Here is a 46,581-nt window from a genome sequence, read left to right on the forward strand (position 1 = left end):
CATTTTTTTGCCATTGCTCGATTTCTTCGCGATAGTGAAAATCATGTGCCTGATGACGTTCGCCGAATAGCAGCCAATTGCGATGTTGCTGTTTGTGCGCGCGTGCACGCAAGTGTCCGCGTAGGCCAGCCAGACCAGAACCATTGCCGATGAAAATACATGGGGCATCGTTATCGATCAACGCGAAACCTGGATTTGCTAGCAAGCGCATGCTGATTTCTTGACCAATTTCAGCGTGTTCGGTGATCCAACCTGAAGCTATTCCCAAGCCATCTTCGTGGCCGACCTGACGCACTAAAAGATGAATACTGCCGTCTTCAGGGGTTGAGGCGACGGAGTAGCGACGCGCTGCCAGCGGTTGCAAGTGATCCGTGATCTGTTGAGGTATGGTATCTGCTGCAATGGCATGTGGCAAAGCGCTACGCGATAAGGCATCTGCCAATGTACGTGCGACGCCTTCGTGCTGCACCATCGTCTGGCCATCTTTGGCAAAGCGCTGTAAGAAAACATCTACGCGCTCTTGCGCATGGCGCGGCGATATCTCAACTAGCGCACCAGATTCCCAGTTTGGCTTCTCAGCCGCTGGAAAATGCAATTCAAGATGAAAAATCGGAGCGCCATGGCTGCCGACATTCAATAAGCGTCGCTCTGTCAAATGCCATGTTTGATAGCTTGATTTCGCCGGTGTCGCCATGCTGAAACTGGATGTCGCAGTGGTCGCCAGTGTTTTTTGCAAAACGCTTTGCCATAACGCCATTGCTGCCGTATTTTCATGCGCTTTGCCGTTATCCATTTCTATCGTCGGGAATAAGGCATGCGCATTTTGTGTAGCTAGCCAGTGTTCCAACGTATGCGCAAAACCACAGAAATGTTCGTAATGACTATCTCCCAGCGCCAAAATTCCATATTGCAGATGCGGCAGACCAGCGTTGGCTGTGTGCGCCAATTGCTTGGAGAAGCGACGTGCACTGTCGGGTGGCTCACCTTCGCCAAAAGTGCTCACTACGAATAAAACGCGATGAAAGTGACGTAATTTTTCAGCATCCAGTGTTGCCAGCGACTGTACCGATACCGTGAGCTTGGTGGCTTGCAAAGCAGCTGCCGTACGTAAGGCAATGCTTTCGGCCTGACCCGATTGGCTGGCGTAGGCGATCAGCAGTGTTTCCAATGCTGCGTTTGTTGACGGTGCTGACGTATGCGTTAGCTGTGCACGCTGCGCTTTAGCGGTGCGCTTTTTGCGGCGCCTATCGAGATACAACATCCAGCCAGTGATGCCAAACAATGGCAAACCCAAACCAGCCAACATGATGATGATGCGTCCCGGCAGACCGAAATAAGTCCCCATGTGGAGCGGATAAACACTATTCAATAAGCGATCGCCGCTGCTTTTATCGGCATAGCGGTCCAGCTTGAGGATTTTGCCGCTGTCCGGCTGAATCAACATTTCATTACGAGCGCGTTCGTGCTCTGGCTTAGCGTCCAGATAAAAAACTTGTATCGGCTTGCCCTGTTGCTCTGGCAGGCGGATACGCGCCATGCTGTAGCCGCCGATTTTGTTGGCTTCATTTAAGAATGCTTGCCAGGTAACCGACAGGTCGATCGCAGAGGTGTCAGTCGATGCAGACGGAGATAACGCAGGCTCTTTTTTTCTATCTGTTTTTTTCTTTACCGATGGCCCAGCTGTTTCGTGGGGCGTTTCACCCAACAAGTGATTCGCACCATCCTTGAACCAACCTAAAGCCCAATACATTCCGGTCACGCTAAGCAGCAAATACACAACCAACACCCAAGTCCCGAGGACTGAATGCAGCCCCCATAAAAACGAGCGACCTTTCAAAGAAAAGTCCAGCTTGAGCCAGTTTCGCCATGCAAAAACACGGCGCGGCCAGCGTAAATACAAGCCCGATAACGCCAGGAAAAACATGCACATGGCGAAGGTGCCGGTGAATATCTGCCCTAAATCTTTAGGCAGTAATAGCCAGCGATGCAAACGCTCTACAAAATTGAAAAAAGCATCACCTTGCAGCGGCGGTAGCAAAGTCGCCGTGAAAGGATCAACGTAGCGTGTCTCGCCGCGCTTTGCTCCTGACGCTGGCGCAAAGGTCACGCGTGCCGCCTGCTGTGGGTCAGCGAACACGGTCAATTGCGAGATTGGTTGCGATGCTTTCGATGGGTCTTGCAAGGTTGCCTGCGCATCAGCAGCTTGTAATTTTTTCAATAGCTGATCCGGCGTCAACTGAACGGCAGAGCCATGATCGGCGATGCGATCGGCCGGATTCATCAGATCCAGTAACTCTTCGCGAAAAGATAACACTGACCCGGATAGGCCAATCACCATCAATACGCTGCCCGCGGTGATACCGATGAACCAGTGCAGTTGAAACAGGATTTTTTTAAACATGATTAAGCAGAATAGACCGCCGCTACGGAAGGTTGATTGGTTAACAACAGACGACCTGCATTATAATACGGATAGGAATCATTATCATTACCATTAAGAAATTGTCTATTTATGAAGAATCTCCGCTCTGTTGGCAGTCTCGCGTTATTAGCGTTTGCTTTTACTCCCGCCGCTTTTGCTGAGGGTTTCGACGACGATAGCGACGCATTAGACGATGCCATGCTGCCCGAAATTATCATCACCGAACGGGCACAAGAGCATGGTTATCAACCAAAACGCGCAACCACTGCTTCCCGCACCGATGCGGCATTGCTCGATATTCCACAGGCAATCGCCGTAGTGCCGGCACAAGTGATAGAAGATCAGCAAGTACGTAACATTGATGAAGCCTTGTATAACGTCAGCGGCATCACGCAAGCCAATACCTTGGGCGGAACGCAAGATGCCTTGATCAAGCGCGGCTTTGGATTTAACCGCGATGGCTCGATTTTGCGCGACGGCGTGCGCACAGTGTTGGCACGTAACTTGATTTACACCACGGAACGCGTCGAAGTATTGAAAGGGCCATCGTCCATCATGTACGGCACCATGGACCCGGGTGGCGTTATTAATATGATTACCAAAAAGCCGCAGCTATCAGACTTTAAACAAGTCGCACTTTACGCTTCCAATCTGGGTGGCGGCGCATCGGTGGATCTGACCGGTGCTATCGGCGATTCACGCCTGGCGTATCGTTTGATTGCGGACACCAGTGACGAGAAATACTGGCGCAATTTTGGTGTCGATAAGCAAACCGTGATTGCACCATCGCTTGCCTGGTATGGCCGTGACACCACTGTGCGCGTGTCGTATGAGCATACCGAATATGAACAACCCTTCGACCGCGGCACCATCATCGACAGCCGTACTGGCAAGCCGGTAGACGTGCCGCGTGAACGTCGTTTTGACGAAGCGTACAACCGTACCATCGGCGATTCCGATTTCTTCACCATACAAGCGCAACAGCGTTTGAACGACGAGTGGAAAAGCAATTTCACGTACAGCTACAACCGTAATCATTACAACGATTTTCAAGCCCGTCCGATTTCCTTGAATCCTGTTACGGGTGTATTGACACGTCGTGCCGACGGCACTCGTGGCGCACTGAGTCAGCAGCAGATCGTGCAATGGGATGCGATCGGTCATCTGCAAACCGGCAGCATCAAACATGAAGTGCAGTTTGGTTTTGATTTTGAAGACAGTAATATTTTCCGTCGCGATTTGATACGCGGCACCAACAATACTGATTTCAACATCTACGATCCTGTTTATGGTTTGATGCCAAATTCCACGGTAATCAGCCCGGCAGATAGCGATCAGACGGACAAACTGCACGCGTATTCAGTGTTTGCGCAAGATTCGGTGCGCTTGAATCAGCAATGGATAGTCTCGGCTGGTTTGCGCTATCAACAATACGATGAAATGGCAGGCAAAGGGCGGCCGTTTAAAGTCAACACCGATGTCTCCGGCCGCAAACTGATTCCCCGCGTTGGTGTGGTCTATCAAATTGATCCGACCGTCTCACTGTACGGCAGCTATAGTGAATCCTTCAAACCGAATACATCAATCGGCAGTTTCATTGAAGCCTTGCCTCCGGAACAAGGGAAGTCGTGGGAATTGGGTGCCAAACTAGACACCCCAAAAGGCGTCACCGCTACCCTTGCTGCGTATGATATCAACAAGACCAACGTACAAGTCAAAGACGCGCCGATCAACGGTTACACACCTGTGCGTGCAGCGGGTGTAGCGCGTTCTCGCGGTGTGGAATTAGACGTGGCTGGTCGCCTGACTCAGCAATGGAAAATCATCGCTGCATATGCTTACACCGATGCCAAGATTTTGGAAGACACCAAATACAAAGGCAATCAGCTCGCCAACGTTCCAAAAAATAGCGCTTCTGTATTTTTGGAACACGATTTTGCAGCCAGTGAAAACGGCAACCGCTGGCGTGCTGGCGGCGGCATGCGTTATATCGGCAAACGTCCCGGCGATGACGCCAATACTTTCTTCTTGGATGGCTATAACGTCGCCGATGTGTTTGCGTCTTACGACACCAAACTAAATGGTCATAAATTGCGCTTGCAATTCAATATCAAAAATCTTTTCGACAAAACTTATTACCCATCGGCAGGAAGTAATTTGTATGTGGCAGTAGGGGATGCCCGGCAGTTTCTATTGCGAGGGGTGATGGATTTTTGATTAAGGTGCGCTAACGGTCATGAGGGAATACAGTCCATATTCCCTCGTCCGGTGAATTGCTAAATCACCTATCAATCCGGCATATTCCACTGAACATAAGTAGCATCGTTATGGACGGCTCCGGATTGATACGCAATATAAGAACTCAATGCCGCAGCAACTATCATGATAGTTGCAATAACGCTCCAAAATGTCGTCTTCATATCAGCCACGCTTTCGTCTTGCTGTCCTGTCGGAAACTCCATATTACGACTTCCTGAGTTAATTCGCGTGGCGGCATGCGCTCCCTGTTTTCGTTTTTATGGCAAATCGCCAATTCAATCAATTCGATATTGCCTTAACAATTTCTGTGTGACAACATACGTTAATGGCCGTTTTCAGAGGAAATAGCCGTCGTTGACGTAGATTAGTAATTGTCTAAGCCAGCTAACGTCATCATGAACGGGGATGCAGCGGCAATCCCATTATCAACGCCTTATTGACGAGAGAACACGATGGGATACTTTGACGGATTAACCAGCAAAAATTTTAAGAAGGACAAGAACGGAAATACTCTTTTTTTCCCGTGGGGTGTTCTTGGCAAAGGACGTGTTCTACCGGACGATGCCGCAGAAACCCGCGTACGTGGATTCGTGAATCGTTACCTCAAAATCTCGCTACCGATGATCATAGGTGTTACGACCATCGCTGGCCTGAAATGGTCAACTCCACTTTTGCTTTTCTTTGGCGTATGGTTCTACTTTGGCACAAAGGCGCTCGTTTCAGACTATCCGTATAGCGACGAAAATCTCACTATAAAAGAAAGCTACGCAAACTCGGCAGCGAGCCACAACAAGTTAACCTTGCAGATTATCTTTTTTTGTTCCGTCCTGTTTGTTCTCATAGGCATCTTCATGGCAGCCACTGCCAAGTCTCCTCAGCAGATAGCGATAGGTTGTTTTTCGGCGGTCTTTTTCGGTACGTGCGGCGTTGCAATCGGTTATATGCTCAAGAAAAAGAGTGCAAGCGCCGGGACACGATAAATCAGAGTTGTCTTCGTCAAGGAGAAATCGTGCGTGTATACATCTCGAAATTTTCGCTGATATTTGGGGCAACTTGTACAGCCAGCTTTACTGCCGTAAACGTCTTTTTTATTTGGCTTACCTATCAGCTAAATGCCAACCATTCCAATATCTCTCACGAAATATTGTTGGTATTCTGTTTAGTTGCGACGTTGTTTACGTTTACTACTTTCGCTCTTTGGTGGTTCTTTATCAGGATTTATAGATTCCGAAATAAGCCCGTTATTTCCTTTGATGAAAATAATGTGTCGTACTGGATAAAAAGCCATAAAGAACTAGTAACCACCCAATACGATGCAATTCGCAGGATTGATTTCGACACTGAAATTTTCCCAAAAGGGTCGAAGTTTTATTTGCAAATCCACAAAATGGATGATCGCATCGACGGCATATTTATGAATAATCTTGGAAAATCGATAAAGGATATTTTTCTAATGTTTAAAGAAAAATGCCCTCATCTTACACAGTCTTACAGCGCCGTATTGTTGTTGGCTTAATGCGTGGATACGTGGATTTTCATCGCCGATGGCATATGACATCTAGTTACAAGTAAAAAAAAAAGAAAAATGCACATATGAAAAATAGTGAAGATTCATTCAAAATCCCTCATTCATTTGGCTATTGCTGCGCAGTTGCCGCGTCATCTCTGTGTTTCGTTATTTTATTCGAGTCACTGATGGTAGTCAGTAGTCTGGGATCTGAAACTGCAACAAATTTCTCTTTTGCCATGAAGGCTTTTGAACTTTTCGCTTTTACAGTCATGATTTCTACAATTGGTTGTTTGTTCTCTTTCATCACTTCAATCATTCCATTTCTTATCGGTCTGGCCATTGCAATTAAATTCAGAATTCATAGTCCTGTTTATTTTATTGTGGGTGGGGCGATAACAGGTGGAGTGCTTTGTCCACTATTTCTTTCCATTCCAAATTTCGGATTCAATGTTCAGAATCCAGAGCCTGATTCCATGATGGGCCTCATAGTTTCCTTGTCTATATTAGTATTATCAGGCGCGGTCGCAGGGTGGACTTACTGGCGTTTGTGTCATCGAAAAAAGCCAAGTAGAGCGTAATCGCGATGCGTATTAAGCCCCACTCACTGCTTCTGGTTTCGTGAAGTTCCTCAAATTAAAAATCATACAAACCACTCAGAAAGAATACCGCAACATGACTGAATATAAGACGGCGGCTCGCCTAAATGGGCTTGACACGCTGCGCGCCGCTGCGATTGTTCTGGTAATGGCATACCACTATATGGTGGTAGTAAGCGGGAAAAATACATTTGGCTTCATGACGGAAATCGGATGGGCGGGCGTCGATTTGTTCTTTGTGTTGAGTGGGTATTTGATTGGGAACCAGATACTCTCGCCGATTGCACAGGGCCGTGATTTTTCTCTGAAAACGTTCTATATCAAGCGCTTGCTTCGCACTTTGCCAAACTATTACTTTATCTTGGCGATGTACTTTATTTTTCCGCTCGCGTTGGGAGAAAAAGGGGCTGCGCCAACATGGCAGTTTTTGACATTTACGCAAAATTTTGGCCTTCGCCCCGGCCAGACCTTCACCCACTCATGGTCGCTTTGCATTGAAGAACAGTTCTATCTTATTTTGCCGGCCATCGCGTTGTTGATTGCCAGTTTCAAGGGTTCCAGACAATTAGCATGGATTGCAATTGGCCTTGCTGTCGTTGCCGGCATGATTGCCAGAAGTACGGCTTGGCTTGAACATGGCCGCAATGCCATTAACGCTTACGACTATTACGAGCATATATATTATTCGAGCTTTGCACGCTTCGATGAATTACTGCCCGGCGTCGCAATCGCCATGCTGAAGAATTTTCATGTCGCTACCTATTCAAAAATCATGCGTAAGGGGAATCTCCTATTTGTCGCCGGTTTGACGGCAGTCGGGACAATGTTCTATCTGTTTTCGCATTTTCTTGTGATACCCGGTTATGGGTTTGGATTTTTAATGACCACGTTCGGTTATCCCGTACTGGCGACAAGCTTTGCAATTTTGACGCTATCGGCGCTGAGTACAAACTCCATATTGCATCGAATACGTGTACCTGGGGCTACCAGCATTGCGTTGTGGTCGTATGCCATTTATCTGGCACACAAGCCAATATTTAAATTGGCAATTTCACCGTTAACCAAAATGGGTATCGATACCAATTCGATTTTAGGAATCGGCATCATCATAACTGTGAGTATCTTTGGGGGATGGTTGCTGTTTCGACTGGTCGAAACACCATTCATGGAACTGCGTGCAAGAATGTATTCGGTTGATGGTGCGAATGGACGGGCAACATCAAATCCAGCGGAGGCACTTCCTAAACAAAGCGAAGCGGCATGAAAAGGGATTTTTGGCGCAGTTGAGAAATGGAATTGATGCATAACTATTGGTTCGTCTGCGTAGTTCGCAGCTCTCATTGTGACATCTTCCATGGGCCGTAATCGGCCGTAACCGAAAGCCGACGAATTCAATATTCGTCTTACTAATATAACGGTGAAGCAAAAAACTATTGTGGCCCCCCTCAATTTCATTCTTGTAACATGCTCCTTTTTCTCTTGCCGCTAGCATTCGTGACCTGATGACCCATTGCGTGGTCATCCCATTACGAATGGCGTAATCTGCCGTAGAACTGTATTGTTAACCTCTACGAAGCATTCTTGTGTAAAGGATTCCAATGATGAAAATCGCTGTATTTAGCTCTCAACCGTATGATCGTCGCTTTCTCAATGAGAAAGCGGATCAGCACGATGCAGTGAAAATGCGCTTTCACACTGAATCCTTGTCCTTGCAATCGGTGTCCCTTGCTCAGGGCTGTCAGGCAATTTGCGTGTTTGTGAACGACGTGCTGGATGCTGAGGTGCTACATGCTCTCGCGCATATTGGTGTTCGCGCGATTTTGCTGCGCTGTGCTGGATTCAATCATCTCGATACGGATGCAGCGCGGCGTTTGAACCTTTTTGTTGCGCGCGTGCCGGCCTACTCACCAGAGGCGGTAGCTGAGCACACTCTGGCCCTGACCCTTACATTAAATCGCCGAACGCACCGTGCATATGCACGAGTTCGCGAAGGAAACTTTGCGCTCGACGGGCTCCTGGGGAGTAATCTTCATGGGAAGACCGTGGGCATCATTGGCACTGGCAAGATTGGCCTGGCGACCGCAAAAATTTTTAATGGCTTTGGTTGCCGTATGTTGGGATTTGATCCATACCCATCGCCAGAGTTTGAAGCTATTGGTGAAATGGTCGAATTGTCTGAGCTTCTCTCTGAATCGGACTTCGTTTCACTGCATTGCCCACTCACCACGGACACTCACCACCTGATAAACGCCGATACGCTGAATCTGATGAAGGAGGGCGCTATGCTGATTAATACCTCGCGCGGTGCTCTTATTGATACGCAGGCGGTGATTGAAGCGTTAAAGTCGCGCCAACTGGGCTCCTTGGCCATCGACGTCTATGAGCAAGAAAGCAATCTGTTCTTCGAGGACCGTTCCGACGACATCATCACGGATGACGTTTTCCAGCGCCTGATGACATTCCCTAACGTTCTTGTTACCGGACATCAGGGTTTCTTTACGATAGAAGCCATGCGTGAGATTGCCTCGACAACCTTTGAAAATTTATCCGCGTATCAGCTTGGCACCGAGTGCTCAAACCGTGTGGCGGGTACGTATTAACGGTTTTGCCAGCGATGGCGGTGTTGCTGGTAACTGTCAGATCAGAACATGCTCTGGCCGGCTCAAAACGGCCACGATCGACCTGTCGACGTCGGCCGACCGCTATGACTGCTCGACATAATCAAGCATACCTTCGACCAACGCATCGAACACGACTCTACATCGTGGATTATTGCGCAGATCTTCGTGCATGGTGACCCAGGTTTCCAGTTTCATTGAAAACGACTTCGCCAATACTCTAGTTAATGCAGGATCGCGCTTGGCGAGCGTCACCTGGCATACGCCAATGCCGGCACCACTACGAATCAGGGCAAATTGCGCAAGATTGCTGTCGGACGCCAATGCAAAATTTTTGCGGGGGAGATCCGGCAATGACTTACCTGCCCTGTGGACGAAAGGTGTCGCCAGGTCATAACCGATGATCGAATGCTTGGCCAAGTCTTTGGTCGTGCGCGGATTTCCGTGGCGGCGCAGGTATTCTGTATGCGCATGGAAACCGAGTTCTATCGATCCGATGCGACGTGCAACCAGTTGCTCCTGTTTCGGTTGCACCATGCGTACCGCGATGTCGGCTTCACGATGAAGCAGGTCTTGCACACGATCCGACAAAACCAATTCCACCCTGATGTCTGGATATTGTTCACGCATGCGCGTAATGATAGCTGGCAGCACCTCGACTCCGATCACATCGCTCGCTGTTACGCGCACTACACCGGCCACGCCATTACCCTGACTGGATGCCGCACGTTCCAGCGATGCCACGGTACTTTCCACCGCCTCTGCGTAACCTCGAATTGCCAGTGCTATTTCAGTGGGCGCCAAACCCGATTGTGAACGCGTAAAAAGCACGATCCCCAAAGCCTGTTCCAAAGCCTCGATATGCCGTCCCACAGTCGGTTGCGTAGTGCCAAGAGCGCGTGCCGCAGCAGATAACGATCCCTCTTTCAGAACACTCAAGAAGGAGCGGTAGAGTTCCCATCCAATATTTGAAGCCATATATTTTTGAATAGCCGCTATGCAATGTTAGGTAATTTTAATATAGCACGGCTCGCCCTAGAATTACGCCATCAACTTTAACTTTTAGGAAAACTGACATGGAAAACGAGGGCAGAGCTCTGGTTTTAGGGGCAACTGGCGGTATCGGTAGCGAGGTGTCGCGGCAGTTGCGGGATGCGGGCTGGGAGGTACGTGCTTTGAAACGCGGGTTGAGCAAGGATGTTGAACGCAAGGACGGAATTACCTGGCTACGTGGGGATGCATTGATACGGCAAGACGTAATGAATGCCGCAAAAAACTGCTCTGTCATTGTTCATGCCGTCAATCCACCAGGATATCGTCAATGGTCTGAGCTGGTATTGCCGATGCTGGAAAATACGATAGACGCAGCGATCGCCGAATCGGCAACTATTGTGTTGCCGGGTACTGTGTACAATTTTGGGCCGGACGCGTTTCCGCGGTTGACGGAAGAGTCTCCTCAATATCCGGTAACACGCAAAGGTGCCATTCGTGTGCAGATGGAACAACGCTTGCGCGAAGCCAGTACCAGTGGTGCACGGGTGCTGATAGTCCGCGCCGGCGATTTTTTTGGACCGAATACCGGCAATGGCTGGTTCTCTCAATGTCTTATCAAACCCGGCAAGCCGGTCAACACCATTAGCTATCCGGGACAACCTGATATTGGTCACCAATGGGCCTACTTGCCGGACGTTGCCCGCACCATGGTCGCGTTGTTGCAGAATCGCAGTACGCTCGACGCCTTCGCCGCATTCCACATGGCCGGACATTGGGACGACGATGGCAAAAAAATGACTAGTGCAATAAGTCGAGTAGTCACTCGGCACACCGCCAAACACCCCAAGACTAGCGCGTTTCCATGGTGGCTAACAATACTCGCTTCACCGTTCGTTACAACACTGCGCGAAATGCAGGAAATGCGCTATCTATGGCGTACACGTGTGCAAATGGACAACACAAAACTCATCCGCGTGCTTGGATTTGAACCACATACTCCTTGGGATGAAGCAGTAGAGGCTGCCCTGATTGGGGCAGGATGTATCAATAAAATCAAGGCGACATTTGCCGCCGCCTAAACATCGATTGGCAATATGCGTTAAGACAAGCAAAAACCAAGTAGGGCGTAACGGCGAGGTACATTACGCCCTGCTCATGATGACTAAGAAACAGCGTGTTGGCCAAAGATCCGGAATCGTCAAATTTGTATAGGCGGCACGCCTTCTTTAAATAATTGCTTCAGTTGGCTGCGTAATTCCGGCGTGTCTGTATGACCGTGGACACTCACTGCATGCTGAACCGCGGTTTCCAGCAACTCGATGTCAGTGTCTGCGGAGATAGCGACTGAGCAGTTCATATCACTTGGATATTCGCGGCAGTCGATGTATTTGCGTGGCATGGTTTACTCCTTCGTGGTTACTATCGAATGAGCGCATACAACGTCTGGTTGATTTTTTAGAAATTCAACGAAATTCCGACTGAATTATCTGAGTTGCTTGCGCACTTGCTTATCAACTAATTCGCCGCTCCGATTAAAGGTCTGGCTAGCGGCAAAAACACCAATCTCTGCGGCCAGACGACCGCCAAAAATACACGCACTGTCGGCCATCGCTTCACGCGCGCTTTGAACACTCCACATATGCAATTATTCTACTCTGGCGTCACCAGGAACACATCTTCTGCCGTAGTGATTTGTTCTTTCATCAACGTCTACTGACCATTTGCCAAAATCGCATGCAACCTAATACGCTTGGTAATACGTTCTATCAACTGATCTGCGAAAAGCTTCTTCATTACTTACCCGGTTTTGACGATCAACATGGTAAATTTCCGAACAAGAGGCGTGACAAATTGCGCCACCACAAAAGAAAAAGGAAACGAGAATTTCCATGCCCCGAGAAATTTCATGAAGAATCCATTTGAAAATCCTTCTTCATATGAAATGATGATGAATGAGATGACGCCAGACATTAATATTGACATGAGCGCTGCAAATATAAACGTGAAATATTTTTTGTCTAATTTTTTCATGAAATATATAAATAGATAAGCAAAATGTTGCAGCACCTTATATTACGATTGTAGCTCGGTAGGATGTGCGGCGAAAACAATACTCATCCTAAGTGCCGATTTTTTTGGCACACATCCATGCTAAATTAGCTCTTTGCATTAGTTGAATAACGCGTTGGATAATATGGAGAACATCATGTGGACTCACGAAGACAGCATTGAAACAACTGCCACGCCAGCGCAGATCTGGAAAATATTTTCGGACGTTTCGAATTGGAAAAAATGGAATAACGGCATTGAAAACATTGAAATCCATGGCGCATTTGCAAACGGCACAACGTTCACTATGCGGGTTCCGGGTGAAGATACATTTACCAGCACGTTGATAGAGGTCAAAGAGAATGCGTCTTTTACGGATGAGACCGTGTTAGATGGCACTCGCGTATTGGTGCATCACAAGATCATGCCACTGGCCTCCGGCCGTACCAAAATCATTTACAGCACTGAAATAACTGGACCTGCAGCGGCAGAATTTGGGCCTATGGTTACTGGGGACTTTCCTGACGTGCTTCGGGCATTGAAAAATATTGTGGAAAATTCTAAGTAGTGTATGAGGGTAATTGGTGAGTTTCGCAATGTTCCACCCATCAATTATCCTCACCCCCGCAACACATACTGATTATCGCTAACACACTCATACCTTCGCAGCACATTTCCACTGTCATCCACGCTTTCCAGATACACGTCAAACTGCCATAACCTGGCCATATGACGCAGTACTTCATCGGTTGTGTCACCCAATGGCCGGCCATCGCTGCGGAAGTGGCGTAGCGTCAGGCTGCGGTCGCCTCTGGTGTTGACTGACCAGACTTGTATATTGGGTTCGCGGTGGTTGATGTCGTATTGGCGCGACAGGGTTTCGCGCACGTGTTGATAGCCAGCTTCGTTGTGGATGGCGGAGACTTCCAGTTCGCTGCTGTTTTCATCATCAAGGACAGAAAACAGCCGCATGTCGCGCATCAGTTTTGGCGATAGATATTGCGCGATGAAACTTTCGTCTTTGAAATTACGCATGGCGTAATGCAGTGTTTCCAGCCAGTCTGATCCCGCCAACTGCGGGAACCATTCACGGTCCTCTGCTGTGGGTTGTTCGCAGATGCGACGGATATCGCTCATCATGGAAAAACCTAGTGCGTACGGATTAATACCACTGTAATACGATTTAGTGACGGGTGGTTGATAGACGACATTGCTGTGCGAATGCAGAAATTCAAACATGAAACCATCGGTCAGTTTGCCTTCGTCGTAGAGCGTATTGAGTAAGGTGTAATGCCAGAAGGTGGCCCAGCCTTCGTTCATCACCTGAGTTTGGCGCTGCGGATAAAAATATTGCGCAATTTTGCGGACGATGCGAATAACTTCACGTTCCCACGGTTCCAGAAAAGGCGCATTTTTTTCCGCAAAATATAATAGATTTTCTTGTGGTTCAGGCGGAAATCGCTCATCTTTTTGTAATGCTGCTGCGCCTTTTTTGGTGGGCAAAGTGCTCCATAATTCACTCACTTGCGATTGCATATAGGCTTCGCGTTCGCGGCGGTTGATTTGTTCTTGTGCCAGTGAGATTTTTTGTGGACGTTTATACCTGTCTACGCCGTAATGCATCAGGGCGTGGCAAGAATCGAGCAATTCTTCCACCCGTGAAAAGCCATGACGCTCTTCGCATTCCGCAATGTAATTACGCGCATAGACCAGATAGTCGACGATCGCGTGGGCATCGGTCCACAGTTGGAAAAGGTAATTTCCTTTAAAAAAAGAATTGTGTCCATACGCTGCATGCGCGATCACCAGCGCTTGCATGGTCATGGTATTTTCTTCCATCAGATAGGCGATGCAAGGATTGGAGTTGATCACAATCTCATACGCCAATCCCATCTGACCGCGCTTGTAATCACGCTCTGTGGACATGAAATGCTTACCATATGACCAATGCCGATAATTGACCGGCATCCCCGACGAAGCATAGGCATCCATCATTTGTTCGGCGCTGATGATTTCTAGCTGTATCGGATAGATATCGAGTTTGTAGTTAGCGGCTACGCGTGCGATTTCTTTTTCATATTGTTCGATTAATTCAAAACTCCAATCTGATGGGCAAGGTAATGGCGTGCGATCTGCTTTATTCGCTTCACCATGATCGCCGTTATTTCCGGTACCGCTTTTCTTTAGATGAACGCGGTCTGTCATGTTGTCACCTGTTTTTCAAATAACTCACGGAAGACTGGATAAATATCACTGGCATACTGCACTTTTTTCAACACAAATTGCGGATATTCTGGTGCCATTTGTTCGTATTCTGTCCACAGATTTTGTTCTTCCGGCACGACTTGTATGTAGGCGAAATAACGCACCATCGGCAAAATATGATTTTCCAGAATTTGTCGGCATTTTGGCGAATCATCGTTCCAGTTATCGCCGTCCGACGCTTGTGCGCCATAGATATTCCATTCACTTGCCGGATACCTGTCCTCGATAATTTGCTTCATCAATTCCAACGCGCTCGACACTACAGTACCGCCGCTTTCTTGAGAATGAAAAAATGTATTTTCATCGACTTCATCGGCGCGAGTGTGATGGCGGATAAACACCACTTCGATATGTTCGTAATTACGCGTCAAGAATAGATACAACAAGATGAAGAAGCGCTTGGCCAAATCTTTACGTTGTTCGTCCATGGAACCGGAAACGTCCATCACACAAAACATCACTGCCTGACTCGATGGAATCGGCTGACGAATGCGATTGATGTAGCGCAGATCGAAAGGGTCGATAAAAGGAATGCGCCAGATGCGACCTTTCAGGAGATGGATATCTTCTTCCAACCGCAAGATTTCATCGCGTCGGTCTTCGGGATCGGCTTGCAAGGTCAACATCAATGCTTCCAGCTCGCGTAGTTTGGCCACTAGTGGCGAACCTAAAGCGATACGCCGTCCCAAGGAGCTGCGCAAGGAACGGACGATGTCGATATTGTTAGGCGCGCCATCGATGGAATAACCTGCGCGCATGTTTTTCCAGCTCGGGATTGCCATCAAATTGGTTTTGATCAAACGCGGCAGTTCGAGATCTTCGAAGAAATACTGCATGAATTCTTCGCGCGACAACTCAAACGTGAAATCGTCTTGACCTTCACCATGATCACTGGCAGAGCTGCCACCGCCGCCAGAGCCTCTTTCCGGGCGCGCTATGCGATCACCCTGGAGATAATCCTGGTTACCCGGATGCACAGTGTCCCGTCGGCCGCCAACGCCATGACGAAACTCTGGCTCTGAAATGTCATGCCGGGGGATGCTGATGCTTTTGGATTTTTCGATTTCGGTGATGCCGCGATCACGCACGGCCTCCGTCACCGAGCGCCGGATATCTTCTCGATAACGACGCAAAAAACGCTCGCGATTGGCAATGCTTTTGTTCTTGCCAGCTAGCCTACGGTCGATTATCTGATGTAACACGATGTTCTCCCATCAGTACTTCGCTTTGCTCCTTTCTTCCGCGAGCGGAAGAAAGGAGTGGTTCGGCATTACGACGACTTACGCACGCGCAAATACCATTCACACAAGAGTCGCACTTGTTTCGGTGTATATCCCTTAGTCACCATGCGATTTACAAAGTCTTCGTGTTTGCGTAGTTCTTCGGCTGACCCTTTGGCATTAAATGAAATTACTGGCAGCAAATCCTCCGTATTCGAAAACATTTTTTTCTCAATCACGACGCGCAATTTTTCGTAGCTGGTCCAGAGCGGATTTTTGCCGCCATTGGAGACGCGTGCGCGCAGAACAAAATTGACAATCTCATTGCGAAAATCTTTGGGGTTACTGATGCCCGCAGGTTTTTCGATTTTTTCCAATTCATTATTCAAACCGGCACGGTCAAAACTTTCACCGGTATCGTGATCGCGGAATTCCTGATCTTGTATCCAGAAATCGGCATACGTGACATAGCGATCAAACACGTTTTGTCCATACTCGGAATACGATTCCAGATACGCGGTCTGAATTTCTTTACCGATGAATTCAGCATAACGCGATGCCAGCGTGTCTTTGACGTAGGACAGATATTTTTGCTCTACTTCTTGCGGGAATTGCTCGCGTTCGATTTGCTGTTCCAGCACGTACATCAGATGCACTGGATTGGCGGCGATTTCAGACGTATCGTAGTTGAAGACTTTCGATAAAATCTTGAAAGCAAATCGCGTTGATACGCCTGTCATACCTTCATCGACACCAGCATAATCGCGATACTCTTGATACGATTTTGCTTTTGGATCGCTGTCTTTTAAATTATCACCATCGTAGACCTGCATCTTGGAGAAGATGTTGGAATTTTCTGGTTCACCCAAACGCGTCAATATAGAAAATTGCGCCATCATTTTCAACGTGCCCGGCGCACAAATCGCTTTCTCTAATGAGGATGTACGTATCAGTTTTTCGTATATCTTTATTTCTTCGGTAACACGCAGGCAGTAAGGCACTTTAACGATGTAGATACGATCTAGCAGCGCTTCATTGTTTTTGTTGTTGCGGAAAGCCTTCCATTCCGATTCATTCGAGTGCGCCAAAATAATGCCCTCGAACGGAATCGCACCAAAACCTTCGGTACCTTTGAAGTTGCCTTCCTGGGTCGCTGTCAATAATGGATGCAAAACTTTGATCGGTGCTTTGAACATCTCGACGAATTCAAGCAAGCCTTGATTCGACAAACACAAGCCGCCTGAATAACTATAAGCGTCGGCATCGTCTTGCGAATATTGTTCCAGCTTGCGGATATCGACTTTGCCAACCAGTGTAGAAATGTCCTGATTGTTTTCATCGCCCGGTTCGGTTTTGGAGATGGCGATTTGCCGCAGTATATTCGGGAAACGCTTAACGATACGAAATTTGCGAATATCACCGTTAAACTCATGCAGGCGTTTGACGGCCCATGGGCTGAGGATGGATTTCAGATAACGACGTGGAATGCCGTATTGTTCTTCCAGAATTGCGCCGTCTTCTTCGTAATCAAAAAGACCCAGAGGCGATTCATTGACAGGAGAACCTTTGATGGCATAGAACGGCACATGCTCCATCAATTGTTTGAGACGCTCAGCGATGGATGATTTACCGCCGCCGACTGGACCTAACAAATAGAGAATTTGTTTGCGTTCTTCAAGACCTTGCGCAGCATGGCGGAAATAAGCAACGACTTGCTCGATGATTTCTTCTGCGCCATAAAACTCTTTAAAGGCGGGATATACCTTCAATACTTTATTGGCAAAGATACGAGACAAAACGGGATCTTGGCGGGTATCAACCTTTACAGGTTCACCGATGGCCATCAACATTCGCTCACCAGCCGTGGCGTACACGGAAGGGTCGTTCTTACACATTGTCAGATATTCTTCAAGCGAGAATTCTTCTTCTCGCGTCTTGTCGAACCGACTCGCAAAGCTGCTGTAGATATCCATATCACCCCCGCGTTAACAAGTATTACGTTGTTGCGAAAACAGATTGAAATCAAACGTCTTTACTTCCTACTTAGTTTGACCTCTTCAAGTTTCCACAGTTCCTGTAACAAAATGCACGCTAACTGTGACATCTACACCATTTAACACAATGCAGACGAATATAGCTTGAAGCGGTGACTGCACTTTTATTCTATATCTTTTTCTGGAATGCAATCGTGAATTTGTGTAAAAGATTCTGTATTTCTATAACAAAGTACTACAAAAAAACTATACGCTTATTTGATTGTAGCTATCGCTTTTTTCGCTACGCTCTATCCACCGTTGTTTTCTAGCTTATCACCGTGCCAAGGCGCCACTTTCGGCAACATCATCATTCCCGGAAAAGACAACAAAAAACAGATAATGAAGAACATAAACCAGCCGGTTTCGGCCACCATATAACCGGTCAGCGAATTCATAAAAGTGCGCGGCACCACTGCCAACGCCGTGAATAAAGCAAACTGTGTTGCGGTATAACGCGGGTCTGTAGTACGTGCGATATAGGCGACGAAACAAGCCGTGCCAAGACCGATCCCAAACGCTTCAGCACCGACCACCAGCGCGAGCTTCCAATCTTGCGCACCTGCCTGCGCCAACCAGGCAAAACCGAGAATGGTGACAGCTTGCACCACGCCAAAAATCCAAAGCGCACGATTAATCCCCAATTTAACCATCCAGATGCCACCGATAATTGCTCCCAGCACGCTGGCCCACAAGCTGGTAGTTTTCGAAATGAGACCTATCTGCGTCATCGAAAAACCCAGATCAAGATAAAATTTGGTCGATAGCGCCGTCGCCATGCTGTCACCGAGCTTATATAGGAAAATAAAACTCAATATCCACAATGCGCTGCGCACACCGTTACGCGTGATAAATTCTTGAAATGGCATTAGCACCGCGTCGCGCATGTTCTTTGGTGGCGCACCGTACAGTTTAGGTTCGCTGATCATTATGGTGCAGAGCAAACCCGGCAACATGAATGCTGCCGTGATCCAGAATACCGGTTGCCACGCCATCCGATCCGCCAGAATCAGCGACAACGCTGCCGGCACCATGCTCGATACTTTGAACGCATTAACGTAAATCGCCGTACCCAAACCTTGTTCGCTATCGGGCAGTAATTCGCGTCGATACGCATCAATAGCGATATCCTGACTAGCAGATAAAAACGCAATCGATACGGTGAAGAAAACCACCATCGACAACTGCGTATGCGGATCCAGCATCCCCATCCAGCCTATCATTAAGAACAACGCGCATTGCGTCAGTCCCATCCAGCCACGCCGTCGCCCGATGCGCCCGAAGTGGAACCTATCCATCAGCGGTGCCCACAAGAATTTCACGTTATACGGAAACATCACCAACGCAAACAAACCCAGCGCCTTCACATCCAAACCGGATTTGGCGAGCCAGGCGATTAAGAGATTAAGAAGAATGTAGAGTGGTAAGCCAGATGTGAAGCCGAGGAACACGCAAATCAGAATGCGTCGATTGAGGTAATGATGCCAGGGGATAGATGAAGGTGATGTCATGGATGCGATTATTTAGCAGTGCTGCGAATGTAATAAAAGCATTATGGCAGAGAAATTTTAGCCATCTGATAAATTAAGTAGTGCCAAATAATCGATTTATGAATACCGCCGTCATCCTCGCGAACGCGGGGATCCGAGTTGCGTAACATGGATTCCCGCATCCGCGGGAATGACGAGGGTGTTTTCTACATGATAAATTGGCCTTGCGTAGCTACTACAAAACGATAGAGGTCCATAGATGTTGTGCCGCATAAGCGCGCCAGGGCCGCCAGATTTCGGCTCTTGCGGTTAATTCTTTCGCGCTAGGTTTTACGCCTTCATGCAAAGCAATCGCTTGCATCAATCCGACATCCCCAGCCGGAAATGCATCCGGTTCCCGTAATTGGCGGATGGCGATGTATTGCGCGGTCCAGTCACCGATACCGGGCAACGCACACAATCGTTTCACGCTTTCATCCAGATTCGCACGTGCATCGAGTAAATGAGGATCATCTAACAATGCCGCTGCGACTGCAGATAAGGTGGCTGCGCGTGCTCTTGGCATGCCCAATGTCGACAAATCTGCTGCGGCCAAACGTGCTGGTTGCGGAAAAACATGGGTTAATTCAGGCCGATTTGCAGGTGGTTCTTGCAACGCTTCACCATATTGCGCTACCAATTTTCCAGCCAGCTTGACGGCAGCGCCCACGGTAATTTGCTGTCCCAGCACCGCCCGCATGGCGAGCTCGAATCCGTCCCATGCACCCGGCACGCGCAAACCCGGTCGCGCCGCCACCAGTTTCGCCATTAACGGATCGATGGATAGTTGTCGATTGATCATTTTTGGATCGGCCGCCAGATCAAATACTCTACACAAACGCGCAATGATCTCGGGCTGTGATGTCAATCCAGGGAAGCGGATGGTGGCTTTCAGTGCGCACTTTTCTTCCGCGTTTTGTACCGCCAGCATGCCCTGCGCGCCATCCAGACTGATGCTGCGATAGTAGGTTCCATCTGCGACTACTTCCAAACCGGCGATCGCACGCGCTGCCAGAAAATTCAATATGGCCAGCCAGTCATAGGGAGGGCAGTAAGGCAGAAATAATGTGACTTCGCCCTGCATTGCCGATGATTGCTCTATTTCCGCACCTTGACGTTTCACTTTATTTCTTACGGAACCGAAACACCGCCAAACTACCGCGCCAATTTGGCAGGAAGGTAACCGGCTGACCATCATGCAATGCCACACATTCCAGCACTTCCAGCCCGACATCGTTGGCCAATTGCTCAAAATCCTTGATCGTTGCACAACGCAAGTTGGGCGTGTCATACCATTCATATGGCAAGGTTTTTGAGACTGGCATACGACCACGCAACAGCGCGACACGATGTGGCCAGTAAGCGAAATTGGGGAACGACACAATCGCCTCACGTCCCACGCGGGCAATTTCACGCAAGACACCTTCGACGTCTTTCATCATTTGCAATGCGGACAAGCACAATACGGTGTCGAAGGTGTTATCGCCAAACATCGCCATTCCCGATTCCAGATCCTGTTGAATCACGGAGACGTCGCGGGCGATGCAAGCGGGGATTTTTGCATCGTCGATTTCCATGCCGTAACCGGCGCACTGTTTATCTGTTTGCAAATAGTTCAGCATCACACCGTCGCCGCAACCCAAATCGAGTACTTGTGATTCGCCACGTATCCAATGGGCGATAAATGCCAGATCAGGGCGAAGTTGACTTAGTTGTTCAAAATTCATGCGTTTGCTCCAGCGATGATGCTTGCTTGTGTTGCCACGTGTGCGGATGGTGCAGCCGGCGTTTTTTTGTGGCCATGCGCATTCTTAAGGTTGTTATTGAGCTCGTGCCAGACACGGTTGTAGTATTCCCGCACCACATTCTGATAACGTTCATCTTCTAACAAGAAAGCATCATGACCATGCGGCGCGTCGATTTCGGCGTAGCTGACGCGGCGTTTATTACTGACCAGCGCCTGCACGATTTCGCGGCTGCGTTCTGGCGAAAAACGCCAATCGGTCATAAAGGAGACGACTAAAAATTCAGCCTGTGTTTTTTCCAATGCCCGATTGAGATCGCCGTCAAATTCCGCAGCAGGATCAAAATAATCCAGGGCTTTGGTAATTAACAGATAAGTATTGGCATCAAAATATTCAGAAAATTTATCGCCTTGATAACGCAGGTATGATTCGATTTCAAAGTCGACACCGAAACCAAATTGATAGCTGCCAGAACGCAGGTCACGGCCAAATTTCTCAGCCATGTCGTCATCCGACAAATAGGTGATATGTCCCACCATACGCGCTACGCGCAAACCATTTTTGGGGACGACTCCATGCGCGTAATAATCACCGCCATGAAAATCGGGATCGGTCAGAATCGCCTGACGGGCAACGTCATTGAAGGCGATATTTTGGGCGGATAGTTTCGGGGTGGAGGCAATCACCACGCAATGGCGCAATCGCTCTGGATACAGCGTACTCCACGCCAACGCTTGCATACCGCCCAGTGAACCACCCATCACTGCCGCAAATTGCGTGATGCCAAGTGCATCGGCCAGGCGCGCTTGTGCTTGTACCCAATCCTCCACCGTCACCACCGGGAAATTAGCGCCATATGGTTTGCCCGTTGCTGGATCGCTATGCATAGGCCCGGTCGAACCAAAACACGATCCCAGATTATTGACGCCGATAACAAAGAATTTATTCGTATCCAAAGACTTGCCTGGGCCCACCATGTTGTCCCACCAACCAACACTTTTGGGATCGTCGGCATAGCGACCAGCAACGTGATGAGATGCGTTCAAGGCATGACACACCAGCACCGCATTGGATTTATCAGCATTCAAGGTGCCGTAAGTTTCATAAACCAGTGTGTAATCCGCCAGCGACGCACCGCTTTGTAGCTTGAGCGGTGTCGCAAATTGCATGGATTGAGGAGCAACGATTGCTGTGGACATGATGGCTAGGTATAAAAATAAAAAAGCCCGAGGGCCAAAGTTGATAGGCGTCGGGCTAAATCAGGCTTGTGTATCACATCATTCCAAGCTCGCTTTAGCCGTATTTATTCGGCACCTTGTTAAGGTGCCTTGCGCCCGCAAGCTGAAGTTGTTAAACAACCATTCAAATCGGCGCTGTTGTATTACTTGTGTTTTTTACTTGTATTTCACTTGCTGATTTACTTATTCAGCCAGCAAATAAGTATCTAGGATAGCTAAATCTTCGGAAAGCGTCAAACCCCAACTTCTCGTTAATACACCAACTCACGCATGCACTGCACCGCTTCCGCAATTGCACTTGGCTCAGTTGAACGCAAAATCTTTTTCGTTTGCAGCGTCAGGCTATCTAAATTGCTATTCAAAATTTCCTGTTTCACCGATAGCAAATGTGTTGGGTCCATCGAAAATTCCAGCAAACCCATGCCGAGTAACAAACGTGTGTATTTGATATCGCCGGCCATCTCACCGCAGACCGATACCGGGATCTCGGCTTTACGCGCCTGGGCGATCACGCTAGCCAATAGGAACAATACCGCCGGATGCAACGGATTGTACAAATGGGAGACTTCATGATCAACGCGATCAATCGCCAATGTGTATTGAATCAAGTCATTGGTGCCTATCGACAGAAAATCCATACGCTTGATGAACATCGGCAGTGCTAATGCGGCAGCAGGAATTTCTATCATTGCACCAATCTGTATACTTTCATCAAAGCGGATTTTTTCATCGCGCAATTGTTGTTTGGCCTGCGCGATCAGCGATAGGGTTTGATCAATTTCAAATGCATGTGCCAGCATCGGAATCAGCAATTTGACTGGGCCAAAAGCGGAAGCGCGCAAAATCGCACGCAACTGCGTTAAGAATAATTGCGGCTCAGCCAGACAATAACGAATTGCACGTAAGCCTAGCGCTGGATTTAAAGCGGTCTGTTCCGCCGTGTCCAATGGTTTGTCAGCACCGACATCTAGCGTACGAATCGTGACTGGACGGCCTTTCATGGCGACGACGGCAAACTTATACGCGCTAAATTGCTCTTCCTCGGTTGGCAATTCCTGTTTCTCGTCTATGCGGCCCATGAACAAAAATTCTGAGCGAAACAAGCCAACGCCATGCGCACCGGACTCCATCGCATGCTTGCAATCTTCCGGTAATTCGATATTAGCGAGCAGCGTAATTTCTGTACCGTCGCGCGTGATCGCCGGTAATTTTTTAATCTTGCCGAGTTTTTTACGATCGCGCGCGTGCTGTGCCTGACGTTCACGATATTGCATTAGCACCAGCGGTGATGGATCAACAATCACCACACCGCCATCGCCGTCAATGATGACCCAGTCATCTTGCAAAATCAGCTGTGAGGCGTTATCCATACCAACTGCAGCCGGAATATCCAAGCTACGGGCAACAATCGCGGTGTGCGAATTCTGTCCGCCTAAATCCGTCACGAAACCGGCAAAAGCGCGGTCACGAAATTGCAGCATATCGGCCGGTGAAATATCGTGCGCGACGACGATGATATTTGGTTGAGAACTGTCTTCGCCATCAATTTCTGGCAGCGCAGTGGCGGTGCCCGTTAACACTTTGAGCAGGCGTTCGCCGACTTGCTGCACATCGGTTTTGCGCTCGCGTAGATAGGGATCTTCAATTTCGTCAAACTGCGCTGATACTTCTTCAATCTGCGTGACTAACGCCCACTCAGCGTTGTATTGACGATGACGAATAATATCAACCGGCATTTCCGCCAGCATCGGATCGGCAAGAATCAGCGTATGCACATCAATGAACGCACCTAGTTCTGCTGGTGAATCTTTGGGCAAGTCACGACGTATCGTTTGCAGTTCTTCACGGACTGCTTCTACCGCATCACGGAAACGCAGAACTTCTGCTTCTACCTGCGTTTCGGCAACCAGATAATGCTTCACATCCAACGCCGCTGGTGTCAATAAATGCGCTCGACCAACCGCAATACCACGGGAAACCGGAATGCCATGTAAGGTAAAAGATGCCATGGTTCAGCCTACTCGCCTTCGCCAAACTTATCCTGAATTAACTGAAACAGCGCATCGAAACATTCTTTTTCGTCGACACCTTCAGCTTCTAATAAAACCGTGGTGCCTTTTCCTGCTGCCAACATCATGACGCCCATAATGGATTTGGCGTTGACGCGGCGTTTGTTGCGAGTCATCCAGACTTCGCTTTTAAATTTGCTCGCCAGTTGCGTAAATTTGGCCGACGCTCGCGCATGCAGGCCAAGTTTGTTGATGATTTCGATTTCTTGTTGAATCATAAGTTGGTCTTTTTAGTTTTATTCAATACTGCGTTAGTTTAAAGATTCGTTTAAAGATTCGTTTTAAAAATGAATGACTTATTAATGCGCAACCCGCACTCGATTATCAACCCGCACGGCGCCACCCTGACCACCAGCTAACGCCATTTCGGTGACCACGTCCAACGTATCATTGCGGTAAGTCAACGCACGCAATAGCATCGGCAAACTGACCCCGGCAATCACTTGCGTCTGATTGAGGCTGCAAAAGGGTAGAGTGCAATTGGATGGTGTGCCGCCCATGACATCGGTAATAACCAACACGCCACTGCCATCGTCTAGCCGTTTCACCGCAGCTCTTGCGAGCATCTGCACTTCTTCAATATTCTGATCGGCGATCACATCAATTGCTTCGACACGTTCTGGCGCTTGTCGAAATACATGTGACGCAGCGGCGAGAAAAGCCTGACCGAGAGGAGCGTGAGTTAATAAAAGTATGCCAACCATAATATTTAGTACCAAACCCGCTGTGCGGATGAATTTAACTGATTAATGCAACTTAATAAGACAGCTTAATGCGATTTGGATGCCGCAGCTTCCAATTTATTCACGAACAACTCAGCAACGTTAAAGCCCGTTTGTTGCGTAATCTCTTGAAAACAGGTCGGGCTGGTGACATTGACTTCCGTCAGACAGGCACCGATCACATCTAATCCTACCAGTAACAGCCCACGCGCTGCTAACACGGGGCCAAGTGTTTCACCAATTTCACGTTCACGTGATGTAATCGGCTGCGCGACACCCAATCCACCAGCAGCCAAATTACCACGCACCTCTGTACCTTGTGGTATCCGTGCCAAAGTAAATGGCACGACTTCACCGCCAATCACGAGTACCCGTTTATCACCGGCTGTAATTTCCGGGATAAAACGCTGAATCATGATGGTTTGATGACCGTTATGCGTCAATGTTTCGATAATCGAACCCAGATTCATGCCATCGGCTTTGACGCGGAAAATCCCGACTCCACCCATACCATCAAGCGGCTTGAGAATTACATCCTGATGCTCTTCGTGGAAAGCTCTTAAACGTGCAGCATCACGCGTCACCAGCGTTGGCGAAGTAAATTGCGGGAACTGCGCAATTGCCAATTTTTCATTGTGATCGCGTATCGCTTGCGGTTTGTTGAAAACCTGCGCACCTTGCTTTTCCGCTAACTCCAGCAAATACGTGGTGTAGATGTATTCCATGTCGAACGGTGGATCTTTGCGCAATACGATCGCATCAAACTCCGACAAAAACATTGCCTTCGCTACATCAGCGCGATACCAGGCCTTGCTGTATTTGCTTTGATCATCAGTGAATGTGATTTTTTTGACATTGGCCGTGACCACGCCATTTTCCAACGCCATGTCGCTTTGCTCAAATGCATAAATCGCATGACCACGCTTGGCCGCTTCTGCCATCATCGCGTAGGTAGAATCTTTGTAGATTTTAAAGCTATCGAGCGGATCAGCTAAGAATGCGATTTTCATTTTTCTTCTCTTCAGTTATTCAATTTTTGGGTGGTGTCGAAAAACCGTAGCGAGCAAGCCAAGGTCGGGTTTGTGACGCGGAACCGTACGCAGCATCACAAATTCGAGATTGGTTTGCGCAGTAGGTTTGTCGATGCCACCCTAGTAAATTTCAGGATTCGGATCAGTCTTTTCCATTTCCAGTGATGCCGCCAATAATGCCAAACGTGCGACTACACCATACATATAAAAACGATTCGGTGCAGTAGTGCCAGGCTTGGCGAGCAAATCCGGAAGCGCATGTTGCTGCGCGAAAGCCAGCGGCACGTAATGGGCGCCGGGCGCGTTCAGATTTTCGTTGATACCGCGATCCGCATGCACCCGATAAAAACCACCAACGACATAGCGATCTATCATGTAGACAACTGGCTCCGCCACCGATTCGTTGATGTGCTCAAAGGTCGGTACACCTTCTTGAATAATCACGTCGTGGATAGGCAAACCGTCTTTGCCGACTGACATTTTATTGCGTTGTTTCAGATTCAAATCTTTGATCTGGTTCGCATCAGTAATGCTCATGATGCCCATGCCGCAAGTACCGGCGTCGGCTTTGACAATGACAAACGGCTTTTCTTTGATGCCGTATTCCTTGTATTTCTTACGCATCTTGGACAGTAAAGAACTGACGGACGATGCCAGTGCTTCCTCGCCAATATGTTCTTGTAAATTAATCTGATGGCATTTGGTGAAAAACGGATTCAACATCCACGGATCGACATCCACCAGCTTGGCGAATTTTTTAATCACTTCATCATACGCGGCAAAATGATTGCTCTTGCGGCGCACTGCCCATCCAGCATGCAACGGCGGTAGCAGATTTTGTTCATTCAGATTTTCCAGTATCGACGGAATCCCTGAGGACAAATCGTTATTCAGCAAAATGGTGCAGGGATCAAAATTTTCCAAACCCAAACGACGACCATTGGCCGAGCGCTGCAAAGGCTCTAAAGTGACGCTAGTACCATCTGGCAGCTCCAATGTTTGCGATTCCGTCACGCCTTCCGTCAGATTGCCAAGACGTACGTGCAAACCGGTTTGGCGGAAAATCTGCATCAATCGGGCAACGTTTTGCAGATAAAAAGTGTTTTTGGTATGCAATTCCGGCAACAACAGCAAGTTCTTAGCATCCGGACAATATTTTTCTATCGCCGCCATCGCCGCTTGTACTGCCAAAGGCAACATTTCTGCTGACAAGTTATTAAAGCCGCCAGGAAATAAATTGGTATCTACTGGTGCCAGTTTGAAGCCCGAATTGCGCAAATCGACAGAGCAATAAAACGGTGGGGTGTGTTCCTGCCATTCCATCCTGAACCAACGCTCAATCGCTGGCGTGGCTGCAAGGATTTTCTTTTCAAGATCAAGTAGCGGGCCGTTCAAGGCCGTGACGAGGTGCGGAACCATAAAGATTCTTAAACTTTCTGAGTAAAATGCTTCAGCAAATAATTAAAAATAGGGCATCAATTTTCATGAGCACTTTTAATTCATGTTAAGAGCATAAATGATGTTTTTGCTAAAGTAATGCAAAGCAACGGCAAACCCCTGATTTTAGCGGGAAACGCACAATGTTGTCGGATACAGCGACATTAGCATTGCTATGAGCGGTCTCCGGCCATATCAATATGAGGATAATTTGAAATTTTTAAAGACTTTGTGTAATTGACAATTAACTGAATGGGCGTACGCCAATTAGCCAGCCATGCAATACAAAAGCAAATAACGCCCAGAGTACCAACCCAACCACGCTGGGAATAATGTCGCCCATCAGCTTGCCGTTGGCGGAGGCCAAACCCGCTGCCGGTTCACGGCGTAGTGAAACAGCAAAATCAATCACTGACCACAACAAAAATGCGCCAAACAACACGACTGCTGACAAAGTCCCATTCGCGAGCAAATGCGCCAACGCCCATAATCCGACGCCCAACACCATAGGATGGCCAACGACTGCTTTGATCCGGCCATTGCGTACATGTGAAGCGGGGAACAAGATAAAAGCCAACGCCGTTAATAAACCGGCAAGATGTGGTGCCCAGCGTGGCGGTGTCCATAACCACACCGGTTGTGCCCGCGCAATGCCATAACCCCAGATGATCACGACGATGCCGATCAGTGCTGTCACCGAGAACAGCATTTTCCATTTATTCGGACCCATGCGCGCAATCTGCGCGGTACGCCAGTCATTGGCAAAAATGCGTATGGAATGTATTCCTAAAAAAATCACTAAGCCAAGTATTAGTAATGCCATTTGATCTCCCGGAAAAGAGTTGCTCATGGATTATCAAGTCTCATCTTGGCCGAATACTTGAAACACAAACGACCTGGCTCCCATCATACAAAAAGCGCCCTGACTAAGGGCGCTTTTTTGATGAAGAATGACTTTACCCCACCATTTCCCTTGCATCAGGAAAATGGTCAGATGTCACTATGCTCATACATCATGCATGATATGCCGACTCACCGTGACTGGAAATATCCAGGCCTTCGCGTTCTTCTTCTTCAGTCACGCGCAGACCCATCACGATATCGATCAATTTGAACGCTATGAAAGCGACAACACCAGACCAGATAACAGTGGTCAAGACGCCTTCAAATTGCACCCACACTTGATGCGAGATCGAATAATCTGGGGCAACAACATTGGCGACATAATCATAAACGCCTGTTCCACCAAGACTAGGAGCAGCAAATACGCCAGTCAATAGTGCGCCCAAAATACCGCCAACGCCATGCACGCCGAACACGTCCAGCGAATCATCGGCACGCATGATTTTTTTCAAACCCGTCACGCCCCACAAGCAAGCAAAACCGGCAATCAAACCCATCGCCAATGCGCCACCTACGCCGACATAACCAGCTGCTGGTGTAATTGCCACCAAACCTGCTACTGCACCGGAAGCACCGCCCAACATGGATGGCTTACCTTTACCTACCCATTCACCCAGGCTCCAGGTTAAAACGGCGGCAGCGGTAGCAACCAAAGTATTGATAAAGGCCAGCGCTGCACTGCCATTGGCTTCCAAAGCAGAACCAGCATTAAAGCCAAACCAACCAAACCATAGCAACGATGCACCAACCATCGTCAGTGTCAGACTATGTGGTTTGAATGCTTCTTTGCCGTAACCAATACGTTTGCCAACAACATACGCACCAACCAGGCCAGCAATCGCTGCATTAATGTGCACCACCGTACCGCCAGCAAAGTCCAATGCGCCTTTTTGGAACAACCAGCCAGAAACCGCATTAGCCGCATCGCCAGCAGCGGCGCTGGTATAAGCATCAGGACCAGGCCAGAACCACACCATATGCGCCATCGGCAGATACGAGAAAGTAAACCAGATCACGGTGAATACTAAAATCGCCGAGAATTTGATACGCTCTGCAAATGAACCAATCACCAATGCACAAGTAATCGCCGCGAACGCGCCTTGGAACACAACGTAGGCAAACTCAGGAATCACCACACCTTTGCTGAACGTACCCGTATTGCTGTCTGGCGTCATGCCGTGCAGGAAGAAACGACTGAAACCACCGATAAATGAATTACCTTCGGTAAAGGCCAGGCTGTAGCCGTAGATAATCCACAACACAATCACCAATGAAAAAATACTGAAACACTGCATCAGTACCGACAACATGTTTTTGCTGCGCACCAAACCGCCGTAAAACAAACCCAGACCAGGCAAGGTCATCAAAATCACAAATGCTGAGCAGATCAGCACCCATGCAGTGTCACCTTTGTTTGGAACCGGCGCTGCAGGTGCGGCGGCGGCCGGTGCTGTAGCCGGCGCGACTGCTGCAGTAGCGGCCGGAACAGCCGCGACCGCCGGTGTGTCGGTCGTAGCACTTGCCGCCATACTAGTGGCTGCCGATGCTGCTGCAGTGGACGAAGCGTCATCTGCGGCAAAACTTGGTCGTACTAAACCACACATCACTATCAGCGCAAGCAGTGCTAATAGCGTGTAGATTTTTTTAGTTATTGTCATGATAAATATCTCTCCTAACTTAAATGGCGTCTTTGCCGGTTTCACCGGTACGTATGCGAATAACCTGGATCAAATCGGAAACGAAAATTTTGCCATCGCCGATTTTTCCGGTACGAGCAGATGTTTCAATCGCTTCGATAGCGCGGTCCACCAAAACATCATCAACCGCAGCTTCGATTTTTGTTTTCGGTAAAAAATCAACGACGTATTCAGCACCGCGATACAACTCGGTATGGCCTTTTTGACGGCCAAAACCTTTGACTTCCGTCACGGTGATACCTTGCACGCCAATATCTGACAAAGCTTCCCGCACTTCATCCAACTTAAAAGGTTTGATAATCGCTGTGATCAGTTTCATGATGGTCTCGATTGTTGTTAAAAATAGTTTTTAGGATTACGCAAAATTGTTCCGGCAACGAATTTGTAAACCCTGCCGTACGCAGACGGTACGCAAGTACGGCAAGCAGGCACAACGCTGCTGGGGCAGTTTTGCGGAGTCCTATTAGAAAGTTTTTGCAAGAGAAACGACTAAACCATTCCTGCCCAAATTTTTACCCGATGGCGTGACATACGCACCATCCTTAGCGTTGGTGCCCACATATGCTGCCCCCAACGTGATGCCGGCCAGAGCATCAAAGGTTTTGCTGACGCCGATTTTCCAGTCGTCGTAACTGGCAAAGCTATAATTTTCTACAGTTTGATGGCCAACATGCAGCCCAAGGGTGACGCCGGCACCGACGTCAAAGTTGGCGCCCAGATCGTAATACGCACTATTTTTGCTATCGACTGTGCCGAACAACGTAGTCAATGCGTGCGAATATTTGAAGTAGGCCGGACCATAACCAAGTTGAGCGTACAACTCGAACGTGTCAGCATTTTTGCCTATCCTGTCGTAGTTATTCTGCGGATAAAAATAATACAAACCGCCGACATCGTAAGTAAAACCCGCTGGCAAGTCGCCACGCTTACCGGCGTACAAATCCCACTCAACGTTACCTTTACCATTCAAACCAGCGCTGTTGACGCTGTCGGTAATCCACTTAATGCTGGACAACCAGGTCCCTGCGTAAAGGCCGGTTGGGTTATTCGTGTAATCAATGCCACCTTGTACTGCAGGATCAAGGCCCGATTGTGAAATACCGCGAAAGCGATAATCGTTGACCAAGCCGATGTTGTAGGCGACTTGATTGTCTGGAACCGGCGCAGCTGCGGCCGCTGGTGCCACTTCAACAACAGCGGGCGATGCAGGTACGACATCCTCCGCGTGAACTAAACCCACCACAAATAGTGAAGCGACGGCAAATACCAATTTCTGCATTTTTACTGGTGCCAGATTTTTCATGGTGATCCCTGTGGGCTAGGTTAGAAGAGTAAAGTTTCATTAACTCCATAGCAGAACCCATGCCAGCACAGTTTTGTTGTTTTTTAGGCCTCTTTTAGAGATTTTTATATTCCCACCCGGAAATTTCGCTGCAACGCAGCAAAAGCATGCTTTTTGATGCGCCATTTTAGTGCGTATAAAAATATGACTTTTTATGCTGGCACCAATTTAGTGCGCTTGTCGCTTGAATCGCCATCTCATCGACCACCAAACCCAACACCAAATCAGTTCGCGTAGATAACGACGGCAAGCAGTATTGGCATTATGTTTGACGTCTGAATATGTATGAATAGGCAAGCGACTGTAATAGCGCTACCGCGCTTCCCGCCAATACCTCGCCCACCCTCAATAAGCCGAAATGTAGTTCTTGGCTCAACCCGTTGCCTGACACGGCCGCAGACATCACAATAACAACGGTGGCCGGCCCCAATCGCCAATTGGATGGATAACCTTCCAATAGCATGGCGATCAGCACCGATATAGTCAGCGCGATCAAGATTGATACAAGACCTGGGCCTAATATCAAAAGTGCCAAACCAGCAACTATGCAGCCGTTGATAGTATTGATCAAACGTGCGTTGAAATTCGCCTTGGCTATTTTGACATCCGGTTCCGTAACGATGATCAACGAGACCATGGCCCAATATGGATCGGCAATGCCGAGCGCCCGCAGACCGAACCAGAGTATGAGTGATCCAGTGATGATCTTAATGATATACACCAACGCGTTTTTTCTGAGGCTGACGATGTGGAATTCCATTAAATATTCGATCACTGATAAGGAGATGTCTTTTATCTTACCAAATTGGCGTTTAAGATCATTGCTCGAATCTATCTCTTTTGAGGAATATCGTGGAACAAAAAACTAGCGTCAGCATTAAACCGCTCAGTACCACCGATTATCAGGCGTGGCTGCCGTTATGGCAGGGCTATCAAGCGTTCTATAAAGTAGAAGTACCAATAGCCACCAGTGAAGTAAGCTGGCAGAGAATGCTGGATCCGACAGAACCCATGTTGGGCGCATTGGCTTATGTGGATGGTAAAGCCGTCGGACTGGTGCAATGGGTGTTCCATCGCACCACTTGGGCCATCGAGAATCGCTGTTATCTGGGCGATTTGTTTGTTGATCCGCTCGTGCGTGGACACGGTATCGGCCAACAATTAATTGAACATGTTTATGCGGCCGCCGCAGCGAACAACTGTTCGATGGTCTATTGGCAAACGCATGAAACCAACAGTACAGCAAGGCAGCTATATAACCGCCTGGCACAAGATTCTGGCTTTGTGATTTACAAAAAACGTCTGACAACCACCTAACCGTATCGAAAGCAAAAAATGCCGCAAGAAATAGAAATACCCTCATCAGAAATAATGCTATTACCTGATTGGCGTCCCGCAAAACTGCCTCAGCCAAACACAATTAAAGGCCACAGTGTGCGCCTGTTAGCGATCAATGTTGAACGCGATGCTGAGTCACTATTTGAAGCAGCAAATGGCGTAAACGCGGACAGTCATCAATGGGATTATCTGCATTGCGGACCATTCAATCATATTGATGAGATGAAAACATGGCTGAGTACATGTGCAGAATCGAAAGATCCTTTGTTTTTCACCGTCATCGATCAACAAACGGGTTTGGCGATAGGCGTACTGAGCTTTTTGGCCATCACACCAGAACACGGCTCGATTGAAATTGGCCACGTCTGGTTTAGTGCGCGCATGCAACGCAGTACAAAATCGACCGAAACCATCTATTTATTGGCAAAACAGGCATTTGAAGAGCTTGGTTATCGTCGACTGGAATGGAAGTGCAACAACCTTAATCAACGCTCCAAAGAAGCGGCGCATCGCTTCGGTTTTAGTGCGGAAGGACTGTTTCGCCAGCATCGCGTATTTAAAGGTCAAAGCCGCGACACCGCTTGGTTTTCCATGCTTGATCACGAATGGCCGTTGCAGCGAAAAGTATTTGAAACATGGTTAAACCCTGCCAATTTCGACGCCGAAGGGCGACAAAAACGTACTATGCAGGAAATTCGTGTGAATTTGCTATCAGCGTTGGCTTAAATTTCCGACCAGTTAATAACAAACTTAAGCCAAACGGCAGTGCTGCCTGGTCTGGTATCGGTTATTATTTTCTGGTTACTACTTTTTCTTATACCAAGGACCAATCATGACCAAGCCAAATTTTTTCGAAGATATGCAATCCAAAATCAATCAGGCGATTGAAAACTCGCCTGTAAAAGATATCGAAAAAAACGTCAAAGCTATGATGAGCAGCGGCTTTTCCAGACTTGATCTAGTCACACGTGAAGAATTCGATGTGCAAGCGCAGGTATTGGCTGCAACACGTGAAAAATTGGAAGCTATGGAAACGCGTGTGACTGAGCTGGAAGCCCAATTAAAAAAGGCATAAGCAGACGTCGGACTTAAGTAATACCAATTAATCGATTTGAAATATACCACCGTCATCCTCGCGAACGCGGGGATCCAAATTGCGCAAATTGGATTCCCGCGTTCGCGGGAACGACGATTTCCAAAATCGGTTTTGTAGCATTAGCTCGCGCCGATTTCTCCATTATTACTTCCAATTTATTATTTCTCATTGCGCCAGATCAGCGCCATCAAATATGACGCTAGCAGTATTAAAAAGCCGGGCACTATCAGGGATGCGAGCGCCGGAAGTGACTGTTGAAGTGCATTTAGCCAATGGATTACCTTCTTTTACTATCGTCGGTTTACCCGAAACCGAGGTCAAGGAATCCAAAGATCGTGTGCGTGCGGCGTTACAAAACGCACGCTTTGAATTCCCGGCGCGTCGTATCTAAGGTTGTCAACCGAGATTTAATAAATATGACGCACATAGACCCATGTGGCGGCAAAAATTTCTATTTGACTAAGAAAATCATGCGGCGAAGCCTCAGCCTGGGCTGATATAAATCCGTTAGTGTTTGATGAGTTGTACGATTGAATTGCTATCGACTAAAGTTCCGCTCGCTTAAACAATTCTGAAAGTTTAAAGCTAAGTGCATTTGACACACGCAGAACGTTGAGGATTGTGACATTTCGCTCCCCGCGTTCAATTCGTCCCATGTGGCTACGATCTATCCCGGCTTGGTCGGCAAGCGCTTCTTGAGATAAACCTTGTTCTTTTCGGACAGCTCTGATCGCCAAACCGAGCGCTTCCAATTCTTTACTATCGTCTCTTTTTGATGAAGGCCTTTGCATCTAGGCATGATCGGATTATCATGCAAATACAGCCACGGCATTTACGGCCCATTTATTGATTGAAAATATATTTAGGCACTATGCCTTCACTTATGCAACGCTAAGCTCAGCGAAACGTATGACACAAAAATCTATTGATGCAAAAAAGAAACGACCAGTATTGATTCGTCTTTCACCTGAAGTGTACGACGCACTATTGGTACGATCGGCTGCTGAAACCTTAATTCGTCGCAGCAGTGTTTCAGTGCCAGGTTTAATAGTCGAAACTATTGTTGATGCCTTAACAAAAACAAATACAATTTCAGCAAATGGCAAATTGACTTAAAGATCTAGTAAAAGTAGCTATGTCTATGACTGGGCAATCAATCGGCCAGTTGTTCTTCGGTATGAAAATATCCTAAATATACTTCGGCGCATTATTTGTGCAGCAAATTATCCAAAATGTGTGCCATATCAGAGGTATCTGTTGTGGATAGCTAACACAACAGGCAGAACGTCGCCGGAAAACAACTTCAGTCCAGTCAAGCTCCCGTCCAGCATTCCTGTACGGAGCCGCGTTGCCTTGTTCAAGGCTTCGTACATGGCACTAAATCCCATTCTTCGAGCTGCCATATGATGCTCAAGGATGAGTGTCTTATGAGAATTTTTACCTTCACTCCAAGCCGAATCCCGACTTACCTCCGCCATTCTTGTAGCTACTATACTTTCGATATCGGCATGCGATTCGGGAGAAACGGGAGCAATAAATAATCGAACAGTTCCGTCAGGTTTGTCAATGCGGCCTAACTGTTCTTGACCATCGGCAGCAAAACGTACTCGATTTATCAGTCGTATTACTCTTTGAGGACATCGATGGTTCATCCTCTTCTTCGGCGTGGCCCAGTCTTTAGGAATTGCCTTTTCCAGATTCATCTTGCCATCCGAATAAATGCGCTGCATCACATCACCGAAAAGGCCAAGACAAAATTTGGGACCATGATCGCTCTGAACCGCCAAGACGGAATCCATCAGATATTTGTTTGTATCTTGGCTCTCGTCGATAAATAGCACAGGGAAGTGACTAACCAGTACCCTTTGAAGGACTGGTTTTTGGATTAAAAAATCAGCAGTGATACTGATGACTTCTGAATGATTGAGAGAATCATTGCTGCGGTTATCGCCAGTTGGACTGTAGACAAACTTATTCGTAGTCTCGATTCGGATGAGTCTGCGCTGCTTGCTAGAAATAGACCTCTCTCTAATCTCTGCCGACTTGGTTCCTGCTCTACCCTTCATTGCGGCAGCTTTCAGTTCAACTATGTCAGCAGCCAGTCTTGCACGAAGCCAGGCCCTAATATCGCTGTTGTAGCCACCTATCAAACTCCAAGCAAAGGAATGGATAGTTGAAACCTCTACTAACGGGTCAAATTCAAGCCTTTTCTTGATTTCATCGCAGGCCGCGTTGGTATACGTGATAACGGCGATGCGCTGACCCTTGAGAACCAGCCGCCGGCGAGCTGTCTCACGCAGATTATCGATTGCATTGACAAGCGATCGCGTTTTTCCAGATCCGGCTCCCGCATATAAGAAAAAGCTTCTTGGGGAGTCCAAGTTTAGACACGTTCGAATTTCGTCATCAACTTCGTCGTCTATGTCGTTAGTCACCACGGTCTCAGCAACTATCATTTAGGCTCTCCAAGTTTGACTTGCTCAGGGAGAATATCTACTTGCTTTCTGCGAAGGCGTGCTTCAAGCCATGCCAACCCCTCGAAGATATAGGCCGGGCACTTGAGATCGTTAAAATCAGTGCTCCAGATAACGTCAAGAGAAAACGCGGCCTTGTCACCATCTTTGAGGGCGTCAAAGAAATGAACTGCAAGCTCCCCCCACTGTTGTCTTTTTTGCAATGGCATCCCGGAACTCCCGGACTAATCCATTTCCCTCTAGTTTTTCGAAGAACTCCAAGTTCTCAAAGGCAAGTGAATCCTCGAACGTGCTTGGTAACGCTTCTTCAAAATTCTTCCCATCGTCTTTTGTGACCTTGATCGGAATTTGATACGCAGAACGTACGGAAAATAGCTCATCAACTTCGAGAATTTTTTTCTCCGACTCTGCGTCTAGCAAATCGTCAACGTCATCCATACAGGGTGTCCATTGTCGGAGCGCTGTATTACCTGTTTTTTGTCCATTTTTACGCTTTGGAACTACTCCCTTGCCTCCGATTTTCACCGCCGCATCGAGGTCAGTAATAATCAAAGTAAGTAAGCCGAGAGCATCAATCAGGCCTCTGAGTCGATGTGAGTGACTCCCATTTATTTCCAGTAGAGTAACGTAGCACTGATTCAGAAATGTGAAATCCCTCCTGATGAAGTTAGGGACTAGCATTTTCTCCGCCGGTCCTTCAACTAAGATTGCTGCGTCAGCAAAAAAAAGGTCGCAATGTTGTGCTCGCAAATACCGAGTAACAAAACGCTCTGTATCTGTACCATTACCAAATACATTAGAGAGATTTACTACAGTAGAGACCGGAACATCAGCTACCATACCTGCTGGCAATCGCCTGAAGTAACGAAGACACGAAAAACTGGTCTCGTGCGCAACGTGGCTCGAATGCGAACTGACTATCAGCTGGCTCTTGAGATACGATCCCTCTCCGAGATCTTTGTGCGCTCGTAGAACGCTGTAGGCTTTCTTGATAAAGACCTGCTGTACTTGTGCGTGAAGATGCGCTTCAGGCTCTTCGACCAATACCAGATGTAAGGGCTCGATCTTGATTTCAGCGGCGCTCTTGCTCGCCTTTCCTACTCGCATCCAGGCATCTCTATAGCTCATCAGCTTGAAAATCATTGAGATCAAGTTCTGATAGCCAAGCCCATTGTAGGATTCGGGAAGCCGCAGGAGTGGGACCTTCGCCCCGTTATTGTCGAGCATCCTTATTTCAAATGATACTGCGGCCTCATGATCCAACCCGTCCGTAGTCTTGAGTTTGGAGGCAATCTTTAATTTAGGGTCAAATACGCCCGGATAACCCATACCTTCTACCTCAACGAGCGCGTCTGTGAAACTCTCCTGGAGACGCTTGTCAAAGGTTTCTTGCGCCGCTTCAATGGCTTGAAGCGCCGCTAGATCGGCAACATCAGGGGTTGAGAAAGGATCAAGGTGTTTTGTATAGTACGCTCGCAATTGGTCCGATAACCGATGACTGTCTTTTGAAGATGACGAGCCGCCGTCTACATCAACGCCATCTGATTCTCCGAAGCCACGCTGAGCATTAATTTCGTTTATCCTGATCAAGCCCTTCAAGGGGTCTGCGTCTAGTGCAAATGAGCCTTCAGGTAATTTCTGTGGTTGCGCCTGTCCTTTCGCGGGAATTTGGATTTTCTGTGGATCAAGCAGATAGGACTTCATGACAAAGTGGTCTCCCAATTTGCGTCCCAGAAAATCCGTAAGGCTCGCTGGCCAGAGATTGAGTTTTTTCCCGATTGCATCGACCCGTGCCTCTGGATCTGCAGTGTTCATCTCTACCCCATCTATTTTTCGCTGGGCTGTTTCTGCGGCCGCATGTAACACTCGAACGTCCTTAATTGCCGCTCGATACTCCCTGTAAAGAGCTTCAATGTCATTTGGCTCCAACCGCATCCGAACACCTAAGAGGCTCCCAGCCCAATCGAGAGTCGGCAGAAGAGCACTTACATAGTGCAACTCGTGATTTTCAACTTTCAGCCAAATATCCAACGCAGGAAGAAGTTTGGCCCAATCGTCGGAGGAAAATGCGGGAATCGCCCCGTCAGGTAAGCCTTCCCAGGCTTTTCCAATGGCGTCTATTGAGCGCCAATGAGAAAGTGTGAAGTCTTGCGTCTTGAAGCGTTTACCTTTTTCAACAAGGAATCTGCGCAAGGCTAAGATTGCAGAAGTCTTACCGCTATTGTTTGCTCCGACAAAAAGTGTAGTCTCCTCCGCAAGATCGACCCGAACCGACAATAACTTCCGGAAATTTGCTATTTCGATGTAGTTAATATGCACTTAATGTCCCCCTATAGGGCCAGACACTATCTGTAATTATCATGTTCGGCAACGATATTTGCCGTTTGGCGGTCGACGTACATGCTGAATTGAGCGCCCGCAATGCCAATTTCTGAGCATATCGCTCTCCGAGTCCCGACCACATAGATCCGCCAAGACTTATGATGTGTTTGAAAGGTATGTATTCATGCGATCCATGATTGATATCGCCCAATTTCGAGGGCAAGTCGCAAAAAAGGTAGCCGCATATATATGGGGTTATATCTTCCTCCCTATCTATACAGGTGGGGCGTCTATATTAAAGACATGCTTTTTTGCGCCGCTATTTAATGTTCTCTGGTCTTGAGCGTATGATTCGACTTGAGATTTACCAATATGGATTTGCGCATGCTTAGCAAATTATGACCCGTACATAATGATTTTTTTCAGTAGTAAAAGGGGACTGTTATGGAAGTATGGCCACCGAAAAAACTGCGAATTACGAAGATGTCTATAGGCACCCCTATTCATGGCGCAACAATGCATGAATTCGAAGAAGCTTTAAAACGTGGCTTCGCGAAAATGTACGCGCAAAGTCGCGTGAATGACACAGAGTTTGATGCCAATCAAGCGGCGATTGAAGAGAGTAGTGTCGGCCCAAGTCCGTAATAACTAAGAAAGAGATTTGGCTCAAGCCTATATTGCACTTAGGTGTGCGCGGCCGAAACGCTTTTATGAGGACTGAAGGTCGCGCAAGTATAGGGGCAACAACAAAGGCAGATTGTGCTCGCGATTCTTCTTTACCTCTGATCGGAAATGCTTTGACTGATTGTCGCGATGCCATCGGCGACAAGGGCGCGAACGTCCTCATCGAGCACGAGGTCTACGGAGCTGTACGTCGAGTGTCCGCTGCGAATCGTTTCCGGATGGAGATTCGTACAGCCAATGTCAGGTCAAGTCTGAGCTAGTACAACTTAGGCCCCATCCAAAAACCGCGTTGACCAAGGCCCCTCTGCTTCTGTGAACGCAGCAATCTATATGCAAAATGAAAAAACCGGCTTTCGCCGGCTTTTTCCCCCACACCCTAGATGATCAAGGCACGCCAGCGTTGCGGGTTAGTTGTTGCCCATATTATTAACGATTTTTCCACTCGGCGCAACTAATCGTACTCAGTGTAACGAATAGCCTTATTACGACTTAAACTCCAATCCAAATCAGTCGGCCATGACAACAGTAAGTTTTTTCTAGATATAACGACCCCGCGCGGTTTGGAGCCAAAATTAAATAGAAAAATGATCGCTCGTCACTGATCTTCAGTAGACGGATCAAGCCCAACAAGACGTCACTCTCGCGACAAATACCAATTAGATAATTATATTTTTGCAACCTAATGTCAGTATTCACGATTACAATCATTTGAGATTCGGAGTTGCATTTGACGGGCGCATTCCTTGACGCCCACGAGAGGATCGGAGCGCGAGATGATATTTGCTGAATGGTGCGATAACCAGCGTGTAGATGTCGCACGCAAAAAATTATGGAAGCTGACTGAACGCGCAAATGGCCGCGCCGCGGTCGCAGCCAAAATGCCCCATCTTATTCGTTCTCACTATGATGATATGGGACGAATTGCCCAAGACGTTCTTGATCTTGGTTTTCCAGCCGCCGCGGCTCTTCTAGCGGAACGCTTACCACGACAAATACGAGCTCGGTCAGGTGAACTCGGTGAGATCTTAGCGACAGAATTCGTAGAGGAAGAAATTGGCTACACAATCCCCGTAAGACGCTTGCGATACAAAGATGGCCGAGAGATGGCGTTGCGAGGTGACGATCTCTTAGGATTTCGCACAGATGAAAATGGCTTACTTCATTTGCTGAAGGGCGAGTCAAAGAGTCGCGCGCAACTCTCCAGAATTACAATAGATGAGGCTAGGACAGCACTATGTCGTGATAATGGACGGCCGACAGCTACGTCGCTGCTATTTATGGCGGATAGAATGATGGAACGTGACGACGGACTGGCAACCATCGGTCGAACTCTCCGCAATGAAGTTGTTGCCCACGCGATTCCAGCGTCACGCATAGATCACCTTATGTTTGTAATGTCCGGTAACGCCGCACCGCAAGCATTGACTGAAAATCTCCACGCCGCAGATGAACACCATCCACAAACAATAGTGCATCTTTGGATCGAAGATCATCAAGACTTCATAAGACATATGTACGAAGGAGCCCTTGTTCTTGGAAACAACTGAAGAGTTGACTGCGTTCCTGACGCAAATTACAAATGATGGCTATCGTGGGCGTTTGCAGGCTCGGGGAGAAGCGCGCGCGATTATTCGTCATGATGGAGTTCTCCCTCCAGACTCCCCTGCATTTGGTGACAGCCTCGACGTAGACTTGGCTGAGTATGGCTTTTCACTTCTTCGTGCGGCACTAGCTCTTCGTGAAGTTAATGGAGACGGCGGATTAATTCGCCTCGGATTTGTTCGAGCAGGACACGCATTTGAAGCGTTGGTTCAGAACGGCTCTCCCGCGGATAGCAACCGTGGTTTCTATAGAGTGATTGGAAGCGCGGCCTTTCATCTCGCACGATATTCAGCATTAGCTTTTTCCTTATTGTCACAGAGCGGCCCGAACCAAAACCTCTCTCCAATCGAAGACGCGATGCGTTTGCTAATCATTCGGGACCTGACCGCACTGGGGGAGCGTGCAAAAACATGGCTTCAAGATCCAACGCATGGTGATGCTGCAATAGCTAGAGCAGGAGAAGCCGGAGAGATCGATTACGACGATGTCATTCAGCTAGTTGTCACTTCAGCAGTATTTCGAGCTTATGCTTTTTTTGAATTTGCGCTTCAGACTGGCATCGCGTCTCTCGTTGATGAAGCGCGGTCGTTGCTGCGCCGCGCCATCACACTTACGCAACATTCCAATGCAATATCGCTTTGGTGGATCTCCCGCATTGCATTGAATCTGATCGACGACCTCTGGGCGAATAGTTTACATGCAGTCTTACCACACGACGGCCCTCGAGGTTCCGAAAACTATTCATCACTCAGAAAATTATTCATTGGTGAGCTCTACTGTCGCAAGGCGGCAGAAGTCGAATTATGGCCATCCCAATCAGAGGCTGCGTTACGAGCTGTGGACATAACGGATGATCTTGTTGTGGCCTTGCCGACAAGTGCTGGTAAGACTCGAATCGCAGAAATCGCTGCTCTAATGGCTCTCGCGTGTGGAACAAGAGTGCTCATCGTCACTCCGTTGCGCGCGCTGTCCGCCCAAACAGAGCGATCATTTCGGAAAACATTCTCTACGCTGGGATTTACTGTTTCGTCATTATATGGAGCCAGTGGCTTGGGAGGTGGAGACGAAGACGCTCTGAGAACACAAGATATTGTAATTTCTACGCCAGAAAAATTGGATTTTGCGCTACGAAATGATCCGACGATTATCAACGATGTCGGCCTTGTAGTTCTTGACGAAGGACACCTTATTGGTCCGAATGAACGTGAAATCAGGTATGAGAGTCTGGTGCAGCGGTTACTCAGACGAGGGGACAATGCAAATCGACGCTTGGTCTGCCTATCAGCAATATTACCAGAAGGTGATCAACTAAACGATTTGACCGCATGGATCCGTAGTGACATGGCGGGCCATCCAATTCAGTCATCTTGGCGTCCCACACGTCAGCGCTTCGGCATGTTGTCCTGGGCTGGAAATTCGGCAAAATTAAGCTTCAATTTGGAAGTCGATGGCCCTTATATTCAACATTTTATACCGTCAAGTCGTCCGATTGGCCGCCGCAGGGTCTCGTTCCCAAGAGACAATAAAGAACTCACTCTTGCAGCCGCTTGGAAATTCTCTCATCAAGGAAAACGCACGCTAATTTTTTGTACGCAGAGGGATCATGTCGAAGGATACGGCAAAACGATTGTTGACCTGAACCGACAAGGGTACCTCCCTACTTTGCTAGAGGATGACGAACTTATCAAGCGTGCGGTCGCGGTTGGCCAAGAATGGTTAGGCGCCAACCATCCCGCTGTGTTGTGTCTCCCGATTGGCGTAGCTATTCATCATGGCCGCTTACCCAGGCCATTTTTACGAGAAGTAGAGGCCTTACTTTCATCGTCTGTTCTTCGTGTGACGGTTGGATCGCCAACGTTGGCACAGGGGTTGAATCTCAACGCAGCAGTTTTACTTATTCCCAATTTGTACCGTGCTGGCAAGCAGATATCAGGCGAGGAATTTGCAAATGTCGCCGGTCGTGCCGGACGCGCCTTTGTCGACCTTGAAGGACTGATCATCCACGTCATGCATGATTCAGTGACGTGGAGGCAAGGAGTATGGCGTCAGATTGTCATGGCGTCCAAAGCCAGGTCACTTAGTAGTGGCATTATTTCGATCGTAGATGAGGTTATACGACGCTTGCATCGAACCGGGATTTTTGCTCGTGCTGATGCATTGGATTATCTTTCGAATGCGCAGGAAGCGTGGTTTCCAGCCCAGATTCCTGACGACACCGACTCTATCGAAAGCCTGATTGAACGCCTTGACGCGACTGTTCTCGGGCTGATCGCCGCGCTTGACGCAAATAGTGCTGACTTACCTCGCCTGCTCGACGAAGCGTTAACCGGATCGCTATGGTCAAAACAGATTGCCAGGCTTGATCCGGTTCGCCGCCAGGGACAAATGTGGATATTAGTAACTCGTGCAACTCTCATTTGGAACAAAACGAACTTTGCCCAACGTCGCAGTCAATTCGCTATGGGTGTTGGCCTAGAGGCTGGTTTAGCCATTGACGCAAAGGCTCAAGAATTGATCGTTACGTTAGACTTGGCTGATGCTGCAGCTCAGCAAGGCAACGCTAATGGTCTGAGCAACGCACTTGTCGGTTTGGCTGAAAATCTTTTGCCAATCCGCCCCTTTACGCCCGACGATACCCTTCCCGACAATTGGCGTGAACTCTTGCGTTGGTGGATTCATGGTGTGGACGTAGCAGAGATTGGACTCGATAACATGCGTATTATTGACGACACCTTTGCATATCGCCTGGTTTGGGCAATTGAAGCACTACGAATGTATCGGCGTTCACATCAAATCGAATCCGCTGTTATAGAAGGAAGTGCTGCAGCATGTCTTGAAACAGGGCTCCCGCGAAACAACATGGCGATGCTCGTACGCACCGGCTTGCCATCTCGTGTAGCAGCAAAAATTGTCGTAGAGCAGCTTCAGCCGCAATTTACGAACAGAACCGAGATGAATCAATGGCTAGGTTCAGCAGAAATTACTGCCCTAAGCAACCAACAAAACTGGCCTACACAGGAAACCAATGAGATCTGGAGGCAGTTTTGCAACGAAACTCTTACCGCTTCGATAACAAGATGGTCATCCCAACGGTGGGAGATGAATTTGCCTGGAAACGTCAATATCGATCCAACTATACCCGGTCGCATCAATATCGATCCAATCAATGGCCAGGTATCGATCACCTCACCTGATTATCGTCCCCTCATTTCCATTCATCAACGTTTGCGACATACTCAGCCAAGCCTACTACAGGTCGAATTTTCAGCGGATCGAACAAATGCATGCATATCCCGTATGGGTCGAGGCAGCGCAGTATGGAGGAACGCTCAATGAGCCCCAAATGTTTCACTCAGAGTCAAGCCCAGGCAATAGCCAACGCGCTTGCTGATACTACCGAAGGTCTCAGCAATACTGAAATTAGCCACTTGCTCAGCGCGTGTAGGATGTCTGATCCGGCTCCCCAACAGACAAAACGGCATCGCCTCTTTAATGCATTTGCTGAGTCGCAAAACACCAGGCAAGATCGTACGGCCATTCTCGCTTTTATCCGCAAGACGATGAAACCAGAAATCTACGTTCGACAACTGGATCGCTTCGAAGTCATGCGAGAAAACCTAAATCGAGCGCTGGCGTTTGCAGGGCTAGCGGTCACAGCTGACGGCGAGCTCAAAGCTGTTGAGAAGGCAAATACTATTCAAGAAGCTGCGCATCGTGCTGATGAGCTGCGTTCCGATCTTGTAAGACGCAGAGTTCATCCGGACATTCTCGCATTCTGCAAAGCTGAGTTAGTTGCGGATAATTATTTTCACGCCGTCCTCGAAGCCGTCAAGAGTGTGGCGGATAAAATTCGATTAAAGACCGGACTTTCCGATGACGGAAATTCACTAGTTGATCGCGCTTTGTCGGGTGACTCTCCATTGCTTGCGATCAATGCGCTATCAACAGATAGTGAACGAAGCGAACAGCGTGGGTTCGCAAATCTGGTACGCGGTGCATTTAGCATGTTTCGTAATCCAACTGCCCACGAAGCTCGTGTTCGATGGGAAATTCAGAAGGATGATGCAGAGGATTTACTTTCATTGGCGTCGCTCATCCACAGAAGACTCGACTCTGCTGTTTCTGTGTCAAACGCTTAACTAGTCATCATCAAATATGAGTTAGAAATAGATGGTGTAAAGGTTAAATGTAATATCGATAAAATCCGTCAAAAAAATTCCGAAGAACGGGTAACAGTTTCGCTAAAGCTGCCGATGGGTAGGTGGACTTAATGCTTAGCTTTGCCACAAATAAGAAAAAATTATGGTATTTACTTCATCCGATTATGTAGCGTCGCTAGCAATATTGGTGTCGAGTGCAAGCGCATACTATACAAAGAGACAAAGCGAGTTATCGAATATCGCCTCGAATAACGATTATCGTGCGCATTTGTCAGACCACCACGAGAAGTACAGAATTATCGTAAAGGAGATAGAGGGGCAATATAGAGTCGATCTAGAAACCTTGGTCAAGCTCGCCGGCACCACACTGAGCGCTATCACGGACATATTCGACGAACACGATACGAATCGGAGAAGTATTCGTCCCTTAAGACATCTAATTCACGAATCGTCAGAAATGGTGTATTACGCATTTAAGGGGCAGTTGGCATGGAATTCCGGATCGAGTATTTCCTACAGATTTGCGCAGATATCCCGGATAGAGGATAGGCTAGATCCGCAATCGGATCAGTTCAGTGGAGGGGATTTTAGGAGGGCCTTTGAGCGTGCGTATCACAATGATCCCGAATTTCAGTTGGAAATTGAGCTGCAACAGGACATACACTTCTGCAAGCTAGTAAATCAAATGAGAGAGCGAATTGACCCTCAAAAAAAGGGAGATTTCCTGAAGAGCGTTCAAGAAAAATACCTGGATTTCCGAAATTTATTGATAGCATTGCAGCCTCAATTCGGAGATGGTTCCATCGTCCTTGAAAGAGCGCTTGAAGAAAATGAGATGGAACATTTTCCTCTTTCTGAATCACCACGGCTATATCGAAAATTGAAGCGCATCAAGTCACGACTAAGTATTCTCAACAATTTTGACACAATGAAAATTGATAATGAGAATATTGATAAATATCAGAACTATATATCGATTTGTATTTATATTTGTGCGATGTTGTTTGCCATTCAAGACGTACGTTCTTGGGGGTGGCGAAACGATTAATGTCGAGTGCAACGTAAATACCGAATCACGTTACGAATTGGTGCGTTTTTTACAATCACAATCTGAGAGTATATTAACTCAGACCTAACCCATGAACTAACTGATGAATTGTGGAGTGGACCTCCCCCAATTCTGTAGACGTTTTTCAACTTCCGCGATGTAACTTTTCGAAAGTCATA

At 47.9% G+C, this 46,581-nt stretch carries 44 protein-coding genes and 1 pseudogene (1 of these 45 only partly in view); 18 read left to right on the top strand and 27 right to left on the bottom strand.

The window, feature by feature from the left end:
* Positions 1-2,401, bottom strand: the 5' portion of a protein-coding gene (locus GEV47_RS08055) for a PepSY domain-containing protein (protein ID WP_153234213.1). The gene continues 245 nt to the left of window position 1, outside the view; 2,401 of the gene's 2,646 nt are visible here — the first part of the coding sequence; the start codon lies at positions 2,399-2,401; its stop codon lies off the left edge, out of view.
* Between the two features lie 111 nt (positions 2,402-2,512).
* Here GEV47_RS08055 and GEV47_RS08060 point away from each other — a divergent pair, with 111 nt between their 5' ends.
* A complete protein-coding gene (locus GEV47_RS08060; RefSeq protein ID WP_153234214.1) occupies positions 2,513-4,639 on the top strand; it encodes a TonB-dependent siderophore receptor in 2,127 nt (708 codons plus the stop codon).
* A gap of 71 nt (positions 4,640-4,710) precedes the next feature.
* On the opposite strand, the gene GEV47_RS08065 is transcribed toward GEV47_RS08060, so the two are convergent.
* A complete protein-coding gene (locus GEV47_RS08065) occupies positions 4,711-4,884 on the bottom strand; it encodes a hypothetical protein (RefSeq protein ID WP_153234215.1) in 174 nt (57 codons plus the stop codon).
* Between the two features lie 249 nt (positions 4,885-5,133).
* Between GEV47_RS08065 and GEV47_RS08070 the strand changes: the two genes are divergently transcribed.
* The 5 genes from GEV47_RS08070 (at position 5,134) to GEV47_RS08090 (ending at position 9,387) form a co-directional block, all read left to right on the top strand.
* Positions 5,134-5,661, top strand: a complete 528-nt coding sequence (locus tag GEV47_RS08070; protein WP_153234216.1) for a hypothetical protein — start codon at positions 5,134-5,136, stop codon at positions 5,659-5,661.
* 29 nt (positions 5,662-5,690) lie between these two features.
* Entirely contained in the window at positions 5,691-6,197 is a 507-nt protein-coding gene (locus GEV47_RS08075) for a hypothetical protein (RefSeq protein WP_153234217.1), read from the top strand.
* 77 nt (positions 6,198-6,274) lie between these two features.
* On the top strand, positions 6,275-6,769 hold the full coding sequence (locus tag GEV47_RS08080) for a hypothetical protein (protein WP_153234218.1): 495 nt from the start codon (positions 6,275-6,277) through the stop codon (positions 6,767-6,769).
* Positions 6,770-6,863: 94 nt separating this feature from the next.
* On the top strand, positions 6,864-8,051 hold the full coding sequence (locus tag GEV47_RS08085) for an acyltransferase family protein (RefSeq protein WP_153234219.1): 1,188 nt from the start codon (positions 6,864-6,866) through the stop codon (positions 8,049-8,051).
* 337 nt (positions 8,052-8,388) lie between these two features.
* Positions 8,389-9,387, top strand: a complete 999-nt coding sequence (locus GEV47_RS08090) for a 2-hydroxyacid dehydrogenase (protein WP_153234296.1) — start codon at positions 8,389-8,391, stop codon at positions 9,385-9,387.
* Between the two features lie 102 nt (positions 9,388-9,489).
* Here the strand turns inward: GEV47_RS08090 and GEV47_RS08095 are convergent, their stop codons facing one another.
* Positions 9,490-10,383 carry a LysR family transcriptional regulator gene (locus tag GEV47_RS08095; protein WP_153234220.1) on the bottom strand — a complete coding sequence of 298 codons (894 nt, stop codon included), beginning with the start codon at positions 10,381-10,383 and terminating at the stop codon, positions 9,490-9,492.
* Between the two features lie 98 nt (positions 10,384-10,481).
* On the opposite strand from GEV47_RS08095, the gene GEV47_RS08100 reads away from it, so the two are divergent.
* A complete protein-coding gene (locus GEV47_RS08100) occupies positions 10,482-11,477 on the top strand; it encodes an NAD-dependent epimerase/dehydratase family protein (RefSeq protein ID WP_153234221.1) in 996 nt (331 codons plus the stop codon).
* A 119-nt stretch (positions 11,478-11,596) separates the two neighbouring features.
* On the opposite strand, the gene GEV47_RS08105 is transcribed toward GEV47_RS08100, so the two are convergent.
* The 3 genes from GEV47_RS08105 to GEV47_RS08115 all read right to left on the bottom strand — a co-directional run bounded on the left by GEV47_RS08105 (position 11,597) and on the right by GEV47_RS08115 (position 12,381).
* Positions 11,597-11,797 (bottom strand): DUF1059 domain-containing protein, encoded by a 201-nt coding sequence (locus GEV47_RS08105; protein ID WP_153234222.1) that lies wholly within the window; start codon positions 11,795-11,797, stop codon positions 11,597-11,599.
* A gap of 84 nt (positions 11,798-11,881) precedes the next feature.
* Entirely contained in the window at positions 11,882-12,037 is a 156-nt protein-coding gene (locus GEV47_RS08110) for a hypothetical protein (protein WP_153234223.1), read from the bottom strand.
* A 158-nt stretch (positions 12,038-12,195) separates the two neighbouring features.
* Positions 12,196-12,381, bottom strand: coding sequence for a DUF2798 domain-containing protein (locus tag GEV47_RS08115; protein ID WP_194270613.1), 186 nt, complete (start codon positions 12,379-12,381; stop codon positions 12,196-12,198).
* A 223-nt stretch (positions 12,382-12,604) separates the two neighbouring features.
* On the opposite strand from GEV47_RS08115, the gene GEV47_RS08120 reads away from it, so the two are divergent.
* Positions 12,605-13,015, top strand: a complete 411-nt coding sequence (locus GEV47_RS08120) for an SRPBCC family protein (protein WP_153234225.1) — start codon at positions 12,605-12,607, stop codon at positions 13,013-13,015.
* A 50-nt stretch (positions 13,016-13,065) separates the two neighbouring features.
* On the opposite strand, the gene GEV47_RS08125 is transcribed toward GEV47_RS08120, so the two are convergent.
* The 17 genes from GEV47_RS08125 to GEV47_RS08205 all read right to left on the bottom strand — a co-directional run bounded on the left by GEV47_RS08125 (position 13,066) and on the right by GEV47_RS08205 (position 32,438).
* The gene (locus GEV47_RS08125; RefSeq protein ID WP_153234226.1) at positions 13,066-14,652 is read right to left on the bottom strand and encodes a SpoVR family protein; all 1,587 of its coding nucleotides are present in this window, start codon (positions 14,650-14,652) and stop codon (positions 13,066-13,068) included.
* Positions 14,649-15,914 (bottom strand): YeaH/YhbH family protein, encoded by a 1,266-nt coding sequence (locus tag GEV47_RS08130; RefSeq protein ID WP_322741587.1) that lies wholly within the window; start codon positions 15,912-15,914, stop codon positions 14,649-14,651. The genes GEV47_RS08125 and GEV47_RS08130 overlap by 4 nt, the downstream gene beginning before the upstream one ends.
* Before the next feature lie 68 nt (positions 15,915-15,982).
* On the bottom strand, positions 15,983-17,905 hold the full coding sequence (locus tag GEV47_RS08135; protein WP_153234227.1) for a PrkA family serine protein kinase: 1,923 nt from the start codon (positions 17,903-17,905) through the stop codon (positions 15,983-15,985).
* A 311-nt stretch (positions 17,906-18,216) separates the two neighbouring features.
* On the bottom strand, positions 18,217-19,476 hold the full coding sequence (locus tag GEV47_RS08140; RefSeq protein ID WP_153234228.1) for an AmpG family muropeptide MFS transporter: 1,260 nt from the start codon (positions 19,474-19,476) through the stop codon (positions 18,217-18,219).
* Between the two features lie 214 nt (positions 19,477-19,690).
* Positions 19,691-20,617 carry a DNA-3-methyladenine glycosylase family protein gene (locus GEV47_RS08145; protein WP_322741588.1) on the bottom strand — a complete coding sequence of 309 codons (927 nt, stop codon included), beginning with the start codon at positions 20,615-20,617 and terminating at the stop codon, positions 19,691-19,693.
* Position 20,618: 1 nt separating this feature from the next.
* Complete coding sequence (metW, locus tag GEV47_RS08150; protein WP_153234229.1) at positions 20,619-21,221, bottom strand: methionine biosynthesis protein MetW; 603 nt, start codon at positions 21,219-21,221, stop codon at positions 20,619-20,621.
* Positions 21,218-22,438 (bottom strand): homoserine O-succinyltransferase MetX, encoded by a 1,221-nt coding sequence (gene metX, locus GEV47_RS08155; protein WP_228124617.1) that lies wholly within the window; start codon positions 22,436-22,438, stop codon positions 21,218-21,220. Before metX ends, metW begins: the two co-directional genes overlap by 4 nt.
* 290 nt (positions 22,439-22,728) lie before the next feature.
* Complete coding sequence (gene ptsP, locus GEV47_RS08160; protein WP_153234230.1) at positions 22,729-24,486, bottom strand: phosphoenolpyruvate--protein phosphotransferase; 1,758 nt, start codon at positions 24,484-24,486, stop codon at positions 22,729-22,731.
* Between the two features lie 8 nt (positions 24,487-24,494).
* Positions 24,495-24,764 (bottom strand): HPr family phosphocarrier protein, encoded by a 270-nt coding sequence (locus GEV47_RS08165; protein ID WP_153234231.1) that lies wholly within the window; start codon positions 24,762-24,764, stop codon positions 24,495-24,497.
* 81 nt (positions 24,765-24,845) lie between these two features.
* On the bottom strand, positions 24,846-25,250 hold the full coding sequence (locus tag GEV47_RS08170) for a PTS sugar transporter subunit IIA (protein ID WP_153234232.1): 405 nt from the start codon (positions 25,248-25,250) through the stop codon (positions 24,846-24,848).
* A gap of 65 nt (positions 25,251-25,315) precedes the next feature.
* A complete protein-coding gene (gene gshB / locus GEV47_RS08175; RefSeq protein ID WP_153234233.1) occupies positions 25,316-26,278 on the bottom strand; it encodes a glutathione synthase in 963 nt (320 codons plus the stop codon).
* 141 nt (positions 26,279-26,419) lie between these two features.
* Entirely contained in the window at positions 26,420-27,718 is a 1,299-nt protein-coding gene (gene gshA, locus GEV47_RS08180) for a glutamate--cysteine ligase (protein ID WP_153234234.1), read from the bottom strand.
* Positions 27,719-27,980: 262 nt separating this feature from the next.
* Positions 27,981-28,559, bottom strand: a complete 579-nt coding sequence (locus GEV47_RS08185) for an NnrU family protein (protein WP_153234235.1) — start codon at positions 28,557-28,559, stop codon at positions 27,981-27,983.
* A 190-nt stretch (positions 28,560-28,749) separates the two neighbouring features.
* Positions 28,750-30,297 (bottom strand): ammonium transporter, encoded by a 1,548-nt coding sequence (gene amt, locus GEV47_RS08190; protein ID WP_153234236.1) that lies wholly within the window; start codon positions 30,295-30,297, stop codon positions 28,750-28,752.
* Between the two features lie 19 nt (positions 30,298-30,316).
* Positions 30,317-30,655 (bottom strand): P-II family nitrogen regulator, encoded by a 339-nt coding sequence (locus GEV47_RS08195; RefSeq protein WP_153234237.1) that lies wholly within the window; start codon positions 30,653-30,655, stop codon positions 30,317-30,319.
* Positions 30,656-30,799: 144 nt separating this feature from the next.
* On the bottom strand, positions 30,800-31,615 hold the full coding sequence (locus GEV47_RS08200; protein ID WP_153234298.1) for a TorF family putative porin: 816 nt from the start codon (positions 31,613-31,615) through the stop codon (positions 30,800-30,802).
* 325 nt (positions 31,616-31,940) lie between these two features.
* Positions 31,941-32,438, bottom strand: coding sequence for an FUSC family protein (locus GEV47_RS08205; protein WP_153234238.1), 498 nt, complete (start codon positions 32,436-32,438; stop codon positions 31,941-31,943).
* 92 nt (positions 32,439-32,530) lie between these two features.
* On the opposite strand from GEV47_RS08205, the gene GEV47_RS08210 reads away from it, so the two are divergent.
* From GEV47_RS08210 to GEV47_RS08225, 4 genes and pseudogenes are all read left to right on the top strand, one after another.
* Positions 32,531-32,995, top strand: a complete 465-nt coding sequence (locus tag GEV47_RS08210; RefSeq protein ID WP_322741589.1) for a GNAT family N-acetyltransferase — start codon at positions 32,531-32,533, stop codon at positions 32,993-32,995.
* 54 nt (positions 32,996-33,049) lie between these two features.
* Entirely contained in the window at positions 33,050-33,742 is a 693-nt protein-coding gene (locus GEV47_RS08215; protein ID WP_153234240.1) for a GNAT family N-acetyltransferase, read from the top strand.
* A gap of 106 nt (positions 33,743-33,848) precedes the next feature.
* Positions 33,849-34,091, top strand: a complete 243-nt coding sequence (locus tag GEV47_RS08220) for an accessory factor UbiK family protein (protein WP_153234241.1) — start codon at positions 33,849-33,851, stop codon at positions 34,089-34,091.
* Between the two features lie 214 nt (positions 34,092-34,305).
* Positions 34,306-34,500, top strand: a pseudogene (locus tag GEV47_RS08225) (magnesium chelatase domain-containing protein); the annotation flags it as partial.
* A gap of 157 nt (positions 34,501-34,657) precedes the next feature.
* Here GEV47_RS08225 and GEV47_RS08230 read toward each other — a convergent pair.
* The gene (locus GEV47_RS08230; protein WP_153234243.1) at positions 34,658-34,903 is read right to left on the bottom strand and encodes a helix-turn-helix domain-containing protein; all 246 of its coding nucleotides are present in this window, start codon (positions 34,901-34,903) and stop codon (positions 34,658-34,660) included.
* 118 nt (positions 34,904-35,021) lie between these two features.
* Here GEV47_RS08230 and GEV47_RS08235 point away from each other — a divergent pair, with 118 nt between their 5' ends.
* On the top strand, positions 35,022-35,228 hold the full coding sequence (locus GEV47_RS08235; RefSeq protein WP_153234244.1) for a hypothetical protein: 207 nt from the start codon (positions 35,022-35,024) through the stop codon (positions 35,226-35,228).
* Positions 35,229-35,356: 128 nt separating this feature from the next.
* Here the strand turns inward: GEV47_RS08235 and GEV47_RS08240 are convergent, their stop codons facing one another.
* From GEV47_RS08240 to GEV47_RS08245, 3 genes are read right to left on the bottom strand one after another with little or no spacing between them, the layout of a single operon-like run.
* Complete coding sequence (locus GEV47_RS08240; protein WP_153234245.1) at positions 35,357-36,568, bottom strand: UvrD-helicase domain-containing protein; 1,212 nt, start codon at positions 36,566-36,568, stop codon at positions 35,357-35,359.
* Complete coding sequence (locus GEV47_RS19515) at positions 36,565-36,795, bottom strand: hypothetical protein (protein ID WP_228124619.1); 231 nt, start codon at positions 36,793-36,795, stop codon at positions 36,565-36,567. The genes GEV47_RS08240 and GEV47_RS19515 overlap by 4 nt, the downstream gene beginning before the upstream one ends.
* A complete protein-coding gene (locus GEV47_RS08245) occupies positions 36,743-38,905 on the bottom strand; it encodes an AAA family ATPase (protein WP_322741590.1) in 2,163 nt (720 codons plus the stop codon). The genes GEV47_RS19515 and GEV47_RS08245 overlap by 53 nt, the downstream gene beginning before the upstream one ends.
* Before the next feature lie 486 nt (positions 38,906-39,391).
* Here GEV47_RS08245 and GEV47_RS08250 point away from each other — a divergent pair, with 486 nt between their 5' ends.
* The 5 genes from GEV47_RS08250 to GEV47_RS08270 all read left to right on the top strand — a co-directional run bounded on the left by GEV47_RS08250 (position 39,392) and on the right by GEV47_RS08270 (position 46,402).
* A complete protein-coding gene (locus GEV47_RS08250) occupies positions 39,392-39,553 on the top strand; it encodes a hypothetical protein (protein WP_153234246.1) in 162 nt (53 codons plus the stop codon).
* An 812-nt stretch (positions 39,554-40,365) separates the two neighbouring features.
* On the top strand, positions 40,366-41,139 hold the full coding sequence (locus tag GEV47_RS08255) for a Hachiman antiphage defense system protein HamA (RefSeq protein ID WP_153234247.1): 774 nt from the start codon (positions 40,366-40,368) through the stop codon (positions 41,137-41,139).
* Positions 41,126-44,530, top strand: coding sequence for a DEAD/DEAH box helicase (locus GEV47_RS08260; RefSeq protein ID WP_153234248.1), 3,405 nt, complete (start codon positions 41,126-41,128; stop codon positions 44,528-44,530). The genes GEV47_RS08255 and GEV47_RS08260 overlap by 14 nt, the downstream gene beginning before the upstream one ends.
* A complete protein-coding gene (locus GEV47_RS08265; protein ID WP_153234249.1) occupies positions 44,527-45,333 on the top strand; it encodes a TIGR02391 family protein in 807 nt (268 codons plus the stop codon). The genes GEV47_RS08260 and GEV47_RS08265 overlap by 4 nt, the downstream gene beginning before the upstream one ends.
* 163 nt (positions 45,334-45,496) lie before the next feature.
* Entirely contained in the window at positions 45,497-46,402 is a 906-nt protein-coding gene (locus tag GEV47_RS08270) for a hypothetical protein (RefSeq protein ID WP_153234250.1), read from the top strand.
* Positions 46,403-46,581 lie beyond the last annotated feature (179 nt).

This window comes from Glaciimonas soli, from assembly GCF_009497155.1.
Classification (GTDB): Bacteria; Pseudomonadota; Gammaproteobacteria; order Burkholderiales; family Burkholderiaceae_D; genus Glaciimonas; species Glaciimonas soli.

Coding starts and splice junctions, on each gene's coding strand:
- gshB (WP_153234233.1), bottom strand. CDS start 26,278: ATGAAAATCGCATTCTTAGCTGATCCGCTCGATAGCTTTAAAATCTAC.
- metX (WP_228124617.1), bottom strand. CDS start 22,438: ATGTCCACAGCAATCGTTGCTCCTCAATCCATGCAATTTGCGACACCG.
- amt (WP_153234236.1), bottom strand. CDS start 30,297: ATGACAATAACTAAAAAAATCTACACGCTATTAGCACTGCTTGCGCTG.
- GEV47_RS08090 (WP_153234296.1), top strand. CDS start 8,389: ATGAAAATCGCTGTATTTAGCTCTCAACCGTATGATCGTCGCTTTCTC.
- GEV47_RS08195 (WP_153234237.1), bottom strand. CDS start 30,655: ATGAAACTGATCACAGCGATTATCAAACCTTTTAAGTTGGATGAAGTG.
- GEV47_RS08120 (WP_153234225.1), top strand. CDS start 12,605: ATGTGGACTCACGAAGACAGCATTGAAACAACTGCCACGCCAGCGCAG.
- GEV47_RS08200 (WP_153234298.1), bottom strand. CDS start 31,615: ATGCAGAAATTGGTATTTGCCGTCGCTTCACTATTTGTGGTGGGTTTA.
- GEV47_RS08060 (WP_153234214.1), top strand. CDS start 2,513: ATGAAGAATCTCCGCTCTGTTGGCAGTCTCGCGTTATTAGCGTTTGCT.
- GEV47_RS08095 (WP_153234220.1), bottom strand. CDS start 10,383: ATGGCTTCAAATATTGGATGGGAACTCTACCGCTCCTTCTTGAGTGTT.
- GEV47_RS08080 (WP_153234218.1), top strand. CDS start 6,275: ATGAAAAATAGTGAAGATTCATTCAAAATCCCTCATTCATTTGGCTAT.
- GEV47_RS08215 (WP_153234240.1), top strand. CDS start 33,050: ATGCTATTACCTGATTGGCGTCCCGCAAAACTGCCTCAGCCAAACACA.
- GEV47_RS08135 (WP_153234227.1), bottom strand. CDS start 17,905: ATGGATATCTACAGCAGCTTTGCGAGTCGGTTCGACAAGACGCGAGAA.
- GEV47_RS08100 (WP_153234221.1), top strand. CDS start 10,482: ATGGAAAACGAGGGCAGAGCTCTGGTTTTAGGGGCAACTGGCGGTATC.
- GEV47_RS08115 (WP_194270613.1), bottom strand. CDS start 12,381: ATGTCAATATTAATGTCTGGCGTCATCTCATTCATCATCATTTCATAT.
- GEV47_RS08235 (WP_153234244.1), top strand. CDS start 35,022: ATGACACAAAAATCTATTGATGCAAAAAAGAAACGACCAGTATTGATT.
- GEV47_RS08270 (WP_153234250.1), top strand. CDS start 45,497: ATGGTATTTACTTCATCCGATTATGTAGCGTCGCTAGCAATATTGGTG.
- GEV47_RS08070 (WP_153234216.1), top strand. CDS start 5,134: ATGGGATACTTTGACGGATTAACCAGCAAAAATTTTAAGAAGGACAAG.
- GEV47_RS08265 (WP_153234249.1), top strand. CDS start 44,527: ATGAGCCCCAAATGTTTCACTCAGAGTCAAGCCCAGGCAATAGCCAAC.
- GEV47_RS08230 (WP_153234243.1), bottom strand. CDS start 34,903: ATGCAAAGGCCTTCATCAAAAAGAGACGATAGTAAAGAATTGGAAGCG.
- GEV47_RS08065 (WP_153234215.1), bottom strand. CDS start 4,884: ATGGAGTTTCCGACAGGACAGCAAGACGAAAGCGTGGCTGATATGAAG.
- GEV47_RS08170 (WP_153234232.1), bottom strand. CDS start 25,250: ATGGTTGGCATACTTTTATTAACTCACGCTCCTCTCGGTCAGGCTTTT.
- GEV47_RS19515 (WP_228124619.1), bottom strand. CDS start 36,795: ATGCCATTGCAAAAAAGACAACAGTGGGGGGAGCTTGCAGTTCATTTC.
- GEV47_RS08205 (WP_153234238.1), bottom strand. CDS start 32,438: ATGGAATTCCACATCGTCAGCCTCAGAAAAAACGCGTTGGTGTATATC.
- metW (WP_153234229.1), bottom strand. CDS start 21,221: ATGAATTTTGAACAACTAAGTCAACTTCGCCCTGATCTGGCATTTATC.
- ptsP (WP_153234230.1), bottom strand. CDS start 24,486: ATGGCATCTTTTACCTTACATGGCATTCCGGTTTCCCGTGGTATTGCG.
- gshA (WP_153234234.1), bottom strand. CDS start 27,718: ATGGTTCCGCACCTCGTCACGGCCTTGAACGGCCCGCTACTTGATCTT.
- GEV47_RS08105 (WP_153234222.1), bottom strand. CDS start 11,797: ATGCCACGCAAATACATCGACTGCCGCGAATATCCAAGTGATATGAAC.
- GEV47_RS08165 (WP_153234231.1), bottom strand. CDS start 24,764: ATGATTCAACAAGAAATCGAAATCATCAACAAACTTGGCCTGCATGCG.
- GEV47_RS08240 (WP_153234245.1), bottom strand. CDS start 36,568: ATGATAGTTGCTGAGACCGTGGTGACTAACGACATAGACGACGAAGTT.
- GEV47_RS08220 (WP_153234241.1), top strand. CDS start 33,849: ATGACCAAGCCAAATTTTTTCGAAGATATGCAATCCAAAATCAATCAG.
- GEV47_RS08140 (WP_153234228.1), bottom strand. CDS start 19,476: ATGACATCACCTTCATCTATCCCCTGGCATCATTACCTCAATCGACGC.
- GEV47_RS08250 (WP_153234246.1), top strand. CDS start 39,392: ATGTCTATAGGCACCCCTATTCATGGCGCAACAATGCATGAATTCGAA.
- GEV47_RS08185 (WP_153234235.1), bottom strand. CDS start 28,559: ATGGCATTACTAATACTTGGCTTAGTGATTTTTTTAGGAATACATTCC.
- GEV47_RS08110 (WP_153234223.1), bottom strand. CDS start 12,037: ATGTGGAGTGTTCAAAGCGCGCGTGAAGCGATGGCCGACAGTGCGTGT.
- GEV47_RS08125 (WP_153234226.1), bottom strand. CDS start 14,652: ATGACAGACCGCGTTCATCTAAAGAAAAGCGGTACCGGAAATAACGGC.
- GEV47_RS08085 (WP_153234219.1), top strand. CDS start 6,864: ATGACTGAATATAAGACGGCGGCTCGCCTAAATGGGCTTGACACGCTG.
- GEV47_RS08255 (WP_153234247.1), top strand. CDS start 40,366: ATGATATTTGCTGAATGGTGCGATAACCAGCGTGTAGATGTCGCACGC.